Here is a 46,640-nt window from a genome sequence, read left to right on the forward strand (position 1 = left end):
CAACAAGCTGACGATTCGACATTTGAAGGAAAATAAACGAAGAACCCTAGTTACGATCATTGGTGTAATCATTTCTGTTGCTATGATAACAGCAGTTGCGACGCTTGGTGTCTCGTTTTTAAACCTGCTTATACGAGATGACATTGCAACAAATGGAGAGTGGCACGTCAAATATAATAATGTCGATGCAGAACAAATCAAGAAGATTAAAAATGATAGTCAAACAAAAAAATTGATCCTTTCAAATGATCTTGGTTATGCAAATCTTGAAGGCTCGGAAAATAAGAGTAAACCCTATTTATTTTTTAAAGAATATAACACAATTGGGTTTCAGCAATTTCCAATCGAGATAGCGGAGGGGCGTCTTCCTCTGGCAAAGAATGAAATTGTGATATCCGAGGAAATTGCGAACAATGCGAAAGTCAAATTTGACATTGGTGAAAACATCACGGTTGATATCGGTAAAAGAATGGTAGCCGGAGGAGAGGAACCATTTGGGCAAACTGATTCTTTGGCCACAGACGAAAAAGGAGTAACGGAAGAACTCAAGACTGAAACTACAGAAACTTTGACAATTGTAGGAACCATCAAACGTCCAAATTGGGAACCAACGTGGTCTCCAGGATATACAGTTATTAAATATGTTGGCGAAACCGATTTGAGCACCACTCATACAGTAGATGCAGTTGTAGTATTAGAGAAAGTAAAAGGCTCATTATATAAACATGCAGAAACCCTAGCTGAAGAAAATGGAATCCAGTCCATTTCCTATAATAACGATTTATTACGCTATTATGGAGTCACTGATAATGATAGTTTACGTATGACCTTGTTTTCTTTAGCAGGGATTATCATGAGCGTAATTATTATTGGTTCGGTTGCATTGATTTACAATGCATTTGCAATCAGTGTATCTGAGCGATCTAGGCACTTAGGCATGCTGTCAAGTGTAGGGGCTACTAAAAAGCAAAAGCGGAACTCTGTCTTTTTTGAAGGTGCGGTGATTGGTGCGATTAGCATTCCTATCGGGATTCTTTCAGGTCTATTGGGAATTGGGATAACCTTCTCATTTATTAATTCTTTTCTCAGTGGTGCACTTAATGTTTCTGAAAAACTAAAGGTCATCGTTACACCATCCTCTCTCATAGTGGCGTGTGTGATCTCGATTATCACAATTTTTATATCAACATATATCCCAGCGAGGAGAGCATCAAAGGTGTCAGCAATTGATGCGATTCGCCAAACACAGGATATCAAATTATCTAGAAAAGCAGTAAAAACGTCAAAACTGGTTCGCAAAATTTTCGGAATCGAAGCTGAAATTGGCTTAAAGAACCTGAAACGGAATAAAAAGAGATATCAAGCTACTGTTTTCTCACTTGTAATAAGTATTGTTCTCTTTTTGACAGTATCATTTTTTACAGAAAATCTTAAAAAGTCGTTGGAGCTATCCCAAGAGGACATTAATTTTGATATTCAAGTGATAAATGATCAAATGGGAAAGGACGATCTGCTGCCATTAACAAATCTAAAGTTTGTAACGGAAACGAGTATCGTTCAAACAGTTTATTTAAGTGCTTGGGTAGAGAAGGACCAACTTCCAAATGAACTGCAAAAATACGTTGAAAATAATCCGTCTATGCTAGAGGATGGGAAATTTAATTATTACGTCAGGCTATATGGTTTAGATAAGGACAGTTTCAAGAATTATGCTGAAAAAGTGGGCACGAATGCTACGCAATTAGAAAATACTGAAACACCATCAGCCATCATTATCGAGAACATAAGTTACGAAGATGGAGAGACGGGAAAATTTGTTGAAACGAAATCGATCCAGACAAAAGTAGGTAATCCGATTGATTTATATACGATGAGCTATGAAGAGGATGAAGAATCACAATTCGTTAATACAATAGAAATTGCCGCATTAACCGATCAGCTTCCAATGGGGATTAATACAAGTGGACCAGGTGGATTAGATATTATTGTTTCAGAGGATGTATTAACTAAAATTGTGTCAGATAATGAGAATGTAAAAAATGAAATCCGAGCCGAATTATACATGAATAGCTCGGATCCAATGGCGACACAGGAAGAGTTGGATAAGGTGACAGATTCTAGTACGCATGTGTACAATGTCTATCAGAGACGACAAGAACAAGAGCAACTGGTCTTACTCATGTCTGTCTTTACGTATGGATTTATCGCCTTGATTTCATTAATTTCGATTGCGAATATCTTTAATACTATCTCAACAAGCATTTCGCTTCGGAAACGTGAATTTGCAATGCTTCGTTCTGTAGGAATGACACCAAAAGGCTTCAACAAAATGATCAACTATGAGAGTATATTTTATGGTGTGAATGCTTTATTATACGGTCTTCCGATTAGCCTTGTAGTCATGTATCTCATCTATTGGTCACTCCGAAATACATTTGAATATGGATTTAATCTCCCGTGGATGAGCATCCTATTTGTTGTCATCATTATCTTTGTCATCGTGGGTGTAGCCATGCTGTATTCGATACAAAAAGTAAAAAAGGAAAATATAATAGATGGTTTGAAACAGGAGAGTATTTAAAGGGCAGAGTCCGACTCTCCCCTTTAAATGGGCCTGACCACCAGTGTGGTTAGGTCTCTTTTTACTCCGGTGACGCAAATCTGAGTGAGTTGTGGCAAAAAAATAGTAAAGTGACACAAATTCGCTGGAACTCACGCAAAAAATCTTGAATGGACGCATGTGATATGACGCAAATATTTGTAAACCGACGCAAATCCGTGTGAATTGACGCAAATAAGTGTAAACTGACGCAAATCCGTGTGAACTGACGCAAACATGTCGAAACCGACGCAAATCCGTGAGAATCGACACAAATATGTGAAAACCAACGCAAATCAGAACGAGCCAACGAATATATGTTGTAGACCTACAAGTCCATGTGCACTTCGATGCAAAGCCCCAGAACGAAAAAACGCAACTGGTTTTGTTATAATAGTAAATACATGAACTTTTTTGCAAAGAGATATAATACATACAATGGAGGGGAATATGAAGTTTATTGACAAACAACTTTTAAAGTATGAAATGGACCCAACATTAGCGCATTATCTTTCTGTAGTTTTGATGATTCTTTTTATAGTGCTCATCTGTATGGTGGCAAATTTTATCACGAAAAAAGTGATCATCAACCTTATCACTCGAATCGTCACTAAAACCAAATATCAATGGGATAATATGCTTGTCGAGAGAAAGGTTTTTCGAAGACTATCCCATATTATTCCAGCGATCATCATCCATTCCTTTTCTTCAAGCTTTCCAACCTATAAGCATTTGATTCAAACGGGTGCGAATATTTATATAATCATTGTTGGATTAATGGTTCTTAGTAGCCTATTAAATGCCATTAATGATATTTATCAAACGTATGAGGTATCAAAGACTAGGCCAATAAAAGGATATGTTCAGGTTGTTAAAATTATTGTCATCACATTTGGGATCATCCTGGTTATTGCGAACCTGATGGGGAAGAGTCCAGTTATTTTGTTAAGCGGAATTGGTGCTTTATCAGCTGTTTTTATGCTGGTATTTAAAGATTCTTTATTGGGTCTTGTTGCAGGTGTTCAGTTGACGACCAATGATATGGTTCGGGTCGGTGACTGGATTGAAGTGCCAAAGTACGGGGCAGACGGAGACATCATTGATATCTCTTTGGTTACTGTTAAGGTGCAAAATTGGGATAAAACGATTACGTATGTGCCAGCATATGCACTCGTTTCCGATTATTTTATAAATTGGAGAGGGATGCAAACCTCAGGTGGACGTAGGATTAAACGCTCTTTATTTATCGACACAAATAGCATTACATTTTGTACAGAGGAAATGATTGAGAAATTTAAGCAAATCCAACTTCTTTCTGATTATCTTACAAACCGGGAACAAGAAATCGAAGATTACAATCTTAAGCATGATATTAACCGCACCAATCCGGTAAATGGAAGGGCTCTAACAAATATTGGTGTATTTCGGGCATATGTTAGCAACTACATTCAATGTCACCCTGGAATTAATCAGGAAATGACAATGATGGTTCGTCAGTTAGCACCAACTGAGCATGGTTTACCTCTTGAAATATATGCATTTTCAAATGATGTAAGATGGGCTGTATACGAAACGACCCAAGCCGATATTTTCGACCATCTTTTTGCGATTGCAAAGGAGTTTGGGCTTCGCTTATTCCAAGATCCATCTGGACATGATTTAAAGACAATGATGGCAGAAGGAAAAGAGGATGGAAAGGTTCAGGCATTCGAATATGAATAAAAGTAGAAACTCACAAAGGGCAGGTTACCCCAGCTTTTGTGAGTTTTTTGTCCTTATTTAAATTCTTTATTATCCAGTATCACGATATTCTCACTAGACGATCTAGCAGTTTGCTTTGTATGTTCAACTAAGCTTTGGATCGTACCACACGCTTGTTTTGCACCTATTACTAGAAGAGGAACGCCAATGAAATCAATATGAATGCCTCTTGAGAAAAATCCGCCCATCGTCATCGCAAATGGAACGGTTGGTGATGTATTTGAGAAAATGATTTTTTCTTTTTGTTTATATCTTTCCTGCAGAATAGTACTAAGTTGTTTAAGAGCAGGAACAAGTAGCTTGCTTCTTTTTCGCCCTATTGAATAAACAGGGTTACCATCCTCATCAATGCCGTGGAAGTACATTTTCCCAAAATCCTTCTTTGTTAGTTTATTAAAATAATCAACATGCAAGATCTCTTCTTTTGTTAACTTTCGATCTGTAGGTAGTTTATTTAAATGGTAGGCTGCCGCTAATGCTGTACTATGTGTCCCAGCATAATCATTATAAATGTAAATCATAGTAGCCCTCCTTATGCTAGTCATTTCCTTATTATCTCCATAAAATGACAACTTCAATCTAGCTAAAATGATTGAAAAAAACTTTTCTAAAATATTTTTATGTAATCGTTTAAAAAAGACTTGATTTAAAAAAATGAACATGCTAGTATTCTAATATACTAGTATGTTAACGATTGCATTCTAGTAAAAATAATTTCCCACAGTAAATTCAGATAAAGAAGGGATTTGCTATGAGTAAGTCTGTACAAACATTAACTGGAGATTTTCCTTTGAAATTAGCACCTGCTAGAGCATGGCGGACTTATATGGGAGGAAAATTGATAGATGAGCTGCATGGAGTTGATAATCAAGAAGATAGTCATTTTCCAGAAGAGTGGTTGATGTCAATCGTTTCTGCTAGAAATGTCGGCCGTGAGCATATATTAGATGAAGGCTTAAGTAAAGTGGACATGCAAGATGCAGATGTGTCCTTAAAAAGTCTCATTGATGAAAACGCTGTCGAATTTTTGGGACAAAGTCATTCTGAGAAATACGGCAACAACACAGGAGTTCTCGCAAAAATTATTGATTCTAGTGAACGCTTAACTGTGCAGGTACATCCGAATCGGGAGAAGGCAAGAGAGTTATTTGATTCCGCCTTTGGTAAAACGGAGTGCTGGCACATCATTGGAGGAAGAGAAATTGAAGGTGAACCTCCATACGTATACCTTGGTTTCAAGCATGGTGTTACAAAAGAGCATTGGGAAAAGCTGTTTGAAGACCAAGATATTCAAGGGATGCTAGATTGCCTTCACAAATACGATGTAAAACCTGGAGATACGTTTTTAATTGAGGGAGGTACACCTCATGCAATTGGTTCAGGATGTCTCTTGATTGAAATTCAGGAACCTACAGATTTAACAATTCGTATTGAAAAGGTTTCACCATCAGGACTTGAAATTGATGATTTTATGTGTCATCAAGGAATTGGTTTTAAGAAAATGTTTGATTGCTTTAATTATGATACCTTTACACGAGAAGAAACACTCGAAAAATGGTTTGTAAACCCTTCCGTTTTAAAAGAAGTTAAGAATAATAGAGAAATTGAATTAATTGGGTATAAAAATACACCTTATTTTAGAATGACACAGGTTGAAGTAGACAATGAAATCGAGCTTAGCAACAATGGTGTATTTTCCGGTCTCTACATTCTTTCTGGAAGCGGTTCAATAGTTTTAGATGGGTATAATCATTCTTTTAACATCGGCGATCAATTCTTTATTCCTGCAAAAGTAAGCGGTTTAACCCTTCGAAACGAAGGAAATGAACCTTTAAGGGCATTAAGATTATTTGGTCCAGAGAATATTAACAATAAATAGTAGGAGATGAAATTATATTATGGCTACATTAGATTGGATTGTATTAGGTGCGTTTTTCCTAGTCATGATTGGAATTGGGATTTTTAGTTACAAAGCAAATAATAGTTCAAGTGACTTCTTCGTTGGTGGAGGAAAGGTTCCTTGGTGGCTATCTGGGGTTTCTCACCACGTATCTGGTCATAGTGGGGTAGTGTTTGTAGCATATGCAGCTATTGCATATACTTATGGTATTACGATTTATTTCTGGTGGGCAGTAACAATTGGAATTGGGTTACTCGTTGGGGCTAAATTTATCGCACCAAGATGGCCTAGACTTCGTCAAAAGTTAGGGATTCAATCACCAACTGAGTACATGGCGATTCGTTTTGGATTACCAGCACAACAAGTAACAGCTTGGACTGGGGTATTAATTAAGCTTCTAGATATCGGTGCAAAATGGGCATCAATGGGTATTTTATTAGCTGGTTTCACTGGCCTTCCAATTTGGTTAGGTATTCTTTTATCCGGTTCAGTTTCTTTAATCTATGTAACAATTGGCGGACTTTGGGCCGATCTAATTACTGACTTTGTTCAGTTCCTTGTACAATTAGTTGCAGGTATTGTTATTTTCGTAGGCGTTTTCAGTCAACTTGGTGGAGTTGGCTCCGTATTTACAATGTGGGGAGACCTGCCACAAGGTCATGCTAGTCCGTTTAATGGTTCTTATACTCCACTTTGGGTATTCTTGTTCTTATTCGTTAAATTCTTTGACTACAACGGTGGTAACTGGAACCTTGCAGCAAGATTTATTTCAACACCAGATGGTGAAAATTCAAAGAAAGCAGCAAGACTATCAGCTGTCCTATACTTTGTATGGCCATTGTTAATTTTCTTACCAATGGTAGCAGCACCATTAATTTTTAGTGATTTAAGTGATCCAGCTCAACAATTATATCCGATGTTAACACAAACATTCTTGCCAGCGGGTCTAGTTGGATTAGTTTTAGCATCTATGTTTGCAAGTACAATGGGTATGACGGTATCAGATATAAACGCTTTAACAGCAGTTGTTCAACGTGATATCTTACCAGTTCTAAATAAGAAATTTAAAGATATGAAAGAAAATGTTGATAAAAAATCTCTTTGGGTTGCACGTGGTTTAACAATTATGTTTACCATCATTACAATGCTTGTTGGTATTAACCAAGAACAATTTGGTGGAGTACTTGGTCTAGTAATTACTTGGTTCTCAGCACTAGTTGGTCCAATGGCAGTACCTTTACTATTTGGTTTATTCTCTAAATTTAAATACAGTACTGGAAAAGTGGCGATTTATTCGATCGTTGCAGGTATCGTAGGATTTGCTATCACACAATTAACTGATATTATCCCTACAGATGTTGAAACTGCTTTCCCATTAATCGTAACTACAATCGTATTCTTTGGTGGGGGCTATATCAACAAGCGTAGAGGTGTTACAGTATCACCTGAAGTTGAGGAGTTACTAAACTTCTTAGATACAGGTAAAGATGAGAAAAAAGATGATAAAGTAAATAAAGCAGTCTAACTTGTTGAAAACAGAAGGTCTCGATATTGAGATCTTCTGTTTTTTGTATTAAGATGGGACGAAGGGAAAGTACCTGTCCCCATGACCCACTAGGAGTAAGAATATGAAGTCTAAATCTATTTTTATAGTAATTATGCTAATTTTTGGTAGTATCGGTTTGTTTGTGAAGAATATTGATTTGTCTTCTAGCGAAATTGCCCTGTTTAGGGGAGCAATTGGATGTTTGTTTTTAATTGGTGCTAGTTTTCTAGTTAAGCAGAAGTTTTCATTCAAAACCTCTAAACGCAATCTTGTCCTACTCATTTTATCGGGAGCAGCAATGGGCTTTAACTGGATTTTTTTATTTGAGGCTTACCGCTATACCACCATTGCCAACGCTACACTTAGCTATTATTTTGCCCCCGTGTTTGTTATGATTTTAGCACCTTTTTTACTGAAGGAAAAATGGACATGGATGAAAGGAATAGGAATTTCACTAGCATTTTTAGGGTTGCTTTTGGTCGTTAATCCCGGGGGAGAAGTGGCTATCGGAGCTTATAATCATCCTGTTGGCATTATGTATGGTTTACTTGCAGCGTCTTTGTACACAAGTGTGATTCTTCTGAATAAATTTATTAAAGATCTATCAGATTTTGAAACCACAATCATGCAGCTTTTGACTGCTTCGATTGTATTGTTTCCATACGTCCTAGTAACACAAAACTTGAATTACTCTAGCTTGGACTTGAAATCTATCAGTTTACTATTAATTGTTGGAATTATTCATACAGGGTTCGCGTACCTACTATATTTTTCAGTCTTGAAAAAATTAAAAGGTCAAACAATCGCGGTATTTAGCTATATCGATCCGATTTCCGCTGTGATTATGGCTGCTATCATTTTGAATGAAAGTATGGGATTTGTTCAAATTGTGGGTGGAGTCTTAATATTAGGATCCTCTTTTATCAGTGAGATTAATTGGAAACGAGCCAGAAGTGTATCTTGATATTTTTTGAATAATAAAAATGATATTGACAATTACTAATTTAAGGCTTAGAGTAAATTCATAATTAAATATTTCGAAATTTTCTTATCCNNTGATACCTCGGCAACAGACTATTAGTACTGTGCCAATTCCAGTAGCGAATGCTAGAAGATAAGAAGAGCAGGATGTTCTATTTGTCTATTAACCCTCTTCTTATTTTCGAGAAGAGGGTTTTTTGCATTTAAAATTAATTATGAGGTGATTGAATGTCAACGTTGAGAACAGAAAATGAGTTATTAAAAGCTTTTGAAATTCTGAAAAGTAAAGAGTGGGTTGATCTAACACATTCTTTTGGTCCGAATTCTCCACATTTTGCTGCTTTCCAAGATGCTGAATTTAAAACACTATTTACTCATGATGATGGATTTTTTGCACAGAGTTTCACATTTCCTGGACAATATGGAACCCATATTGATGCGCCGATCCATTTTGTTCCTAACCAACGTTATTTGGATGAACTTGAGTTAAAGGAGCTTGTGCTACCACTGGTTGTAATTGATAAGTCAAAGGAAGCAGAAGAAAATCATGATTTTATTCTAAGTGTTGAAGACATTCTAAAATTTGAAGAAGAACATGGGGAAATTGAAGTAGGTACATTTGTAGCATTGCGGACAGACTGGAGCAAACGTTGGCCAAACAAAGAAGCATTCGAAAATATAGATTCAGATGGTAATAGTCACGCACCTGGTTGGGGAATTGAGGCCTTAAAATTTTTATTTGAGGAAAGAAATATTAAAGCTGTTGGCCACGAAACGTTTGACACGGATGCAGCAATTGATTATCGAAAAAATGGGTCACTAATTGGAGAATACTATGTGCTTGAGCAGGATACATTTCAAATCGAATTATTGACTAACCTCGATAAAGTACCGGCAAAAGGAGCCGTTATTTTTAATATCTGTCCAAAACCCGAAAAAGGATCTGGATTCCCAGTACGTTCATTTGCTATCTTGCCATAAAAGCTATTGAATTCAAATGTATGAAACTAAGAGAAAAATAGGCTAAAAAGGAGAGAAATATACAATGACAAAAATATTAGTTAAAGCACCATTTCGCGCAGATCATGTAGGAAGTTTACTACGACCAGAAAGAATTCATCAAGCAAGAAAGGATTTCCAAGCAGGAGCCATTACTGCAACAGAACTTCATGCAATTGAAACTGAAGAAATCAAAAAAGTAGTTGATAAGCAATTAGAAGTTGGCCTACAAGCCGTTACTGATGGTGAATTCCGTCGCAGATTTTGGCATACAGATTTCTTAGAGCATTTAAATGGTGTTGAGGGCTATGTTCCGGACTATGGCTTTAAGTTCAAGGGTGAAGAAACAGAACGCTACGATGTACGGGTTATTGGGAAAATTTCATTCAACCAAGACCACCCACATATTAAAGATTTCGTCGAATTTAAAGAAATTGTTGGGGATCGTGCGGTTGCAAAACAAACCTTCCCAAGTCCAAATCAACTTTTTAACGCTGGTATTCGCAACAAGGAAATCTATCCCGACCTTGAGGAATATGCAAATGATATTATTCAAACATATCGTGATGCAATCAAAGCTTTCTACGAAGCAGGCTGTCGTTACCTTCAACTAGACGATGTGTACATAGCGGGTCTAAATGCACCGGAAATTCCTTTTAATGATAGTAGTTCTACTCGTGAGGAGTTGATTGAATTAGCGTTAAAAGTTGCAAATGGTGTGCTAGAAGGGAAGCCGGAAGATTTAACAATCACAACTCATCTTTGCCGCGGAAACTACCGTTCCAATTGGGCATTTGAAGGTAGCTATGCAAAAATTGCACCAACCTTATTTGCGAAAGAAAATGTGGATGGCTTTTTCCTAGAATATGATGATGATCGTTCAGGGGATTTCACTCCACTAGAGTTTGTCCCAAATGATGGTCCTCGTGTTGTACTTGGTGTCTTTACATCAAAGCGTGGGGAATTGGAATCGAAAGAAAACATTATTGCGCGAGTAAAAGAAGCATCTCAATTTGTACCACTTGATAATTTATGTATTAGTCCACAATGTGGCTTTGCTTCAACCCACCACGGAAATATTTTAACGGAAGAAGAGCAATGGGCGAAAATGAAGTATATCGTTGATATTTCAAAAGAGATTTGGGGATAAGAAGGGAGCAAACACTACTAGATGATAAAAGGTTAGGGTGCTTCCTTACAAGAATTGACGTATGAATTGGCATGCGTCTTTTTCTTTTTATGGGATCAGGTTAAGCATTCGAGTCTTATAAAATAAACGGAAAAATTCCGCTTAATTGGTAAACATTATAAAAAAAGGCTGGTATAGACGGAGAGATTCCGTCTATTGAGTTGAAAAACGTGAAAATGACTGATTTTGCTTTGCATAGTCGGAAATCCTACCCTTATTTATCCCCAAACGAGCTCCATCCTGTATTTAGACGGAAAAGCTCCGCTTATTTTTACCTTTGCTGGTTAGGGTTATTACCCTTTAATTAAAACTGATGTGTATATAAAAAGGTCTTGAACAAGAAACGTATAGCTAGATTTGTTATACTTTACTTAAAACAAAAGGTGACTATTCAATGCTAAGAAAACTATCTGCAGATATGCATAAACAACCATACAAGGGACCATTTACAATTACACGAATTCAGCCAGGCGATATTTTAGAGGAGAACGAGGATTTTTCATTTGGACCATTAAGCATTATCGATCATGCCGTAATGAAAAAGGGATTAACCATCAAAATGCATGAGCATGTGAATGATGAGATTTTGAGCTATGTATGGAATGGTACGATGCATCATAAGGATTCAACTGGTTTGGAGGCACCCATTTCTCCTGGAAACTTAATGATGATGAATGCGGGAAAAAGCTTCTGGCATGAAGAAAAAGTGAAAAATGATCATGTCGAGATGCTGCAAATTTTCGTTCGACCACGTGAAACAGATCTTGAACCTACTATTCAATTTCATGAAAAGCCAATTCGAAATCGAGACTGGTATCTTATAGTGGGACCTGAAGAAAGTAAAGCTCCACTTCCAGTTAGACAAGACGTCTATATTTTTGATGCAAATCCGAAGCAAGGGGATCAATTAGATATCCCTGTATGTCAAGGCTTACATCCATTTTTATATGTTTTGGATGGGGAGATTGCAGTCGGTGACCTTCAAATTCAAAAAATGGAGGCTGTTACAGATCTAGAAGTAGCACTACCCCGGATAACTGCAGTAACAGATTCAACACTTGTGCTCTTTTTCGTCGATATGAATGCGCCGGCATCACTGATGGGAACCATTAGTGGGAAAAAGGAATTATAAATTCTAAATGAAAAAATCTGTAAAACCCTACCACGGGCCTTACAGATTTTTATTTTACTTTATTTTTTCACAAAGTATTTCTCGCCAAGAAGCTCTTTTTCCTCATAAGCTTTTGGTTTTAATTGACTCTCAACGAAAGCCTCTAGTTCAGACGGTTCCAAATCGTACATGACTTCAATTTCTTTTGCAAAAAGAATTTCTTTTTCGAGCAACTGTGATAGCGCAGGTTGCTGCTTTGCTTTTGGTTCCTCTTCGCCCGTAATTTTTGATAGCCCGGTAACATAGTTATCCAACGAACGGCTACCAACAATTTTAACGCCTTTATTTTCTTCATTCACCATAATAATGGTAGGAAAGCCTCTAGCACCAAGTTTTGCTGCAAGAGCAAAGTCCTCGTTTAATAGTTGTTGTCCGATTTCAGATTCTGCTTCATTTACAATAGCTTCTCCGTCTAGTCCTAAATGATTTACATTTTCAATCATCACCGATTTTTCAGCAATATTTTTATTGAATGCAAATAGTTCTTCTCTAGCAAAGCGTAAATATTCATTTGCTTTCTCGTCACCATGATTTTTTTGAATCACCTTGTACACACGTGATGGTGGGAAGGAAGATTGAACAGGATTGTCAACCATCAGTGATCCATCGATTGGCATACGTGAGTATTCGCCAACTTCTCTCCAGTGCCCAGCTACATCTGCCGGTCCAAAGATTCCATTTGCTGGATCAACGGGGCCACCATGCCATTTTTCAAGTAATCCACCCAATACAGTGTGGAAATTGAAGTAATGTCCATACTGCTCTTTGAAGCGGCGGAAAGTAGGTTCAAGCGCCCAGCAATGTGAGCAAATTGGGTCTGTTACATAATATAAATCAATTGTCTTTTTCGGGTTCAAATCAATCATCTCCATTTCTTCGTCTCCTGCTACTCCACATACACCTGTTTCTAAATCACACATTAAATTGTTGTTTGTCATTTGATTTCCCTCACCTTTTAATTTTATTGAATCAATCTGTTTGCTTTGTAATTCCATTTTAGTGGATAATGGAAAGCATACATACCAATAGATTACTTGATATGTTGGATATCCAACATATTTTAAAAAATGTTGAAAAAGTGGGAGGGATTACGAAATGTCTGAAGAAAAAACTGACCCCCGGGTTCTACGCACACGAAAATTAATAATGGATTCTTTCATTGACCTTTCAGGAAAAAAGGAATTTAAAGATATAACGATTAAAGACATCACTACTGAAGCAATGATCAATCGGGCTACATTTTATTATCATTTTGAAGATATTTATGACCTATTGGAAAAGGTTTTATCCGAGGTTTTGCTTATTAATTTGAATAGCGAGTCCTATCAACAAAGTGAATTAAATGAAGAAACATTTATCGCTATCTTTAAGGCAATCACGAATTTTCAACTTTCGTTATCGAACCGATGCCATCGTGGGTATGAGGATACCATTTCACGAATTATTCGCGACCAGCTTGAAGTCATTTTTTATAAAATGTTAAAAAAACAACATCCTACAGACAATGAAAATTCGCTAAAAGTTACAGCTATCATGTTAAGTTGGGGGATGTACGGGGCTTCCGTCGAATGGAGAAGAAATCCGGATACCGTTAGCCCAGAGGAAATGATTAGGTCAGCTATACCTTATATTAAGAATGGTATTGACCTTGGGTCACAGGGACCGGTACTTAGCTAAGCTGTATTCATGAATGTATATTTTTATTTTAAATTGTAAAACCTAAAATTATTAAATATAAGGAGCGATAACTATGAATGGATTACAACGTTTTGCGCTTGCTTTAGTAATTATTGGGGCGATTAATTGGGGGCTTATCGGTTTCTTCCGGTTTGATCTGGTAGCATCTATATTTGGCGGCCAGGATTCCTTTTTATCTAGGATTATCTACGGTTTGGTGGGATTAAGTGGTTTATACAGTCTTAGTCTTCTATTTAAACCTAGTCGCGAAATTGTTCCTGAAACCAGCAGAACCTAAGAATCAATAAAAGCTTTTTAATTAGTAGATCAAGCCCTAGGGTTTGATCTATTTTACGTTTTGGGAAAAAAATGAGAAGATATCCATGGTGAAGATTAAGGTAAATATTAAGTGTGGATATTACCAATTTTTTTAAAGGGGCAATGAACCTGCCTCTGCAACCCTGGGAGGTATTGGTTATGAAGAGCATTTTTGCGGATGTGATTCAGTTTAGGGGGAGTCATTATGATTTCGGTCATATGCAGGGAGAGCTTCTTAAGGATTCTTTTCTGGTAAGGAATCGTGAGCAGCAATGGAAAGTAAGAAAGCCACTATTTCGAATCGATCCAATTGAGACGAAACGGGTATTTGAAAGTTTGGCTCCATTTATCTGGGAAGAGTTTTTGGGGCTTCAAGATGCGTTGGAATGGTCGATGGAAAAGGTATTGATGGAATTTGGAGGGTACAGGGTTAATATCAAGCCCTCAGGCTGTTCGATATTAGTCGGCGAAAATTATATGATCCGAAATTATGATTATCATCCGAAGACATATGACGGTCGTTTTGTTGTATTTCAACCTACAGGTGGTGGATATGCAACCCTAGGTTTAACACAAAAAATTACCGGTAGATCTGATGGGATAAACGAGAAGGGATTATCAATGGGGTATACTTTTATGAACCGAAGACGCCCTGGAAACGGATTTGTTTGTTATATGATCGGAAGACTTATTCTTGAACTATGTGCAAATGTAGAAGAGGCCACCCAGCTGTTAAAAGAAATTCCACATAGAGGTTCCTTTAGCTATGTTTTATTTGATTCTCGCTGTGAGATGCCTACAATTGTAGAAACGTCACCAAGAAGAGTAGAGGTAAGACAAGGATATACTTGCACCAATCATTTTAAAATCCTAACAGAAGAGAATCGTCGAGCCCTTGATGATTCGAATAAGAGGCTACAGGCTATTGAAGAAAAAGACAACTTAAACGGACTTGAGGCGTTTCGACTTTTAAACGATACGGATCAAGGGGTCTTCTCAAAGCTTTATGGAAGTTGGGCAGGAACGATTCATACGTCTGCCTATTTTCCTGAAAAACTAGAAGCCTGGTGTGCGCTTGGTGGGGACCAGGAACCTGCTGTATTTAACTTTGCTGAATGGATAAAGGGAACAGACTTTCCGATTACAAAAATCGAAGGTGAAGTTGATACAGATATCCCCTTTGTGAATAAGGAAAAGGCTGATTGGTTTAAATGAGGATAGAGGGATACTTGCACTCGTCCCAACCGATCGACAATTGACAAATTTTCTGAATTGAGTTTATAATTAATAATTAACATAATTTTATGTGGCACCTCGTACATATTTTTTAGGCTGATAAATAAATGCCGGGAGGTGGTTTGCTATTTCAAAGAAAAATAGCTCTCTAAATGAAAATCAGATTGAATTACTGCAAAAAGGAATTGAAAGTCTCCACAGTATTCAAGAATGGAAGCCATTAACTGAAGCCATAGTGTTAGAGGGATTAAAATTAGTTGGTGGTGGAAAGGGGATCTTCTTTGTTTTTGATCAAAGTTTAAAACAATTAATCCCTCAATCAAGTCAGAATCTGGATAAATTGGAGAAAAAAGAATTAATCGAATCGACACAACAAAAATTTCAGCAAATTGAGCTTCAAACTCAAAGAAACATAAAAGAAAATGCTACCTATTTTTTCCCCATTACTAGACAAAAGGCTTTTACTGGAGTCTTAGTCATTATTCCACAGCAAGAAGAGGAACTATCAGAGAAACAGATAAATATTGTCAATTTCTTTATGCAATCAGTTCCAATTATCCTTGAAAACTCTCGCTTATTTTTGATCATGCAAAGGAAATCAGAAAGTCTCAACTTTATGACTCAATTACAAAGACTTGTTAACCAATATTCTTTTCAAGAAATTTTGGCAGAAATCGTTCAAAAGGTAGGAGAATTGTTGAATTCAGAAATGGCTGGCATCATGTTGTATGATCCTGTACATAAGGAACTGAGATTGCAAAAACCAGCTTTTGGATCATGGAAAGATTCAATAATTGGACAGTATCGTGTTACCTTAACGGAAAAAAGCAATGCAAGAGATGTCTTTTTAACAGGAATTCCGGCAATCACATACGATGCTCAGTCTGATACACGCTTTAACCAAAATTATGTAAAACTATTTAAAGCTACATCTATCATTACCGTTCCACTAGTGGTCGATAATAAAAGAATTGGAATTCTTCATGCTATCAATAAAAATGACGGATATTTTACCCAAGATGATTTAAATTTGCTAATGGACTTATCAGAACAATTAGGTCTTACAATAAATGCTGTACTTGAGATGTCTCATACAAAAACTCCAACAAATAAACGTTTAGAAATTGAAAGATACCTTATGCATCAGCTTTTTGATTGTTTACTATTTAGTAATAGGGAAAAAGTAGACGAAGCCTATAGCATACTGAAAACATTGGAAATTACATTAAAACCCCGGATTTCCATTTTGCGAATTGGTGCATATGATAATGGTGAATGGTTCAACTTAAGTTCCGAAAATGTCCCCAAAGGAATCAGCTCAAAAATGGAAGAACTATTAGGGAACCCATATATGATCTACAAAGATGGAGCAATGATTGTTCTTGTTTCGCATGATTCAGATAATGAAATACTGGATTTAAGCTACAAGCTTCAAGATATATTACATAAAAAATTTAATGTACATGCTAAGAATCGAAAACTAGAGATTTTCATTGGAGTGGGTGAATCTGTAGGGTCAATCGAGTTGACAGAACATTCCTATCAACAAGCAAGTCAAATCTTAAATGCACTTCCTAGAATTAGGCATCTTGGGAATGTTGGTTATTATCCAGCGTGTGGAAGTTGGACATTGCTTTCGAGTATAATCCTGTTTGATGAAAGAAACGTAAGCGCATACACTAGCCTATACTTAAAAAAGATAAATGAGTTGAAAAATTCTAAAGAAATTAAAGAAACCTTGGAGGTCTATTTAAAGCATAATGGTCAAATTAAGAAGGCTGCAGAGGAATTATTTGTCCATCAAAATACATTGAAGTATCGTATCGAAAAAATAACTGATATGACCGGGTTTGATCTAGGGGATTCTGAAGTAAGACTTAGTCTATCTTTAGCATTGCGGTTAGAGCATTTAATGTATAGTAGGGTTTAGGAAAATGACTATTTAAAAAAATGGTCATTTTTTTTTGTTACTAGAAGACAAAGTTTCGAAAAAAATAATTGATATTTTTGTAGGTTAACTACGTGGTTACGTTGCTTTGTATTCTGTACAATTAAGACGTAATATTCGAAATTATTAAAAATTCGAATAGAGGAGAGGAGGCTAATCTTGTTCACATATCAGAAGTCAGTTGAGGAACAAATATCGCCAGAGAAACTTAAGCTTTTACAGGAAGAAAAGTTACGAAAGCAAGTCCAGTATATGTATCAGAATTCCCCCTTGTATGCTTCTAAATTGGATGAAGCAGGAATCCACCCTTTGGAAATTGAGACACTTGAAGATTTACAAAAGCTGCCTTTTACAGAGAAATTTGAAATTCGTAAAAGCCAAGAAGACACCTCTGATCTAGGTTTACACCAATGTATTGATTCAAATAAGATTATAAGAATTCACTCATCATCTGGTACAACAGGAAGACCTACATATGTAGGGATTACCAAAAAGGATAGTGCTGTGTGGACAGATATTGTATCAAGGGTATATTACACAGCTGGTGTAAGACCACATCATAAAGTTATTTTTGCGATGGGGTTGTCATTCTTTGTAGGTGGGCTCCCTTTAAAAGATGGAATTGAGAACTTAGGAGCTACCTTTATTCCAATTGGAACAGGTGCTTCTGAAAGACTCGTTACAACATCTTTGCATTTAAAACCTGATGTGCTTTTATGTACCCCATCTTATGCTAAATATCTTGTAGACTATATTCGTTCAATTGGTATGAATCCAAGAGATTTAGGATTTACGTTAATTGGTACAGGTGGTGAACCAGGTGGTGGTTTACCAGAGGTTAAGCAAAGGATTGAACAGGATTGGGGTGCAAGGGTTTTTGAAGCAATGGGAAATGCTGATATGGCACCCGTTCTTTTCTCAGAATGCCCAGCTGGAGATGGTATGCATTTTGTAGCTCCAGACTATGTAATCTGTGAACTAATTGATCCAGACACTGGTAAGGTTAAGCCTTTTGAGGATGGAAATGAAGGGGAGTTAGTATATACAGCGATTGATAGAGAATGTGTACCACTATTAAGATTTCGAACAAGAGATTTAATCTCGATAAAAACTGGTAAATGTTCATGTGGAAGCACTAGTTTTCGAATTCGATGCATTGGTCGAACAGATGATATGTTAATCATTCGGGGCGTGAATGTTTTCCCATCGGCAATAAAAGATGTAGTAAGTAGTTTCTATCCGAGAACAACAGGAGATATCCAAATTCTATTAGAACAACCAGGCCCTGCAATCGAACCACCATTGCAAATTAAGGTGGAGCATGGGATGAACTCAGAAAAGGATTTATCGATGCTGAAAAAAGAATTAGAGGAAACGTTAAGAGCCAAGCTCATGTTTCGTGCAAATGTTCAATTAGTTCCTGAGGGTACTTTACCTCGCTTTGAAATGAAAACAAAGTATGTCAAAGAAATCTACTAAACTATAAAAATTAGGGAGGGTTTTACATGGCGCAATACACTGTCGATATTGATACAGGTGGAACTTTTACGGATGGGTTCTTTTCCTATGGGGATCGCTTTGAAGTGGTAAAAGTAGAAACGACGCCGCATGATTNNATTTAACCGTTTGTTTTAACAATTGCATTACGGAAGGTGCTAAGAGATTCGGTCGCGAAAATGTAAGCGATTTCCTTAAGGAAACGAAGACGATAAGACTTTCTACAACTGTTGGAACGAACTCCATTATCCAAAGAACTGGACCAAAGCTAGGGTTGATAGTGACAAAAGGGTATGGAGAATCACTGTACCAAGATGGTAAAAACCCGATATTAAATTTTCTAATCCATGAAGATTTGATTGTTTCAATTGATGAAGAAGTATCTGAAAGTGGAGAAGTTGTTAAATCAGTCGGTGAAGCTGAAATAAGACGAGTAACAAAAAAATTATTAGAACTAGGTACAAGGGTAATCGTTGTGAGTCTAAAAAATGCTCATGCGAACAATCAAAACGAGAAACTAGTTCGAAAGATTATTCAAGAAGATTTTCCAAAGCATTATCTTGGTACAAAACCAATTCAACTCGGCAGTGATATTAGTTCACGATCCGATAATGGTATTCGAACAAATGCTGCAGTGGTAAATGCTTATCTACATCGCGATATGGTGAAGTATTTATATAAAGCGGATGAGGGCTTAAGACAAAAAGGATATACAAAGCCATTGTTAATTGCTCATTCCAATGGTGGTGTCGCGCGTGTAGCAAAAACCAAAGCGCTGGATACGTACAATTCCGGTCCTGCTGCAGGATTAATGGGAACGAGATATATCGGTGAATTGTATGGTCTCGATAATATCATGTCTGTTGATGTGGGAGGAACTAGTACAGACGTAGGATTGATTTCAAATGGTGAGCTTACATTTGATACAGAATCAAATATTGCAGAAATTCCTGTCCATGCTCCGTTAATCCACGTTCTATCGGTAGGCGGTGGCGGTGGAACCATTGCTAAAGTAACTTCGGATGGAACATTTCAGCTAGGACCAGAAAGTGCAGGATCCGTTCCAGGACCAGCATGTTTTGGGCTGGGTGGAACAAAACCTACAGTCACAGATGCATGTGTAGTTCTCGGAATCGTTGACCCCGATTATTTCTTAGGTGGAACAAAAAAAATATCGAAAGAAAAAGCAGTCGAAGCTATTCAAAAATGGATCGCCACACCGTTAAATATTTCGAATGAAGAGGCGGCGACACTTATTGTTGATAAAATCGAACAAATTGGTGCTGATACTCTAAAACAGCTTTCGAACGAAAGAGGAAAAGATATAACGAATTTCCAACTCTTTTCATTCGGTGGGGGCGGAGGCTTATTTTCTGCTGGAATGGCTAAGAAAAGTGGAATCAGTAAAATTTTCACATTCCCTTTTAGTTCTGTATTTAGTGCATTCGGTCTTTCAACAGCCGATATTGCCCATACGTATCAGGAACGTGCCGATTTCCAATTTGGTCCTAATAAAGAGATGGGGGAATTTCTTATCAATGCAAATGTCAGCCTTGAAAAGATGAAAAAACTCTCTCATCGTGATATGCGTGGAGAAGGATTTACCCCAGAATCCATACGATATGAAGTTTCCTTAGAGGTCGCATCAGAAGATGGAAAGGTCAGAGATATTTTCTTTTTACCTAGCGATGTTTTTCATAGCATAAATGAACAGTATCTAAAAGAAGAGTTGCAATCAATCGCTAAGCAATTAGATTCAGAGAGAATCACGATTGAGTTTGTACGTTTAAATAGTTACGTAAGTGTTTCTCACTTTGCGTTGCCATCCTTAGAGCTTGATAATACCATTCCTGAGCCTAAATCGATAAGACCAATTTACTGGCAAGGAAATGTAATCAATACACATATTTATGACATTGAAGGTTTACAGCCTGGTCATAAAATTGATGGGCCAGCGGTTTTAGAAAGCTCCAATACAACGATTGTTGTTCCGCTTGGTGCAAAGTTTAGAATGGACCAACATTTAAACGGAATTATGGAGGTGTAAGAATGAGAAAAAAGGTAACTGAGTATATTGCTATCGATTTACAGAAGGAAATGTGGGTTTGTGAGAAATGTGATCATGAATTGAATTCTGCACATGAGAATTACAAGAAAGGGTGCCTCATTTATGATCGTGACCCTAGTGAGATTCATCAAACACATATAGAAGGAGAATACACATTCTCTCCAGATGCAAATTGGGTTCGTTTAGTTGAATTTTATTGTCCTGGCTGCGGTACGTTGGTAGAAACAGAAGTTCTTGCACCTGGACATCCAATTACACACGACATTCAAATAGACCTAAAATCATTAAAACAAAGGGCTCTTGAAGAAGAAAAACAACAGAAGCAATTATTTAAAAATGTGTAAAGGAGGAAGAATAAATGACAACAAAAATAAGAGCTACAATCGATATTGATATCGGGGGAACGTTTACAGATTGCTTTATCCGATACGGAGATCGATCGGTTATTTCTAAGAGTCCAACAACTGGATATGACTTATCTGTAGGATTTATTAAAGCCATTGAAAATGGAGCGGAACTCCTTGACTTAGCCATTGATGAACTATTAGAAGAGACGGACATGATTCGTTATTCAACTACAGTTGCAATGAACAAACTAATTGAACGAAAAGGTCCAAAGCTTGGTTTTATCACAACTGAGGGATATGAAGATATGCTATATATCGGAAAGGGAAGCCAATGGCAAGATGGTATTAGTTCATTAGAAAGTAGGAAAATTGCTGAAGTAAGCAAGCCGATTCCGTTAATTCCGAGAGAAAATGTTGTAGGCGTAAAAGAGAGAATTGATTATATAGGTGAAGTAATTCGTCCACTTGATGAAGAAGATTTTAAAGATAAACTGCAATATTTAGTTGACCAAGGAGTAATGGGCTTTGTTGTATCTACTTTATGGTCCTTTAAAAATCCTGTTCACGAAAAAAGAATTAAGGAGCTTATTGAAGAAGAATACCCAGAGTATTACCTTGGGAATATGCCTGTCGTTCTTTCGAGCGAGGTTATGCCTAAAAGATATGAGTATACTCGCTCAAATATGGCGATTTTAAACGCTTATCTTCACCAGGCAATGGCAGAAGAATTGTCTAATATTGGAGACGAACTACGCGATTTAGGGTACAAGAATCCACTTCTAATGGTTCACAATACAGGAGGAATGGCAGAGGTTTTCCGTACATCGGCAGTTAATACGTATAATGGAGGGCCAGTTGCTGGAATCATTGGAAGCAATCAACTTGGTAAGTTATATGATTATCCTAATATTGTTGTTACGGATATGGGTGGCACGAGCTTTGATATTGGGCTTGTTGTGGACGGAGAAACAAATAATTATCAGTTTAAACCAGTAATTGATCGTTGGTTAGTTGATATGACGATGCTAGAAAGTAAATCAATTGGAACAGGTGGAGGCTCAATTGCATGGATTAACGATGTACTAGGAGGTCGATTAGAGGTTGGACCTCGAAGTGCAGGTAGTTTTCCGGGTCCTGTAGCTTATGATCAAGGTGGGATGGAGCCAACAGTGACAGACGCAGACCTTGTATTAGGTTATCTAAACCCTGATTATTTTCATGGTGGAAACCTAACGTTAAATATTGAAAAAGCAAAACAAGTAATCGAAGAAAAAATAGCTAAGCCATTAGGTGTAGATGTTTATGAAGCTGCTTATCTCATTAAAAAAGTTTGTGATGGAAATATGGCTAATATTATCCAGAAAGAAACCTCTCTTCAAGGATACGACCCTAAAGATTTCGTGCTATTTGCTTTAGGAGGTGGCGGTCCCGTACATGGTGCAGGTTTTGGATTTGAGGCAGATATTCCAAAAACGGTCGTTTTACAGCAATCGCCTGTATTCTGTGCCTTTTCATCATCTATGATGGATATCATGCACATTTATGAACAATCCAAACACATCATTGTACTTGAGCCTGGAACAAAGAAGTTTTTAACTGATTATGAATCTCTTAATTCAGTCGTACGTGAACTCCAGGAAAAAGCCATCCGCGATATTACGGGGGAAGGATTCAATCCAGAGGATATTCAGTATCAATTAGAACTAGATATGAAATATGGTGGTCAGCTAAATATTAAAAGGGCCGTATCACCTTCCCTATTCTTAAACAGTCCTGAGGATGTTCAAAATCTATGGGATAGTTTTACAGAAGAATACTCTAATGCATACAGCTCTATTGCTGTTTACCCTGAAGGTGGAGTCGAAATCGAAAATATTGTCTTAAAAGCAATCGTTCCACAAGAGAAATTTAATTTTATTCAAAATGAAAATTCAGGTGAAAATGCAAGCCATGCCATCAAAGGAACTCGAAAAGCATACTGGCCGGAAGTTGATGGGTTTGTAGATACAAACATCTATCAGCTTCAAGATTTAAATAGTGGTAATAAAATTGAGGGTCCAGCCTTAATCGAATCACCACATACCACTGTTGTTTTACCACCTAATGTTGTTTATACAGTTGATCAATATTTAAATGGTTTAATCGAAAAGAAAACGGTTGAGGGGGTAACGGCATGATTGATTTCGGAATTAATGAACGGATCCATCCAGAACCAATAGATGAATTTGAACAATTGGCCCTTGATAGTTTGAAGCCTGGTGAATATGAAATTTATAGTGAAAAGTTAAACCAGTTAGTGCTTGAAGCAAAAGAAGTATTAACGAAAATCGGTGTTTCCTCCATGCTTCACTCAGGGGATATTGTTGTAGGCTTGTATACAGCAAAAGGGGACCTTGTTGCTGCCTATTGTGGAGTTTATCTACATGCTGTCACCACTCAAATTGGGATTAAATATATTCTTAAACATTATAAGGACGATCCTACAATTGGAATTAACGAAGGTGACATTTTCTATGCAAACGAGGCGCTCTATGGAGGAGTTCATAACCCAGACCAGGTTGCGGTCATGCCTATTTTCCATAATGGAGAATTAGTTGCTTGGGCTGCAGCAGCGGTACATCAGCCTGAAACAGGTGCAATTGAACCCGGTGGAATGCCACTTACAGCAAAGTCTCGCGCAGATGAAGGAATGAAATTGCCACCAATTAAAATTGGTGAAAACTATCAAATTAGAAATGATATGTTAAATATGATGGCAAACATGGTTTCAAGGGCGCCAAGAATGCAAATTATTGACACAAAAGCTCGTGTTGCTGCGTGTGATCGTTTACGTGTTCGTGTTCAACAACTAATTGAGAAAAAAGGTGTAGAACTTGTAGTAGGTGTGATGAGAAAAATGTTAATTGTAGCAGAGGAAGGGGCGCGGAAACGTATTTCAAGCTGGCAGGATGGTGTATACCGCTCGGTTTCTTTCATGGATACAATGGGAACAAACGACTCATTAATGCGGTGCGCATTAACATTAACAAAAGAGGGAGACTCACTCACATTTGATTTCACAGGTTCATCACCTGAAAATGATGGTTCATTTAATAGTTTTATGCACATTGTTCGCGCACATATCGCAATCTATTTATTTGGTGTCCCTTTTGCAGATTTGCCAACATCATCTGGAATTTTTTCGTCAATAAAGGTAATTGTTCCACAAGGTACATTTTTAAACGCAAATGTCGATGCATCTGTTGCTAACTCGCCGATTACAAATAGTTGTGTTCTATCAACAACGTCTAATGCATTTGCAAAAATGCTTTATGCAAGTGGCGTAAAGGAACTTTCAACAAGTGGTTACGGGGCAGGTGGATGTGCTGTTGTAATTGCTGGTCAAAACCAATGGGGCGTCCCATTTGCTGATATGCTTGCAAACGTACTGAATAGTGAAGGTAGTGGAGCCAGAACACATCGTGATGGAGATAGCTCCTTCGGATTCCCTTGGGGCTGGTGGGGGAAAGCTCCAGATGTGGAAGATATGGAGAATGAACAGCCTCATGTCCATTTATATTTTAAGCATTGGAAGGATTCAGGAGGATTTGGAAAATATCGTGGCGGGGCTGGAACAAATGTAGCATGGGCTGTAAAAGGCGTTCCATTCTTAGTATACCAATCTATTATTAAGCATCATAAAGTTCCAATCACACAAGGGTTATTTGGTGGATATCCACCTCCTTCACATCCTGGTATAAAGATTGTTAATGCCAATTACTTTGAGAAAATGAAAAATGGTGATGCAGATATTCCTGTTAATACTGCGGACCTAGTAAGAAATCGCTCCATTGAAGGAGATTATTTGGTTGAGCGTGCACCACGTCCAGCAGCACCTGTTCTCGAAGGCGATATATATGTGGCAAATTCCACTGGTGGTGGGGGCTATGGTGATGTACTGGATCGGGATCCGGAAAATGTAATCAAAGATTTAAAGGACGAACTCATTTCAGATTGGGTAGCACAAAATATATATAAAGTTTCCTATGAACCTGAAACGTTAACTCTTGATGAGGTAAAAACTGAAAAGCTTAGAGAAGAAGAAAGAAAGGATCGCTTAGGACGAGGAAAGAGCTACGATGAATTTATGGTGGAGTGGTCTACAAAGCAACCGCCTGAAGAAGCGCTTGTCTACTATGGAAGTTGGCCAAATGCAGAGCCTTTACGACAAATTGTTCGTATGTAAAATCTGTAAAAATGAAGGAGTTCTTTTATGGATAAAAAAGAATTAGTTCAAAAATTTTTTAAAGGTCGAGCCGTCACTCGACCTCCATTTCTCCCATTGGTAGGTACCTATTTAACAAAAGTAGATCAAGTTTCAATTCCTTCGATATTACAAGATGGTAATACCTTTTATTCGGCATTATTAAATACTCAAAAACTTCTAGGCTACGATGCGATTGTTTTACCAACGGACTCTTCTTTAGAGGCAGAGGCTTTTGGTGGAATTGTAGAATGGAAGGATCAAGAAATGCCTAGTGTAAAAGAAGTGCCAATTACGCAGGAATTATCGTCATCCGATTTTTTAGAAAGGGGTAGAATACCGGTTGTAAAAGAGGTTGTAGAGCGATTGGTAAAGGTTCAAGGAAAAGAAATACCGATTATTGCAACTATAACCGGTCCAGTCACTATTCTTAAAACTCTTTATGGAGAGGTTATTAATTCAGATATAGGTTTAATGAAAAAGCGGGCTGAAGAAATAACACAAGCCATGATAGGACTTTGTAAAGCCTTTGGTGACGCCAAGGTAGACGGAATCCTTATTAATGAAGATTTGTTAGATCCTGCATTATGGGAAGAATGTAAGGGTGTTTATAAACCTTTTTTCAACGTTATTAAATTTTACAATATTTTTGGCATTTTGCGGTTATCTTCTCAGGTTGATGCATTAGAATCAATATATCATTTGCCAGATGTTGTTTTAGGTTCACAGGAATTCATCTCCAATACGGATTCAGTGAAAACAAAAGGTATTGCATTATCAACATCAATTTGGGAAGAAAATTTGGATCTTACTCAGTTAGCTTCATTGTGGAAAGAAAACAAAAAAAGAAGAATGTTTTTATCATCTAGCCATCCACTGGATTTAGAGATAAATTTAAACAACCTTCAGGAAAAAACTACCATGATTTGCAATGAAGAAAATTGGCTTTAACCATATGGGAACTCACCTTAAAAACAGAGGGTGGGTTCTTTGTGTTATATCTAGACTTGGCTATATCGACAAATTTCGGGATGCGACAGACAGTATTCTAAGTCCTGTGTGTTATAATAACTGAAAAATAAAGGGTGTAGGTGACCTCGATGACAGAATTTGCACATGTGTTTCATGGAACTGCTTTTACTAGCCGTTCGCCGAAGGAAGTTGAAGTTTTAAAGGATCATCTTTTTTGTGTAAATGAAGATGGCATGATTGAAAAAGTGGTTAGCCCGGAGCATAGTGAATATCAGCCACTGTTAGAGACATATCAAAATACAAGTAGATATCAACGCTTAGCAAATGGACAGTATTTCTTGCCTGGCTTTATTGATTTGCATGTTCATGCACCACAATGGGCCCAAGCGGGAACCGCACTAGATATCCCACTCTATGAATGGTTGAATACATATACATTTCCCATCGAGGCTAAATTTGAAGATGTGGAATTTGCGAAAAAGGTGTATAACGAGGTGGTTGGAACCCTCCTTGCAAATGGCACTACAACTGCACTTTATTTTGCGACGGTCCATAAAGAAGCGAGCCTCCAGTTAGCTCAAATTTGTGCTGAAAAAGGTCAGCGTGGTTTAGTAGGTAAAGTGGTGATGGATAACCCTGACCAAACGGAGGTTTTTTATCGTGACCGTGATACAAAGACAGCTCTAGCTGAAACGGAAAAATTTATTTTAGCTGTAAAAGAATTAGCAAAATCAACAAAGCAGGGAGTCTATCCAGTGGTTACCCCTCGATTTATCCCAAGCTGTACCGATGAAGCACTAAAAGGCTTAGGGAAACTTGCAGCGAAATACGATACACATATACAGTCGCATTGCAGTGAAAGTGATTGGGAGCATGGTTACGTCAAGGAGCGTTTTGGTAAAAACGATGCATTTGCCCTAAATGATTTCGGGCTTATACGTGAAAAGTCGGTTATGGCGCATTGCAATTTTTTATCTGACAAAGATGCGGATTTATTTGCTGAAAAAGGCACCGCGGTTTGTCATTGCCCCATCTCCAATGCTTATTTTGCCAATAGTGTAATCCCGATTGCGCGTCTTCAATCAAGGGGAGTAGAAATTGGGCTAGGCTCTGATATTTCAGGTGGATTCTCTCCAAGCCTATTTGATAATGTAAAACAAGCTGTCATTTCATCAAGAATGCTAGAAGATGGAGTGAATTCGACACTACCGGCGTATGAACGCGGGGTACCTGATTCAAGAATTACACTTGATGAAGCATTCTATTTTGCAACCGCTGGCGGTGGAGAAAGCTTAAGACTACCAATTGGTCGACTGGCTGAAAATTACGCATGGGATGCGCAAATTATTGACACAACTGTGGAAACTGCCAAGCTTCCACTGTATGATCCTGAAGAAAAGCTACATGACATCTTTCAAAAGATCATTTACCTGACCCGCCCAGAAAACATCCGACAAGTCTGGGTTCAAGGGGAAAAAGTCTGGGACAGAGGTGCAGATTCATAATCCTAACAAGTTTAACATCGACAAGTGGTTGGAGCTTGTCGATGTTTTCTGTATTCACGACTCCCTAATGCACAGTATTTGAAAAATGGAACAAATTACTATAATGTGGAGTTATTAATAATTATTTAACTCTTGGGAGGTAAAACAATGAACATCGTAACACTCGTAGGAAGTTTAAGAAAAAATTCGTTTAATATGCAAGTGGCAAAAACTATGCAGGAACGATACAAAGATAAACTAAACATGCAAATCGCTGATATTGGTGCGTTACCTCATTTTAATCAAGACGATGAATTGGATCCTCCACAGGTCGTAAAAGATTTCAAAACATCGATTGCCAATGCAGATGGTGTCATCATAATTACGCCAGAATACAACTGGTCGGTTCCAGGCGTATTAAAAAATGCCTTGGATTGGACATCTCGCGTAGAGCAAGTATTCATTGGCAAACCGGTCATGACACTTGGTGCAACTCCTGGGATGATGGGAACCATCCGTGCTCAATTGCATTTACGAGATATTTTGGTAGCACCAGGCATCCAAGCGAAAATCCTTCCTCCAGGTGCAAATGAAATATTGATCAATTTTGCAAGTCAAAAGATAGATCAACAATCGGGTCAATTGGTTGATGAATCAACACTTGAGTTCTTGGATAGTAAAGTTGATGCGTTTGTTGATTTTGTGAAAACAGTATAAAACCTCATTCTATTAAGGTGTCAGCCCATAAATGGGAACTGGCACCTCTTTTCAAGTCTTCACATAAGATTCCTTTTCAGCAATATGCTATATTTGGTTTGAATGAATTAAGGATTTTGTCCATTATCTCAGAAACAAAGTGAGAAACTATTTCATTTTACTATATACGAAAGGAGAATATCAGAAAATGAGATTAAGTGTACTTGACCAAGCGCCAATAACGAAAGGAAATTCTCCTGCAGGTGCATTAAAAAAAGCCGAGGAGCTTGCAATCTTGGCAGATGATTTAGGCTATCACCGGATGTGGATGGCTGAACATCATGGGACCGGTTCATATGCAAGCTCAGCTCCTGAGATTTCAGTGGCACATTTGGCAGCAAAAACGAAGCGAATTCGAATCGGAACTGGTGGAGTGATGATGATGCATTACTCACCTTTGAAGCTTGCAGAGGTTTTCAAAACTCTAAGTTCATATTCTCCAGGAAGAATTGATTTTGGAGTCGGCCGTGCACCTGGTGGAGACCAATACGCGATTTATGCTTTATCAGAAGGTCGCCAGCCAATGGTAAATAATATGTACGAGAAATTCGATCTTGCATTACAAATGATGAAAGACGAAGTACCTGACCATCCGCTTTATAAGCATACAATTGCAACACCCTCCCAGGTTGTTTTGCCAGAAGCATGGTTGCTTGGTTCAACCGGAAACAGTGCTGTTATGGCGGGACGAATGGGAGTTGGCTATTCCTTCGCACAGTTTTTCAGCGGGGAAATGACAAAGGATATTTTAGATTTATATAAAGAGGAATTTAAACCAACCGTTTTTATGGAAAAGCCAGAGATTACCGTTTCCTATATGGTAACCGTTGCTGAAACAGAGGAAGAAGCTGAATTTGAGGCATTGCCCCATGACATTGCACGTCTATGGTTAATGAAAGGAAAGCTTGGACAGGTGTTAACACCGGATGAAGCTCAAAACTATCCTTTAACTGAAGTAGAGCGGATAAACATCCAGGAGAACCGGAAAAAGCTACACTTAGTCGGTTCTGCTAAAGCAATTGCTGAAAAACTTCAGCAAGAACAACAAGAGTATGGTTTTGACGAGGCGATGATTTGTAGCATTCCGCATTCACAGGAAAAACGATTGAATGTATATCGACTGTTGGCAAAGGAATTATTATAAAATGAAAGAAGCGCTTGCCCTTAGATCCTATTAATTGGGCAGGCGCTATTTTTTAGTTGCGTTCGATTACTTTAACACCTTTATAAAATACTTTTTTAATTTGATCTACATCTGTGATATCCAAACCCGGAATTCCTTCGGCGACCAGGAAATTGGCTTCAAGTCCTGGTTCCAACCTGCCAAACTGTTTTTCTTTTCCTAGAACTCTCGCTGGGTTGTTTGTGAGTAGGGCGAGGACATCATTTTCGTTGCAATGATCTTTAAGAAGTTTCATAGCTGGTTGGGCTATTAGCATCAATGAATCGGGACCCCTTAAGGAACGATCTTGAAAAGGTAGCCATGGAACATTTGGATAGGGTGGAAGATAAGCATCTGTCGATATCGATACAGGAATCTTTTTTTCTACCAACTTCCCAATTTCCTCCGGGGAGTTCGGTGCAAGATGTGTTCCCCCCATTGGAGTGGCTACGATTTGTATTCCTTTTTCTACAGCTTTATTAATCTGCTTATCCGTAATCCCGTGGGCATGGTGTAAGACATCGAACCCGGCATTAAGTGTCATCTCGATGCCCTTTTCCCCAGCAACATGGCAACCGATTTTTTTACCCGCATCATGATAAATTAAGACAATTTCCTTTAGTTGCTGAGGCGTATATATAATTTCTCCTGCCCGCGGTACAACATCTTCTGTAAAATTAGCCGGGGTAGCGTTGATAAAAACATTTTCGCCAGGATAGTCGCTGTTTTCAGCGATTATTTTTACGAGATTAGAGGAAGATAAATCGCTTTGTGAAACCGCCGTTGTCCCAGTAATAGAAGTATAATGTGCAAGTTCTTCAAAGCCAATTGAGATACTAGTCGTTGAAAACGATATATCCATTGGGAAATCAGTCACAGCATCACGATAATCCTTTACTGAAAAATTGCAAAGTGGATGACCACAAATTTGTTCCCCTAAAGCTGTAATTCCTGAAGACAATGCCTTAAAAAGAATGGCTTTTCCAGCTATAAAATGTGTTTCGGTGGTTACCGGATATAGAGAGGAAGGTGCAAATTCTAGTAAATGTGTGTGGCAATCCACAAGTGATGGTGTAATGACTTCGTTACAACAATCAATTACATCAATCTCGGGGAAAAGATTGTTCAAATTGACCCAGGATCCAACCTCCTTAATAATACCGTCTTGGATCAACATTGCCCCATCTTCAATTGTACCTACATCTGTTACCGTAACAAGTTTATTACCACGTATAATATATTTCATCGACGATCACACCAAAAATGGCGTTAGCCAGTAGCCAAGTATACAGGCTGTAGCAATACGGATAAGGAGTCCGATAACAGCTGCTCCAAGTGTTTCTTTTTCCGTAAGGTCAGAGGTTTCAGCCCAAGTGACAGGCACCTGGCCGAAGATGACAGATAACGGCAATCCAGAATTAGCAAGGACGAAGGAACCAACGATTAATCGTGGATCAATATTTGCGGAGAGATCTGCAAGCTGAGCAACAGCTAATGTCGGTGCAGCAAGAACAGAAACGATTCCTGTTGCGGGTTCAATACTTAGAAATGTAAGGCTTGAAGAAAGGCCGGACTCGATAAAACTCCAAATGCCCGCAAATTTTAAAGCACCGATGAAAAAGAAGACGGCCGCTACTGCAGGGATTATGATTAAGAAGAGTAATTCAGCACCTTCTTTAGCCGAAGCAAAAATGGTGTGCAAGAATCTTGTATTTGGTGTAAAACGAGGCAAATCCGTAAGTTCTACTTTTTTTGTGTCACGATATATCGTTCTTGAAAGTAGGAAAGGAACTACAATAATTGGGACAAAGATTGATAAAATCACTAACGGAAAAGCATTAATTCCAAAAACAGAAAGAGCTATGAGTCCGAGTACAAAGGTTGCGAAGGATTGTGGGGACTGAATCATTGTCGCGACGGCTATTTTTTGTTCAGCCTTGGTCGCGTTTGCTTTTACTAAAATCGGTCCAGAGATTTTTCCAGCTGCATTAATATCTCCAAGGATATTGTAGACACTTGGAATGATGACGGATGGATTGATTTTGAACCACTTCATAATCGGAACAAAAAGTCGGATTAATCCATCCGTAAAACCTAATCTTTCTAGAATTCTTCCAACGATTACACTTACAATAATCGCAATTCCAATTTCACTAGTTAGGAAGATATCTACAACAACAGGTTTGACTTCTTTAATAATGGTGTCGAAAAGCTGTGACATTGAATTTGGAGATAGCAATAAAAGAAGCAGTAACCCAAATACTAAAATAACCCCAATAATTTCCCACAAATGCCAGCTTGCTCTAGATGCTTGTGACATGGACTGTGGTGTTTTATTTTCCTCCATAACGAAACCTCCAGACATCTATTTATCATAATCAGCCTATGCCTAAAGGAGAAAAATGTGCAAGTACGTAGGACGGTGGGACAGGTCCTGTGTACTAGCTTCTTTTTTAGGTGGAGGTTCCAATTTTCGGAATAAGAAACTAATCTCTAATGCATTCTATTAGGGATAAAGAACCTTTGAAAGGGCGTGAATCTTTGAAAGACGAAGAGATTGTAGTGGAAGAACTAAATACTTTGTTAAGAGGCACTTTTATGGGGATTCGTGCTTTTGAACATCATATTCAGAAGCTAGAGGACGTAGAGGTAAAACAAAAATTCCAAGCAATGCAACAGGAGGTCAAGGGGAACGCTCAAAAGCTTGCTGAACGGATACAAGAACTAGACGGCATACCAGCGGATAGCGAAGGTGTTTCGGGGAAAATGCATAGCTTCATGCATAAAGTCATGCTCTCTAATGACAACGAGGAAATTATGAAGGATGCATTAATGGGGATGGAGAAATATGGTGTTGAATTTTCAGAGGAAATTGTCAAAGGAGACCTCGACCCTAAGAGTAAGAAAATAGCTGAAGATGTGATTGATACAAGTCGTAAACATGCAAACGAGATTCGAAAATTAATGCATAAATCATAAAAGAGAATCTGATTGTGCTAGTCCCTGCTTAGGTTTGTGGATACTAAAATGACAGCCTTATAAAGGCTGTCACTTTCTAAGGTTAGTCACTGCTTTAATTGGTTTAATTCATCTATACATTCTTGAACGAGTGTAACAGCCTGACTCATAGCTGCACCACCGCCAAACGCAGCAGTTACACCTACAGTTTCTAGGATTTCCTCCTCAGAACAACCTTGATCTAAGCAGCCCTTTGTGTGGTAGATTATACAATATTCATCCTGCGAATAAAGACTTATACCTAATGCAATCAGTTGTTTTTCCCTCTTTGTTAAAGTCCCTTCCTTAAAGCATTCTTCGGTAAAAGCATTGTATTGTTCAGCTAGTTTTGGCATCTTTTTTGTAAACGTACCGATTCCTGTCTTATAGTGAAGAAGTGCGGCTTCCGTTGAATTTCTTGCTTCAAATTCCATAATGAAGTTCCCTCGATTCTATATTTTTCTATTTAGCCCCTTTTGCATTAGGATCCTTACTATTAGCTCCATAATCTGGTACATGGCTCGCGTGTTTTTCATGGTATCTTGACCCTGAGCCTACTTCACTGTTTCGTTGTTGTTTGTTCTTTTTTTGTTTTGCCATCTCTTTCACCCCTGAATTTTATTTTGGGACAATGGACCTGTCATCCCATCGCTTTTTATTATGTGAAGTATTCTAGTTTTGCATTTGGGAAAAATTTTTCCATGTAAGAGTATAAGTGTTTTTTAATATCTTCTTCTTCGTCTTTTTGGTAAATGTATTTTCCGATACCGTATTTCCCCCACTTATACCTTCTTTTTTCTTCGTCCAATTCTAACTTGGTCATCGGGTAGTTTTTCTCGATGACTCTTTTTGCTGGCTTTGTAAACCGATGTTGAATGAATTCAAAGGTTAAGTCCTTTTTTGCTTCTGGCGGTAGTTCTGCTTCTAAACGCTCAAACATCTTATAGTATCCGTCTTCCCAGCCTTCATGTAGATAAATGGGGGCAACGATAAAACCAAGTGGATATCCGGCTCTCGCGACTTTACCCGCGGCTTCAATTCTCTTTTCTAAAGGAGAAGTCCCTGGCTCGAAGTTTTTTACAATATAATCAGCATTCATACTAAAGCGGAACCTTGTTTTCCCATTATGATTGGCATCCAATAAATGATCAACGTGATGAAACTTTGTCACAAATCTGAGCTTACCTAGCTCTGATCTTCCGAAATGTTCGATTGCCCTTTTAAGAGTGTGCGTCATGTGATCGATTCCAACGATATCTGATGTACATGATGCTTCAAACCTTGTAAATTCGGGGGCACGTTCTTCCATATACTTATCAGCAGCCTCTAAGATTTCCTCGACATTTACATATGTACGTATATAGGGTTTGCTCCCCATGGTCGTTTGCAAATAACAGTAATGACAATGCCCCATGCATCCAGTTGCAAAAGGAATAGCATACTCTGCTGATGGCTTCGAAGTATCAAATTTAAGGGTTTTCCGTATACCAACGACAAGGGTTGATTTTGCAACACGATACTTTTGAAAATCGTTGTCGCCAGGTAAATTTCTTATTTGATTGTGTGATGTCGTATATCGGATTTCTACGTCCATGTTTTCAAACTTTTTGAGAAGTTCTTTTCCTAAAGGATAATCTAATGCGTCTGGCTCGAAATAAACGAGCTTTGGTATGAATGGTGGTCTATCCATTAATCTAATGTCCCTTCTGTAGTATTCCCGTAATAATAGTTATAGGCTTGGTTTGCCTCTTCTTCCGTGGAATAAACTGCGACTTCGTCTGATAATGGGTAATACGTTTCGTATAAAAACAGGGCCAGCTCTTCGGGTCTCTCAGGGTTATTGACAACAGCAGCAGCTTGAATATTGGCTACATCCTGAGTGTGGGGATTTCGATAAAATACATAAACAACATCTCCAGCTTGATACATTTGACATCACCTTTCAATTTATTAAATTATGTAAAGATCCTTTTTACTCATTTTTTCAATTCGTTCAATAAGTTATGTCTACTTGTTTATGGAAAAATGAAGTTCATGTATGTAAAAGCAGTCTTTTGAAAATAATACCAATTATAACTATGATTTTTTGAGGTGAAAAACTGTGATTACATTAAATTCGGTAATTGATGGGAAAAAAGCAAATTTTGGTGCCGTTCGAGATATTTTTGATTCGCATGGATGTAGCTTTTGCAGTAATTTTGAATATGATCAAGGGAAATTTGATGCAGTGTTAAATCGTGAAAATGGGGAAACAATCTATTTACGGGTACCTTTTTTTGTGGTGAAAGGAATGCTTGATCATTCCAGTGCTGAAATTCAATTTGGTACGCCATATGTTATAAAGCATATCGTCAATTTTGGTCTAGATTATGATCAAAATTCTTTTATTACAGGAACAACCGGACTTGATCAATTCCAAGAGCCACTTGATAAGGATGGACATATTTCAGATAAAAGCAGATGGGAACAAGCTGGTGTCGAAGTAGTTGAGCGTATTTACAATTCTATGAGAGAATTAGTATCGTAAAATGGGACGAGTTTTTTCGTCCCGTTTTTATTTGAGTTATTTTAAATAAAATGATGAGCTATCAATCATTTCAACATCATCTCTCGTTTTGATTTCCTCGATTAGTTTAAAGAGAGCTGCGTCTTTTTGCTTTGCTTCGATCATACAGTCGATTTGTGGCACACTTTCTTTTATTTCTTTTAAAAACGTAAAAAACATCTCAACATCTACATAGTCAGCATGATGACGAAAGGCTTCCTGGCTCTTTGGACTTGAAATATGCATTTTGATCGGAAGTGGGGAATGCTTCCACGTCTGTACCACGCGATCCCAATGATATTCCCAATTTGGGTTTTGATGGTGGGCTAAGTGGTGGTGATAATCAAATACAAGTGGAATATTTAATTTTTCGCAAAGGTAAAGAGTATCCTCTAGGGTAAAGGATGTATCATCATTTTCAAGCATCATCATGCTTTGAATTTTTGCGGGGACGTCCATCCAATTAGTAACGAAACGTTCCAGTGAAACTTCGGTTTCTTTATAATTTCCCCCAACGTGCATGACACAGCGATGAATAGGCTCGATCCCCATTGCCTTCAATAAGAGATAGTGGAGCTTCAAAGTACGTATTGAGTTTTTTAAAATTTCTAATTGAGGAGAATTAATCAGTACAAAATGATCGGGATGAAAATCAATCCGAATGCCATGTTCCTTCGCAAAATCCCCAATTTCACATAGACTCGATTTTAACGGTTTGAGATAATTCCAATCGAGAAGATCCTCATGATTGGCTAACGGAATCAGCCGGGAGGTGAGTCGGTAGAAATGAATGTCAGATGCTGCATTATGCTTTAAAAGTCTTAGGGTATTGTGTAGATTTGTTTGGGCGATCCGCTCCAATTTGTGAATCGCAGCTTCACGGTCTTCTATTTTTTGAAATTGAGCAAACGTCATTGTTTTTGAGGGAGAAGCATTTTTCAGTTCTGTACTCATTGCCACATATCCAAGGCGGACTATTGTCACAGTTGTTCACCTCACCCTTAATAATCTTATCAGGGACAGTTACTGCCCCTGGAGTCCCTACCACTCAACGGTTGAACTAGATATTCGTTTTACCCCTCTGATGGAAGATATATCTTCTACAAGCTTGTTCATAGCTAAGTTTTTTTGTTTGGCTTCAATCATGATGTCAAAGTCCTGATTGAGAGCTTTCGCCATTTGTAAAAAAGGCATAATAAAGTCTAAGGACACAAAATCAGCATGTGAACGGTAGGCTTTTTCTGATTTCGGCGATGAAATATGGACTTTGGGTACTGTTGTTTTGTCGTTCCATGTTTGAAAAATACGCTCCAAATAGGGGGGGAGTTCGACTCCTTCTTTGTTCGCCATATGGTGGTGATAATCTAGAATCATTGGGATGTTTTCTTTTTCACAGGCAAGCAGTGTTTCCTCCACATTGTAAGTCTTATCATCATTTTCAAGTGTCATTTGTTTCTTGATTTCTTTTGGCAGTCCTTTGAGGTTTTGATGGAACCTCACCAATGATTTTTCTTTATCTCCATAGGCTCCACCAATATGTATGTTCAGAATTCCTTTTTCAAGCGAATTAAGAGCTTTTAGCATCTTGTAGTGAAATTCCATGTCGATGATCGCATTTTTCGTGACTTCATCCCTTGGGCTTGTGAAAAGGGTGAACTGATTGGGATGGAAGCTAACCCTCATTTTATAATGATTGATTAGTTGTCCGAGTTCATCCCATTCTTCCTTAAAGGGAGTAATAAAATCCCACATCACTTCAGGATGAGTGGCTAAGGGTACAAGTGAGCTTGAAAGCCGATACAGCTCAATTTCGTGTGCAATATTATAATGCAGAATCCTTTTTGTATGAAGTAAATTCTGTGCGGTAACGAATTTCAGCTTTTCCAATCGTTCATCTTTGGGAAGTGCTGCGTACCGTGTAAACGTTAATGATTTTGAAGGGCTTGCATCCCACAATCCCAATGCATTTGCAACATAACCAAATCGAATTTTCATCTTAACCCTCTTTTGGCACGGAGATATCGTTCCATTTTTATATTTGTCGTAGGGCAATGAATCTATCCCACTTACCCACAATTTTGTTATATTTAATTTAAGGAGAATATGATGTTATTATGCGGACTGTTTTATTTTTATGGGGGAGTGATGGGGATCGATAGGTATATGAGGTATTTTGTGATGTTGGCTTTGGTGGGGAGTTTAGTGTTGAGTTTTACGTTATTATCGAAGATGAATCAGCTTGAGCAACAGGTGGAATATCTTACAACTTCTCAACAAGACGTTTCGTACAGAATAGATAATCAAGCAAGTCAGGTGTACAATGCGCTTGAGGAATTTAAAAATGACCAGAGTTGGATTAGCAGAATTACAATGAATATCGATACAAAAGATTTAAAAGATGACCAGGTGAATGCAACTTTCAATTGGCAGGTAAAGGAGTTACAAAATGATTCAGAGGTCGTGTTTCATTATTCCTATGGTAGGGGTGAGGAGTACACGGCTATCCCTGCAAAAGAATTGCAAAATGGTCTTTTTCAAGTAATAGTCCCATTTGAATTTGAAAAAGAACCACAATGGCAGGTTGGAAATATTAGTTCAGACTCCTATCGAAGTGAAGCAGTGTCAGAAACAGAGGCAATAGATGGAAGGATTCAAGACTCAATAAACTTTTATGTAACTGTTTCTTATGAAGACTTGGTGAAGAGTAGTGAAATTCAAAATGAATATTTAGAGGACTGGAAAGCACGTTATTATGGAGTGATCCAGACAGATGTTCACATTTACAACTCTAAATTAGATATTACACTTATTAATTATCAAAGTGATGAAAAATCGTCTTACGTAGAAAAGGCATTCCTCCAAAAATATAAAGGAAATACATTAACTGATGAAGAAGAGCTAAAAATGATGGAAGAATTCCCAGTAGAAGAATACAGCGAACATTTCTTCTACCTCAATCAGGTCGAACAAAAAGAAAATATCAGATATGTAATTAAGGTTGTCTATAGCAATGGGGACACTTTCGAAAAAGAAATCTATTAGTGGGGCCAGAGAGACAGTGAACTTTCCATCTTTTCACCTTGATGGAACAATGTACGCTGTCTCTCCGAACCCTAAACAATAAAGAAAACAATAATAGACAAGGCAACCGAGGTGAACAGCATTGCGATAAGCGGTCGTAAAGCCTTTGTCAGTAATTCTTTTAAACTAACATTTAGCCCAAGTCCGACCATTGCTGCAGTTAAAAGCCATGTTGTCAAGTTGAATAGGGCTTCCATTACATTTTCGGGTACAGGAATAGAATGGCCCAAAACATAGCTTCCTAGAATGCTTAAAAGAATAAATCCTACTAGAAACCAAGGGAATTCCATTTTGGTTCCCGAAGCTTCCCTATTTTTGTACTTCATCATTCCGATTAGAATAAAGCAAAGTGGGATTAGTAAAAAGACTCGTCCTAACTTTGCCAACATCCCGATGGCAATTGCGTCGTCACCAGCAGGTGCTGTTGCTAGTGCCACATGGGCAACCTCGTGAAGGCTCGTTCCTGACCACATCCCATATTGAAGAGCGTCTAATGGTAAAAATGGACGGAGAATGATATAAATGATTGAAAAAAGGGTCCCCATTAATGCGATAATGCCAACGCTAATGGCGGTGTCCTCGTCTTTTGATTTAATAATTGGTGCAACCGCGGCGATTGCAGCCGCACCACACACACCAGTTCCAACCCCGAGTAATAGAGAAATTTTTTTATCAGCTTTGAATAGTTTTGCAAGTCCAATCGTTGTTAAAATGGCAAAAATGATAACCCCTGCATCACGGAGTAAGAGCCAGATACCGTCTTCAAGGACAACTGCTATGTTTAATTTTAGACCGTATAAAATAATAGCTGCTCGGAGTAAACGTTTTGAAGAAAATGCAATTCCAGTTTTGATGGTTTCAGGATACCCGAATATTTGTCGATATACAACTGCAAAGAGAATCGCACATGCCATTTGCCCAACATGATTGAATCCGGGAACCATTGCTAACAGGTATCCGAAAAAAGCGATAAGAAATGTAAAAGCTACACCAGCGCTCCATATCGCTATTTTGGGTAAAGTATGTTGTGGGTTGTATCGCTCTAATTCCATTAAAAGCACCTCCTTCTTTTACTATAGAAGGGTTAACTGTATAAGGAAAATAATTATATCTAATTATCATGATAAGCAAAATGTTATAATAAAAAAATAAGGAGGGATGAAAAAGTGGACCAACAACTACAGGTTTTTATATCGGTTGTAGAAAATAAGAATTTCTCACGTGCAGCAGATAAATTACATATGACCCAACCGGCGGTTAGCCAATATATCCGTACCTTTGAAGATAATCTGGGGGTCCGCCTTCTTGACCGAACAAATAAATATGTCCGGGTCACGAAGGCTGGCGAAATTGTCTACCATCATGCAAAAGAGATTGTAGCATTGTACACCAGAATGGGAAGTTTGCTAGATGATTTAACAAACCAAGTAAAAGGTCCACTCACGATCGGTGCAAGCTATACTTATGGTGAATATGTTCTTCCGCACGTAATTGCAAAAATGAAAAAACAATACCCTGACATCCAGCCTACGGTCACGATTGGCAACACTGAAAAAATAGCAGAATTGGTAGGAAATCATCAATTAGATGTCGGTATAATTGAAGGGCAGATAAAAAAGGATAACCAAATGGGAATCCAGGATTTTGCCGAGGATCATATGGTGTTTATAGTCTCAACTAAACACCCGTTGAGTCTACAAAATGTCAAAGTAACAAAGGAAGAATTAGATAACCAGACCTGGATTTTACGTGAGGAAGGCTCCGGTACAAGAGAAGCAGGAGAAAATGTATTTAACCAACTACAGATTTCTCCCAAAAATATTATGACATTCGGAAGCACTCAAGCAATCAAAGAAGCCGTGGAGGCAGGTTTAGGAATCAGCTTTTTATCAAAGCTCGTCGTTCAAAAGGAATTAAAACAAGGCACCCTGAAAATTGTGGAACTTCCGGGACTTCCATTTACAAGGAAATTCTCAATCATCACAAACTCTCCATTCCAAACTAAAGCTCTCAAAGAATTTATTGCACTTCTAAGGAGCCAGAGGGACGGTTCTATTAGTTCCTTTGGGGACTTCTGAAAAATTATAAGGGTAACACCAAAGGAAGCGGTAGTTTGCGCCAATTTGGAAAAAGAACCGTTCAAGTGAAACTGAAACGTAACTATTGGGGACTACAAGAACCGTCCCCGTGGTCCATGAGAGGAGAGGACAGCCATGCCATTAGAGATTGTTCGAAATGATATTACTCAAATGAAGGTTGATGCGGTTGTAAATGCTGCGAATACAAAGCTGATGATGGGTGGTGGGGTGTGCGGAGCGATTTTTCGAGCTGCAGGCTCTGAAGAACTCCAAGCTGCATGTGATGAAATTGGTAGCTGCGCGGTCGGAAATGCAGTGATTACCGAAGCTTTTAAGTTGCCTTCAAAATACATCATACATACCCCTGGCCCGGTTTGGAAGGGCGGTTCAAAGAATGAAGCTAACCATTTACAAGACTCCTACTATCATTCTTTAGAGCTAGCGAAGCTCCATAAATGCAAGTCAATTGCCTTTCCGCTCATTTCAACTGGAATCTTTGGTTATCCGAAAGAGGAAGCCCTGCAAATCGCGGTTTCTACGATTAGCTCTTTTTTAATGGAACACGAAATGCTTGTCTATCTTGTTGTCTTTGACAAAGCTTCCTTTGGTGTTAGCAAGAAGTTATTTACTTCGATTCATCAATATATCGACGAACATTATGTAGATGAATTCGAAACGACATTCAGTCGATTCAGAAACATAGAAGTATATCAATCTGAACCTATACAGGACGCGCAGGAGGAACTGTACGAAATTGTAGAAAGCCACGAGGTCAATAACAATTTAGTCGATCTAGTCAACCAGTTAGATGAATCATTTACTGAGAGACTTTTCCGGTTAATAGATGAACGAGAAATGAGCGATGTAGAGACTTATAAAAGAGCAAATATAGATCGTCGGTTATTTTCAAAGATCCGCAATGAAGCGGGCTATACCCCTAAAAAGAAAACGGCGATTGCTTTTGCAATTGCATTACAATTAAACGTCGATGAAACGATTCATTTATTATCTGCTGCTGGATACATCTTGACCCATAGCAGTAAATTTGATGTAATCATTGAATTTTTTATCAATCAAGCGAATTACAATATTCATGAAATCAATGAAGCCTTATTTATGTTCGATCAGCCGCTATTAGGTGCTTAAAAATGTCGCTTTTGAAGCGACCTATTCTTTGTTTAATCTTGTTATCCTAAGTTTGTAAATAAAAACGAACGGAGGATAACAAGATGAAAACAGAATTAGTGTTTATTTTAGATAAAAGCGGGTCAATGTCTGGGCTTGAAGCCGACACGATTGGTGGCTTCAATTCAATGCTTAAGAAACAAAAGAAGGCAGAAGGAGAAGCTTATGTCACCACTGTTTTATTCAATCACCATTATGAACTTCTGCATGATCGAATTAATGTAAAGGGGATTTCCCCAATTACCGAGGAGGAGTACGAGGTAAGCGGAACGACTGCATTATTAGATGCGATCGGTTTTACGATTCAAAAAATAAACAAAGTTCAAAAACATACGAGCAAAGAAGAAAGAGCAGAAAAAGTTCTTTTCGTAATTACAACAGATGGTATGGAAAATGCAAGCTGTGAATTTACAGGAGAAAAAATCAAAAAAATGGTGCAACACCAAAAAGAAAAATACGACTGGGAATTCATGTTTTTAGGCGCGAATATTGATGCAGTTTCAACCGCTGCTGAATTTGGAATAGATGAGGACTTCGCGGTTGACTTCCACGCTGACGAAAAAGGTACACTATTAAACTATCAAATGGTCAGTGAGGCTGTCACAAATCTGCGCAGTGGAAAGAAAATTGACCGAAGCTGGAAGGAAGAAATCGAGCGGGACTATAATCGACGGTCAAAAAAGTAAGAACAATTTTAGGAGGGTTTTATGGAGATAGTAAAAGCTACCGTTAAAGAAATAAATGTACTTACGAAACTTGGGTTACTGTTATGGCCGGATAATGTTGAAAGTGTACTAACAAGTGAGTTTTCTGAATTAATTCATGACAAAGATGCCGTATTATATTTAGTTAAAGAAGAGAATGAAACATTTGGTTTTGCCCAATGTCAGCTACGCACGGACTATGTTGAGGGTACGGAGAGTAGTCCAGTAGGATATCTTGAAGGAATTTATGTTAAAGAAGAATATAGGAGAAAAGGTGTGGCTAAACAGCTATTATCTGCATGTGAAAAATGGGCAAAGAATAAAGGCTGTAGTGAATTTGCAAGCGACATTGAACTTGAAAATGGGGAAAGCCTAAGTTTTCATCTGAAAAATGGGTTTCAAGAAGCAAATCGAATTATTTGTTTAACTAAAAAACTATAAAAAAATAGGCCTGTTCCCGTAATTAAATTCGAGAACAGGCGCATCACACTAATTTTTCTGTTTCCAAAGTAGCATTGGATCTTCTTGTCCTTCTGCTAATTTTATTTGTGTCATTTCGAGAGACCGATCCTCTCGCTTCTTTTTTAATTCATCATAAATAAAGGTTGATTTCCCTAGTCCTACGGCTACAGCATCCTCTACGGACTGGCAATAATACACCTTTTCGATCCCTGCAAAATACATCGCAGTCAAACACATTGAGCAAGGCTCGCCGCTTGCATACATTGTGTAGCCAGATAATTCATTCGTTTGGAATTTTTCCTGTGCTCTTCGTATCGCAAGCAATTCGGCATGTCCGCTAACATCATGTTTTTTATGTAATTCATTTACGCCTTCAGAAATAATCTCGTTGTCCTTTACGAGAACGGCACCAAATGGCTGTCCACCTTCTTTAACATTTTGTAATGCTAGTTCAACCGCTTTTTTCATGAATTGATCCAATTTCATTCCTCCAAGTCCTTTTCTATCTATTGTATTAAATCATGTCGTATTTACAAGGACTTTGATTTTTCGGTCAGAATACCTAACAAAAAGATATCCGAGAAAGAAGGTGAAAAAGCTTAAAACAGAATCAAACACCGTATGCTCAGTTTTTACAACGCCAACATATTTCAGTATGATATCATAAGCGATATAACAAACAATGATAAAATAAAACCAACCATTTTTTGCACGAACAATACTCAAATAGGCAAGTACAATTGCAAAAAAAAGACCAGTTATCGATGTGATCGCAGAACTACCACGATGTAATTGCTCAATCCATTCCACGTGATAAGATCTCATGTTAAAAACGGCATGGAGCAGAAAATGTAAAGGTATAAAAATACCATAAAAAGATAAAAGCAATGTTCCAAAGTGAATCCATTTCTTTTTTACATGAATCCACCAAATTCTTGCTACAGGAAAATAAATGATTAAACCAGCAACCGTATACCAGGGGTTCCACCAATTGGCTGTAAAAATCCCCCATTTCGTAAAAAGTAATTCTATTAATGCAAAAAATAATGCCAACGGGATGCTCCAGTACCACCTACACCTCAAAATGACAAAAAGGGCTGCAAAAGCTGGAAGTACAAGACCGTTAACCATTGCACCTAAATGTGAGTCTAATTCATTAGTTAACACATCAATTTTATAAACATATGCCTTAGCCCAAACATAGATGAAGTAATCGAATAAAAGGGTAACTCCTGTAACGGTAAAATACATAATAAAAATCCGAAACGATTTCGTTTTCCAAATTGCAATACCTAAAATGATGAGTCCTAAAAGAAATAGAATTAGATAAGCAGAAACTCCAAGCACTTAAGAAATACCTCCGCTTTGTTTATAGGTATTTATAGGTATTTTTACCTATTTTTCTAAATTCAATACTGATATAAAGCTTAAAACACCGTAACTATGTATTTTATGTTAACATTTAAAATGGAAACATCTTGCTAAAAAAGTAAGAATATAGGGATTTTTTGGGGAGGAAGTAATGAAAACCTGGATCTGGATTACTGTTTTTGTGATTTTAATAGGTGCATCTATTGGACTTATGTTTAGTGTTTACAATATGTTCGATAACAAAAATGCTCAAAAAGCTGTTTCTTCATCAAAGCAAGATGCTAATAAGGTGGATGAGTTTAAGGAGCAGACGAAAAAGATTGGTGGAGTGACATATGATCTGAATTTGAGTCAAACACCGGAAGAGAGAGAAGTCATAGATGTAATGCATCATATGACCCATCAAAAGGTGAAAGCCGACGAAAAATGGGGCGCAAAACCAATGATTTCTGAAACCGTTAATGAAATTTATGATATTATTTCAAAAAGTAATTTTGCTAGAAAAGAAGATCTTTTGGAAATTGCAGAACGTTGGAAGAATGGAGATTTCAGTCAAGTTGATAGTGATCATAATTATTTTTGGAGCCTTCAAAACGGAACGATTGGTAAAGCATACGGCATAATGAACGAAGCAGAAGAAAGAAGATTTATTTTAAATAATTTTGGGGAAGATTTTTTACCTGATTAAAAAAGGATAGTTCAATGCGAACTATCCTTTACGTCTTCTCCAATTTTATCGAGAAGGGAAATCGTATTAACAAGATGGTTATTAAAAATTCGCTTTGCCACCGAAAGAAGCTCAACAATCATTGGATCTCTGAGAGAGTAAATAACACGATTGCCATCCTTTGTTCCATACACTATATTCTTGGCACGTAGCACAGTTAGTTGCTGGGATACGGCTGACCCTTCGCTACCGATTAGGGTTTGAATTTCATTGACGTTTTTATCACCCTCGGCTAATAGCTCCAAGATCCGAATCCGTAATGGATGTGCAAGAGCTTTAAAAAAGTCAGCCTTAAATTGCTGCATTTCTAGATTCACTACTTTACCTCACTTTCTTTCTACATTAACTTAGGGGAACACTTCTATTATTAACCACTTTTTCCTCGACTCCTGAGAGAGCCTGACACTCTTTAAATGCAAAATGCCTACAACCCAAACATTTATTGTGATTAATCTGGGTAAGTGCATAATCAATGGCATCACCAGTATGTTCAAAAAAGTTTTCTTCCCTAATTAGCTCATATAATCCGGTTTTATGAAGAACGTTTTTAGGCTGTGGTTGAATTCCCGAAATTAACACAATGCCATTCTTTGAAAAATCCTTAACAATACTAGCTAATCGCGCTTCTCCTGTTGTATCCATAAACGGAACCCTGCTTAACCGCAAGAGAAGTACTTTTGGCTTGTAATTGATTGATTTAATAATTTGTTGTTCAAAAGTCTGTGCAGCTCCGAAAAATAAGGGTCCTTCGACATTATAAATACTGATTTGCGGACAATCATGAGAATCCGTCACAATACGGGTATCCATTTTTTCATGTTTTATTTCCGGGTTCGGTAATGCTTTTTCAGTCACTATTATATCACTCATTCGTTTAGTAAAAAGAACAACCGCTAAAATTAGTCCAACCAGGACCGCAACCGTTAAATTCATAAAGACTGTTAATAAAAAGGTAACAAGCAACACAAGCGAGTCCTCGGTTTTTGTTTTTAAAACATGATAAAAAACACGACGCTCACTCATGTTCCAAGCAACAAGCATAATAATCGGAGCCATGCTTGCTAACGGAATTTTTGAAGCATATGGAGCAAATAAGAGTAGGACAAGCAGAACAACAATTCCATGAATGACACCGGAAAAAGGCGACACAGCCCCTGTTTTAATATTGGTTGCGGTTCTAGCAATCGCTCCAGTTGCGGGTATTCCACCAAACAAAGGAGTAACCATATTTGCAAGGCCTTGACCGACTAATTCTCGGTTGCTATTATGCTTGCTGTTTGTCATTCCGTCAGCGACAACGGCCGAAAGAAGCGATTCAATTGCTCCTAACATCGCAATCACAAATGCTGGTTGAATCAGTTGTTTAATCCGCTCAAAGGTTATTTCGGGAAATTGAAAGCTTGGTAGTTTACTAGGAATATCTCCAAATGTTGAGCCAATTGTCGCCACCTGGGTAGGATAAAAGATAGTCGCAATTCCTGTTGAAATAAGTAGGGCAATTAAAGAACCAGGGACTTTTGGGAAAAATTTTGGTGTTAACAAAAGGACAACTAAACAAATAGAGGCTGTTAAAATACTAAAAATATTAATCTCACTAACATGGAAAATGATTTCTTTCATGTTATCAAAAAATAAT

Annotated in this window: 44 protein-coding genes; 29 read left to right on the plus strand and 15 right to left on the minus strand. The window is 37.8% G+C overall.

Annotation, left to right across the window (positions count from 1 at the left end; all coding sequences use genetic code 11):
- The coding region (locus tag V7147_RS06755; protein WP_335367092.1) for an ABC transporter permease at window positions 1-2,581 on the plus strand (2,581 nt) is incomplete at its 5' end.
- A 468-nt stretch (window positions 2,582-3,049) separates the two neighbouring features.
- On the plus strand, window positions 3,050-4,321 hold the full coding sequence (locus tag V7147_RS06760) for a mechanosensitive ion channel family protein (RefSeq protein ID WP_335367093.1): 1,272 nt from the start codon (window positions 3,050-3,052) through the stop codon (window positions 4,319-4,321).
- A gap of 53 nt (window positions 4,322-4,374) precedes the next feature.
- Here V7147_RS06760 and V7147_RS06765 read toward each other — a convergent pair whose 3' ends face one another.
- The gene (locus tag V7147_RS06765) at window positions 4,375-4,881 is read right to left on the minus strand and encodes a DUF3189 family protein (protein WP_335367094.1); all 507 of its coding nucleotides are present in this window, start codon (window positions 4,879-4,881) and stop codon (window positions 4,375-4,377) included.
- 230 nt (window positions 4,882-5,111) lie between these two features.
- On the opposite strand from V7147_RS06765, the gene V7147_RS06770 reads away from it, so the two are divergent.
- From V7147_RS06770 to V7147_RS06795, 6 genes are all read left to right on the plus strand, one after another.
- Window positions 5,112-6,239 (plus strand): type I phosphomannose isomerase catalytic subunit, encoded by a 1,128-nt coding sequence (locus V7147_RS06770; protein WP_335367095.1) that lies wholly within the window; start codon window positions 5,112-5,114, stop codon window positions 6,237-6,239.
- Window positions 6,240-6,258: 19 nt separating this feature from the next.
- Entirely contained in the window at window positions 6,259-7,785 is a 1,527-nt protein-coding gene (locus V7147_RS06775; protein ID WP_335367096.1) for a sodium:solute symporter family protein, read from the plus strand.
- 103 nt (window positions 7,786-7,888) lie between these two features.
- Window positions 7,889-8,770: a DMT family transporter gene (locus tag V7147_RS06780; RefSeq protein WP_335367097.1), complete on the plus strand. Its 882-nt coding sequence runs from the start codon at window positions 7,889-7,891 to the stop codon at window positions 8,768-8,770.
- A 245-nt stretch (window positions 8,771-9,015) separates the two neighbouring features.
- Window positions 9,016-9,768, plus strand: coding sequence for a cyclase family protein (locus tag V7147_RS06785; RefSeq protein WP_335367098.1), 753 nt, complete (start codon window positions 9,016-9,018; stop codon window positions 9,766-9,768).
- Window positions 9,769-9,832: 64 nt separating this feature from the next.
- Window positions 9,833-10,936, plus strand: coding sequence for a 5-methyltetrahydropteroyltriglutamate--homocysteine S-methyltransferase (locus tag V7147_RS06790; RefSeq protein ID WP_335367099.1), 1,104 nt, complete (start codon window positions 9,833-9,835; stop codon window positions 10,934-10,936).
- A gap of 433 nt (window positions 10,937-11,369) precedes the next feature.
- Complete coding sequence (locus V7147_RS06795; protein WP_335367100.1) at window positions 11,370-12,107, plus strand: pirin family protein; 738 nt, start codon at window positions 11,370-11,372, stop codon at window positions 12,105-12,107.
- Between the two features lie 59 nt (window positions 12,108-12,166).
- Here the strand turns inward: V7147_RS06795 and V7147_RS06800 are convergent, their stop codons facing one another.
- Window positions 12,167-13,084: a DsbA family protein gene (locus V7147_RS06800; protein WP_335367101.1), complete on the minus strand. Its 918-nt coding sequence runs from the start codon at window positions 13,082-13,084 to the stop codon at window positions 12,167-12,169.
- 157 nt (window positions 13,085-13,241) lie between these two features.
- Between V7147_RS06800 and V7147_RS06805 the strand changes: the two genes are divergently transcribed.
- The 13 genes from V7147_RS06805 (at window position 13,242) to V7147_RS06865 (ending at window position 29,836) form a co-directional block, all read left to right on the plus strand.
- On the plus strand, window positions 13,242-13,823 hold the full coding sequence (locus V7147_RS06805) for a TetR/AcrR family transcriptional regulator (RefSeq protein ID WP_335367102.1): 582 nt from the start codon (window positions 13,242-13,244) through the stop codon (window positions 13,821-13,823).
- Between the two features lie 73 nt (window positions 13,824-13,896).
- Window positions 13,897-14,121, plus strand: coding sequence for a DUF378 domain-containing protein (locus tag V7147_RS06810; protein ID WP_335367103.1), 225 nt, complete (start codon window positions 13,897-13,899; stop codon window positions 14,119-14,121).
- A 179-nt stretch (window positions 14,122-14,300) separates the two neighbouring features.
- The gene (locus V7147_RS06815; protein ID WP_335367104.1) at window positions 14,301-15,356 is read left to right on the plus strand and encodes a C45 family peptidase; all 1,056 of its coding nucleotides are present in this window, start codon (window positions 14,301-14,303) and stop codon (window positions 15,354-15,356) included.
- Between the two features lie 256 nt (window positions 15,357-15,612).
- On the plus strand, window positions 15,613-17,307 hold the full coding sequence (locus tag V7147_RS06820; RefSeq protein ID WP_335367105.1) for a helix-turn-helix domain-containing protein: 1,695 nt from the start codon (window positions 15,613-15,615) through the stop codon (window positions 17,305-17,307).
- A 177-nt stretch (window positions 17,308-17,484) separates the two neighbouring features.
- The gene (locus V7147_RS06825) at window positions 17,485-18,804 is read left to right on the plus strand and encodes a phenylacetate--CoA ligase family protein (RefSeq protein WP_335367106.1); all 1,320 of its coding nucleotides are present in this window, start codon (window positions 17,485-17,487) and stop codon (window positions 18,802-18,804) included.
- A 163-nt stretch (window positions 18,805-18,967) separates the two neighbouring features.
- Window positions 18,968-20,869 (plus strand): hydantoinase/oxoprolinase family protein, encoded by a 1,902-nt coding sequence (locus V7147_RS06830; protein ID WP_335367135.1) that lies wholly within the window; start codon window positions 18,968-18,970, stop codon window positions 20,867-20,869.
- 2 nt (window positions 20,870-20,871) lie between these two features.
- On the plus strand, window positions 20,872-21,234 hold the full coding sequence (locus V7147_RS06835) for an acetone carboxylase subunit gamma (protein ID WP_335367107.1): 363 nt from the start codon (window positions 20,872-20,874) through the stop codon (window positions 21,232-21,234).
- 14 nt (window positions 21,235-21,248) lie between these two features.
- Entirely contained in the window at window positions 21,249-23,414 is a 2,166-nt protein-coding gene (locus V7147_RS06840) for a hydantoinase/oxoprolinase family protein (protein ID WP_335367108.1), read from the plus strand.
- Complete coding sequence (locus V7147_RS06845; protein ID WP_335367109.1) at window positions 23,411-25,462, plus strand: hydantoinase B/oxoprolinase family protein; 2,052 nt, start codon at window positions 23,411-23,413, stop codon at window positions 25,460-25,462. The genes V7147_RS06840 and V7147_RS06845 overlap by 4 nt, the downstream gene beginning before the upstream one ends.
- Window positions 25,463-25,489: 27 nt before the next feature.
- Entirely contained in the window at window positions 25,490-26,431 is a 942-nt protein-coding gene (locus V7147_RS06850; RefSeq protein ID WP_335367110.1) for a uroporphyrinogen decarboxylase family protein, read from the plus strand.
- 149 nt (window positions 26,432-26,580) lie between these two features.
- Window positions 26,581-27,957, plus strand: coding sequence for a guanine deaminase (guaD, locus tag V7147_RS06855; protein ID WP_335367111.1), 1,377 nt, complete (start codon window positions 26,581-26,583; stop codon window positions 27,955-27,957).
- 147 nt (window positions 27,958-28,104) lie between these two features.
- Window positions 28,105-28,653 carry an NADPH-dependent FMN reductase gene (locus V7147_RS06860; protein WP_335367112.1) on the plus strand — a complete coding sequence of 183 codons (549 nt, stop codon included), beginning with the start codon at window positions 28,105-28,107 and terminating at the stop codon, window positions 28,651-28,653.
- A gap of 187 nt (window positions 28,654-28,840) precedes the next feature.
- Complete coding sequence (locus V7147_RS06865; protein WP_335367113.1) at window positions 28,841-29,836, plus strand: MsnO8 family LLM class oxidoreductase; 996 nt, start codon at window positions 28,841-28,843, stop codon at window positions 29,834-29,836.
- Between the two features lie 52 nt (window positions 29,837-29,888).
- Here V7147_RS06865 and V7147_RS06870 read toward each other — a convergent pair whose 3' ends face one another.
- Both V7147_RS06870 and V7147_RS06875 read right to left on the minus strand, forming a co-directional pair.
- The gene (locus tag V7147_RS06870; RefSeq protein ID WP_335367114.1) at window positions 29,889-31,100 is read right to left on the minus strand and encodes an amidohydrolase family protein; all 1,212 of its coding nucleotides are present in this window, start codon (window positions 31,098-31,100) and stop codon (window positions 29,889-29,891) included.
- A 6-nt stretch (window positions 31,101-31,106) separates the two neighbouring features.
- Window positions 31,107-32,201, minus strand: a complete 1,095-nt coding sequence (locus V7147_RS06875) for a hypothetical protein (protein WP_335367115.1) — start codon at window positions 32,199-32,201, stop codon at window positions 31,107-31,109.
- A 194-nt stretch (window positions 32,202-32,395) separates the two neighbouring features.
- On the opposite strand from V7147_RS06875, the gene V7147_RS06880 reads away from it, so the two are divergent.
- Entirely contained in the window at window positions 32,396-32,833 is a 438-nt protein-coding gene (locus V7147_RS06880) for a DUF2383 domain-containing protein (protein ID WP_335367116.1), read from the plus strand.
- Window positions 32,834-32,919: 86 nt separating this feature from the next.
- Here V7147_RS06880 and V7147_RS06885 read toward each other — a convergent pair whose 3' ends face one another.
- From V7147_RS06885 to V7147_RS06900, 4 genes are read right to left on the minus strand one after another with little or no spacing between them, the layout of a single operon-like run.
- Window positions 32,920-33,285 (minus strand): carboxymuconolactone decarboxylase family protein, encoded by a 366-nt coding sequence (locus tag V7147_RS06885; RefSeq protein ID WP_335367117.1) that lies wholly within the window; start codon window positions 33,283-33,285, stop codon window positions 32,920-32,922.
- 28 nt (window positions 33,286-33,313) lie between these two features.
- Window positions 33,314-33,451 (minus strand): hypothetical protein, encoded by a 138-nt coding sequence (locus V7147_RS06890; RefSeq protein ID WP_335367118.1) that lies wholly within the window; start codon window positions 33,449-33,451, stop codon window positions 33,314-33,316.
- A 58-nt stretch (window positions 33,452-33,509) separates the two neighbouring features.
- The gene (gene splB, locus V7147_RS06895) at window positions 33,510-34,541 is read right to left on the minus strand and encodes a spore photoproduct lyase (RefSeq protein ID WP_335367119.1); all 1,032 of its coding nucleotides are present in this window, start codon (window positions 34,539-34,541) and stop codon (window positions 33,510-33,512) included.
- Window positions 34,541-34,780, minus strand: a complete 240-nt coding sequence (locus tag V7147_RS06900) for a transcriptional regulator SplA domain-containing protein (RefSeq protein WP_335367120.1) — start codon at window positions 34,778-34,780, stop codon at window positions 34,541-34,543. The genes splB and V7147_RS06900 overlap by 1 nt, the downstream gene beginning before the upstream one ends.
- Before the next feature lie 172 nt (window positions 34,781-34,952).
- Between V7147_RS06900 and V7147_RS06905 the strand changes: the two genes are divergently transcribed.
- Window positions 34,953-35,378: a YugN family protein gene (locus V7147_RS06905; protein ID WP_335367121.1), complete on the plus strand. Its 426-nt coding sequence runs from the start codon at window positions 34,953-34,955 to the stop codon at window positions 35,376-35,378.
- Between the two features lie 36 nt (window positions 35,379-35,414).
- On the opposite strand, the gene uvsE (V7147_RS06910) is transcribed toward V7147_RS06905, so the two are convergent.
- A complete protein-coding gene (gene uvsE, locus V7147_RS06910) occupies window positions 35,415-36,380 on the minus strand; it encodes a UV DNA damage repair endonuclease UvsE (RefSeq protein WP_335367122.1) in 966 nt (321 codons plus the stop codon).
- 57 nt (window positions 36,381-36,437) lie between these two features.
- Window positions 36,438-37,391, minus strand: coding sequence for a UV DNA damage repair endonuclease UvsE (gene uvsE / locus V7147_RS06915; protein WP_335367123.1), 954 nt, complete (start codon window positions 37,389-37,391; stop codon window positions 36,438-36,440).
- A 210-nt stretch (window positions 37,392-37,601) separates the two neighbouring features.
- On the opposite strand from uvsE (V7147_RS06915), the gene V7147_RS06920 reads away from it, so the two are divergent.
- Window positions 37,602-38,438 (plus strand): hypothetical protein, encoded by an 837-nt coding sequence (locus V7147_RS06920; RefSeq protein WP_335367124.1) that lies wholly within the window; start codon window positions 37,602-37,604, stop codon window positions 38,436-38,438.
- Between the two features lie 71 nt (window positions 38,439-38,509).
- On the opposite strand, the gene V7147_RS06925 is transcribed toward V7147_RS06920, so the two are convergent.
- On the minus strand, window positions 38,510-39,529 hold the full coding sequence (locus tag V7147_RS06925; RefSeq protein WP_335367125.1) for a YeiH family protein: 1,020 nt from the start codon (window positions 39,527-39,529) through the stop codon (window positions 38,510-38,512).
- 114 nt (window positions 39,530-39,643) lie between these two features.
- Between V7147_RS06925 and V7147_RS06930 the strand changes: the two genes are divergently transcribed.
- The 4 genes from V7147_RS06930 (at window position 39,644) to aac(6') (ending at window position 42,885) form a co-directional block, all read left to right on the plus strand.
- The gene (locus V7147_RS06930; RefSeq protein WP_335367126.1) at window positions 39,644-40,555 is read left to right on the plus strand and encodes a LysR family transcriptional regulator; all 912 of its coding nucleotides are present in this window, start codon (window positions 39,644-39,646) and stop codon (window positions 40,553-40,555) included.
- Between the two features lie 135 nt (window positions 40,556-40,690).
- Window positions 40,691-41,701, plus strand: coding sequence for a macro domain-containing protein (locus tag V7147_RS06935; RefSeq protein WP_335367127.1), 1,011 nt, complete (start codon window positions 40,691-40,693; stop codon window positions 41,699-41,701).
- Window positions 41,702-41,784: 83 nt separating this feature from the next.
- Window positions 41,785-42,426, plus strand: a complete 642-nt coding sequence (locus tag V7147_RS06940; protein ID WP_335367128.1) for a vWA domain-containing protein — start codon at window positions 41,785-41,787, stop codon at window positions 42,424-42,426.
- A gap of 21 nt (window positions 42,427-42,447) precedes the next feature.
- The gene (gene aac(6'), locus V7147_RS06945; protein WP_335367129.1) at window positions 42,448-42,885 is read left to right on the plus strand and encodes an aminoglycoside 6'-N-acetyltransferase; all 438 of its coding nucleotides are present in this window, start codon (window positions 42,448-42,450) and stop codon (window positions 42,883-42,885) included.
- A gap of 48 nt (window positions 42,886-42,933) precedes the next feature.
- Here the strand turns inward: aac(6') and V7147_RS06950 are convergent, their stop codons facing one another.
- Together V7147_RS06950 and V7147_RS06955 are read right to left on the minus strand one after the other, a co-directional pair.
- Entirely contained in the window at window positions 42,934-43,386 is a 453-nt protein-coding gene (locus tag V7147_RS06950) for a nucleoside deaminase (protein WP_335367130.1), read from the minus strand.
- A gap of 39 nt (window positions 43,387-43,425) precedes the next feature.
- On the minus strand, window positions 43,426-44,253 hold the full coding sequence (locus V7147_RS06955; protein WP_335367131.1) for a hypothetical protein: 828 nt from the start codon (window positions 44,251-44,253) through the stop codon (window positions 43,426-43,428).
- Window positions 44,254-44,428: 175 nt separating this feature from the next.
- Here V7147_RS06955 and V7147_RS06960 point away from each other — a divergent pair, with 175 nt between their 5' ends.
- Window positions 44,429-44,965: a DUF6241 domain-containing protein gene (locus V7147_RS06960; RefSeq protein WP_335367132.1), complete on the plus strand. Its 537-nt coding sequence runs from the start codon at window positions 44,429-44,431 to the stop codon at window positions 44,963-44,965.
- Between the two features lie 11 nt (window positions 44,966-44,976).
- Here the strand turns inward: V7147_RS06960 and V7147_RS06965 are convergent, their stop codons facing one another.
- Complete coding sequence (locus tag V7147_RS06965; protein WP_335367133.1) at window positions 44,977-45,321, minus strand: ArsR/SmtB family transcription factor; 345 nt, start codon at window positions 45,319-45,321, stop codon at window positions 44,977-44,979.
- Window positions 45,322-45,346: 25 nt separating this feature from the next.
- Window positions 45,347-46,640 (minus strand): SulP family inorganic anion transporter (locus tag V7147_RS06970; protein ID WP_335367134.1); only part of this gene is annotated, 1,294 nt, incomplete at its 5' end.

It is taken from the genome of Bacillus sp. JJ1521, from assembly GCF_036965165.1.
GTDB lineage: Bacteria > Bacillota > Bacilli > Bacillales > Bacillaceae_L > Ferdinandcohnia.

Excerpts from the sequence above, each read along its gene's own strand:
- V7147_RS06960 (WP_335367132.1), top strand. The coding sequence starts at position 44,429 with ATGAAAACCTGGATCTGGATTACTGTTTTTGTGATTTTAATAGGTGCA.
- V7147_RS06935 (WP_335367127.1), top strand. The coding sequence starts at position 40,691 with ATGCCATTAGAGATTGTTCGAAATGATATTACTCAAATGAAGGTTGAT.
- V7147_RS06890 (WP_335367118.1), bottom strand. The coding sequence starts at position 33,451 with ATGGCAAAACAAAAAAAGAACAAACAACAACGAAACAGTGAAGTAGGC.
- V7147_RS06805 (WP_335367102.1), top strand. The coding sequence starts at position 13,242 with ATGTCTGAAGAAAAAACTGACCCCCGGGTTCTACGCACACGAAAATTA.
- uvsE (WP_335367123.1), bottom strand. The coding sequence starts at position 37,391 with ATGAAAATTCGATTTGGTTATGTTGCAAATGCATTGGGATTGTGGGAT.
- V7147_RS06795 (WP_335367100.1), top strand. The coding sequence starts at position 11,370 with ATGCTAAGAAAACTATCTGCAGATATGCATAAACAACCATACAAGGGA.
- splB (WP_335367119.1), bottom strand. The coding sequence starts at position 34,541 with ATGGATAGACCACCATTCATACCAAAGCTCGTTTATTTCGAGCCAGAC.
- V7147_RS06760 (WP_335367093.1), top strand. The coding sequence starts at position 3,050 with ATGAAGTTTATTGACAAACAACTTTTAAAGTATGAAATGGACCCAACA.
- V7147_RS06860 (WP_335367112.1), top strand. The coding sequence starts at position 28,105 with ATGAACATCGTAACACTCGTAGGAAGTTTAAGAAAAAATTCGTTTAAT.
- V7147_RS06940 (WP_335367128.1), top strand. The coding sequence starts at position 41,785 with ATGAAAACAGAATTAGTGTTTATTTTAGATAAAAGCGGGTCAATGTCT.
- V7147_RS06800 (WP_335367101.1), bottom strand. The coding sequence starts at position 13,084 with ATGACAAACAACAATTTAATGTGTGATTTAGAAACAGGTGTATGTGGA.
- V7147_RS06765 (WP_335367094.1), bottom strand. The coding sequence starts at position 4,881 with ATGATTTACATTTATAATGATTATGCTGGGACACATAGTACAGCATTA.
- V7147_RS06925 (WP_335367125.1), bottom strand. The coding sequence starts at position 39,529 with ATGGAATTAGAGCGATACAACCCACAACATACTTTACCCAAAATAGCG.
- V7147_RS06815 (WP_335367104.1), top strand. The coding sequence starts at position 14,301 with ATGAAGAGCATTTTTGCGGATGTGATTCAGTTTAGGGGGAGTCATTAT.
- V7147_RS06870 (WP_335367114.1), bottom strand. The coding sequence starts at position 31,100 with ATGAAATATATTATACGTGGTAATAAACTTGTTACGGTAACAGATGTA.
- V7147_RS06810 (WP_335367103.1), top strand. The coding sequence starts at position 13,897 with ATGAATGGATTACAACGTTTTGCGCTTGCTTTAGTAATTATTGGGGCG.
- V7147_RS06780 (WP_335367097.1), top strand. The coding sequence starts at position 7,889 with ATGAAGTCTAAATCTATTTTTATAGTAATTATGCTAATTTTTGGTAGT.
- V7147_RS06775 (WP_335367096.1), top strand. The coding sequence starts at position 6,259 with ATGGCTACATTAGATTGGATTGTATTAGGTGCGTTTTTCCTAGTCATG.
- V7147_RS06885 (WP_335367117.1), bottom strand. The coding sequence starts at position 33,285 with ATGGAATTTGAAGCAAGAAATTCAACGGAAGCCGCACTTCTTCACTAT.
- V7147_RS06845 (WP_335367109.1), top strand. The coding sequence starts at position 23,411 with ATGATTGATTTCGGAATTAATGAACGGATCCATCCAGAACCAATAGAT.
- V7147_RS06790 (WP_335367099.1), top strand. The coding sequence starts at position 9,833 with ATGACAAAAATATTAGTTAAAGCACCATTTCGCGCAGATCATGTAGGA.
- V7147_RS06785 (WP_335367098.1), top strand. The coding sequence starts at position 9,016 with ATGTCAACGTTGAGAACAGAAAATGAGTTATTAAAAGCTTTTGAAATT.
- V7147_RS06875 (WP_335367115.1), bottom strand. The coding sequence starts at position 32,201 with ATGGAGGAAAATAAAACACCACAGTCCATGTCACAAGCATCTAGAGCA.
- V7147_RS06840 (WP_335367108.1), top strand. The coding sequence starts at position 21,249 with ATGACAACAAAAATAAGAGCTACAATCGATATTGATATCGGGGGAACG.
- V7147_RS06835 (WP_335367107.1), top strand. The coding sequence starts at position 20,872 with ATGAGAAAAAAGGTAACTGAGTATATTGCTATCGATTTACAGAAGGAA.
- V7147_RS06865 (WP_335367113.1), top strand. The coding sequence starts at position 28,841 with ATGAGATTAAGTGTACTTGACCAAGCGCCAATAACGAAAGGAAATTCT.
- V7147_RS06900 (WP_335367120.1), bottom strand. The coding sequence starts at position 34,780 with ATGTATCAAGCTGGAGATGTTGTTTATGTATTTTATCGAAATCCCCAC.
- V7147_RS06770 (WP_335367095.1), top strand. The coding sequence starts at position 5,112 with ATGAGTAAGTCTGTACAAACATTAACTGGAGATTTTCCTTTGAAATTA.
- guaD (WP_335367111.1), top strand. The coding sequence starts at position 26,581 with ATGACAGAATTTGCACATGTGTTTCATGGAACTGCTTTTACTAGCCGT.
- V7147_RS06850 (WP_335367110.1), top strand. The coding sequence starts at position 25,490 with ATGGATAAAAAAGAATTAGTTCAAAAATTTTTTAAAGGTCGAGCCGTC.